Origin of the sequence: Natrinema marinum (assembly GCF_024296685.1) — an archaeon.
GTDB lineage: Archaea > Halobacteriota > Halobacteria > Halobacteriales > Natrialbaceae > Natrinema > Natrinema marinum.
In genome coordinates this window covers 2,124,913-2,177,659 of sequence record NZ_CP100763.1, presented here as the reverse complement: position 1 = coordinate 2,177,659, position 52,747 = coordinate 2,124,913, and the positions used below count along the sequence as shown (strand labels likewise).

65 protein-coding genes and 1 tRNA gene (2 of these 66 running past the window's edge) are annotated in these 52,747 nt (G+C 65.5%); 43 read left to right on the top strand and 23 right to left on the bottom strand.

Annotated elements, in window-relative coordinates; all coding sequences use genetic code 11:
* Both NKH51_RS10825 and NKH51_RS10820 read right to left on the bottom strand, forming a co-directional pair.
* Nucleotides 1-59, bottom strand: partial view of an HAD family hydrolase gene (locus NKH51_RS10825; RefSeq protein ID WP_254761693.1) — the 5' end (the start) only. The gene continues 595 nt to the left of window position 1, outside the view; 59 of the gene's 654 nt are visible here — the first part of the coding sequence; the start codon lies at nucleotides 57-59; its stop codon lies off the left edge, out of view.
* An 81-nt stretch (nucleotides 60-140) separates the two neighbouring features.
* On the bottom strand, nucleotides 141-1,799 hold the full coding sequence (locus tag NKH51_RS10820; protein ID WP_254761692.1) for a potassium channel family protein: 1,659 nt from the start codon (nucleotides 1,797-1,799) through the stop codon (nucleotides 141-143).
* A gap of 198 nt (nucleotides 1,800-1,997) precedes the next feature.
* Here NKH51_RS10820 and NKH51_RS10815 point away from each other — a divergent pair, with 198 nt between their 5' ends.
* Complete coding sequence (locus tag NKH51_RS10815; RefSeq protein ID WP_254761691.1) at nucleotides 1,998-2,420, top strand: sterol desaturase; 423 nt, start codon at nucleotides 1,998-2,000, stop codon at nucleotides 2,418-2,420.
* Between the two features lie 10 nt (nucleotides 2,421-2,430).
* Here the strand turns inward: NKH51_RS10815 and NKH51_RS10810 are convergent, their stop codons facing one another.
* From NKH51_RS10810 to NKH51_RS10800, 3 genes are all read right to left on the bottom strand, one after another.
* Entirely contained in the window at nucleotides 2,431-3,762 is a 1,332-nt protein-coding gene (locus tag NKH51_RS10810) for a cation:proton antiporter (protein WP_254761690.1), read from the bottom strand.
* A 35-nt stretch (nucleotides 3,763-3,797) separates the two neighbouring features.
* Nucleotides 3,798-4,295, bottom strand: a complete 498-nt coding sequence (locus NKH51_RS10805) for a cation:proton antiporter regulatory subunit (protein WP_254761689.1) — start codon at nucleotides 4,293-4,295, stop codon at nucleotides 3,798-3,800.
* Nucleotides 4,296-4,375: 80 nt separating this feature from the next.
* Nucleotides 4,376-5,077, bottom strand: coding sequence for an SDR family NAD(P)-dependent oxidoreductase (locus NKH51_RS10800; protein WP_254761688.1), 702 nt, complete (start codon nucleotides 5,075-5,077; stop codon nucleotides 4,376-4,378).
* Nucleotides 5,078-5,171: 94 nt separating this feature from the next.
* Between NKH51_RS10800 and NKH51_RS10795 the strand changes: the two genes are divergently transcribed.
* From NKH51_RS10795 to NKH51_RS10780, 4 genes are all read left to right on the top strand, one after another.
* The gene (locus NKH51_RS10795; protein WP_254761687.1) at nucleotides 5,172-5,678 is read left to right on the top strand and encodes a hypothetical protein; all 507 of its coding nucleotides are present in this window, start codon (nucleotides 5,172-5,174) and stop codon (nucleotides 5,676-5,678) included.
* A 136-nt stretch (nucleotides 5,679-5,814) separates the two neighbouring features.
* Nucleotides 5,815-6,906, top strand: a complete 1,092-nt coding sequence (locus NKH51_RS10790) for an AI-2E family transporter (protein ID WP_254761686.1) — start codon at nucleotides 5,815-5,817, stop codon at nucleotides 6,904-6,906.
* Between the two features lie 92 nt (nucleotides 6,907-6,998).
* Nucleotides 6,999-7,682, top strand: a complete 684-nt coding sequence (locus NKH51_RS10785; RefSeq protein ID WP_254761685.1) for a haloacid dehalogenase type II — start codon at nucleotides 6,999-7,001, stop codon at nucleotides 7,680-7,682.
* A 225-nt stretch (nucleotides 7,683-7,907) separates the two neighbouring features.
* Entirely contained in the window at nucleotides 7,908-8,327 is a 420-nt protein-coding gene (locus NKH51_RS10780) for a VOC family protein (RefSeq protein WP_254761684.1), read from the top strand.
* Nucleotides 8,328-8,346: 19 nt separating this feature from the next.
* Here NKH51_RS10780 and NKH51_RS10775 read toward each other — a convergent pair whose 3' ends face one another.
* Nucleotides 8,347-8,613 carry a hypothetical protein gene (locus NKH51_RS10775; RefSeq protein ID WP_254761683.1) on the bottom strand — a complete coding sequence of 89 codons (267 nt, stop codon included), beginning with the start codon at nucleotides 8,611-8,613 and terminating at the stop codon, nucleotides 8,347-8,349.
* 306 nt (nucleotides 8,614-8,919) lie between these two features.
* Between NKH51_RS10775 and pyrF the strand changes: the two genes are divergently transcribed.
* Nucleotides 8,920-9,723: an orotidine-5'-phosphate decarboxylase gene (gene pyrF, locus NKH51_RS10770; protein WP_254761682.1), complete on the top strand. Its 804-nt coding sequence runs from the start codon at nucleotides 8,920-8,922 to the stop codon at nucleotides 9,721-9,723.
* Here pyrF and NKH51_RS10765 read toward each other — a convergent pair.
* Nucleotides 9,720-9,995 (bottom strand): hypothetical protein, encoded by a 276-nt coding sequence (locus NKH51_RS10765; RefSeq protein WP_254761681.1) that lies wholly within the window; start codon nucleotides 9,993-9,995, stop codon nucleotides 9,720-9,722. The genes pyrF and NKH51_RS10765 overlap by 4 nt on opposite strands.
* Before the next feature lie 14 nt (nucleotides 9,996-10,009).
* Entirely contained in the window at nucleotides 10,010-10,186 is a 177-nt protein-coding gene (locus NKH51_RS10760) for a hypothetical protein (protein WP_254761680.1), read from the bottom strand.
* A gap of 190 nt (nucleotides 10,187-10,376) precedes the next feature.
* On the opposite strand from NKH51_RS10760, the gene NKH51_RS10755 reads away from it, so the two are divergent.
* Nucleotides 10,377-12,032, top strand: coding sequence for a GTPBP1 family GTP-binding protein (locus NKH51_RS10755; RefSeq protein ID WP_254761679.1), 1,656 nt, complete (start codon nucleotides 10,377-10,379; stop codon nucleotides 12,030-12,032).
* Nucleotides 12,033-12,265: 233 nt separating this feature from the next.
* Nucleotides 12,266-12,664 (top strand): carboxymuconolactone decarboxylase family protein, encoded by a 399-nt coding sequence (locus NKH51_RS10750; protein WP_254761678.1) that lies wholly within the window; start codon nucleotides 12,266-12,268, stop codon nucleotides 12,662-12,664.
* Between the two features lie 82 nt (nucleotides 12,665-12,746).
* On the opposite strand, the gene NKH51_RS10745 is transcribed toward NKH51_RS10750, so the two are convergent.
* Together NKH51_RS10745 and NKH51_RS10740 are read right to left on the bottom strand one after the other, a co-directional pair.
* Nucleotides 12,747-15,146 (bottom strand): PAS domain S-box protein, encoded by a 2,400-nt coding sequence (locus tag NKH51_RS10745; RefSeq protein WP_254761677.1) that lies wholly within the window; start codon nucleotides 15,144-15,146, stop codon nucleotides 12,747-12,749.
* A gap of 127 nt (nucleotides 15,147-15,273) precedes the next feature.
* Complete coding sequence (locus tag NKH51_RS10740; RefSeq protein ID WP_254761676.1) at nucleotides 15,274-15,981, bottom strand: hypothetical protein; 708 nt, start codon at nucleotides 15,979-15,981, stop codon at nucleotides 15,274-15,276.
* A gap of 176 nt (nucleotides 15,982-16,157) precedes the next feature.
* On the opposite strand from NKH51_RS10740, the gene proC reads away from it, so the two are divergent.
* The 3 genes from proC to NKH51_RS10725 are packed head-to-tail and all read left to right on the top strand — an operon-like array spanning nucleotide 16,158 to nucleotide 19,090.
* Complete coding sequence (gene proC, locus NKH51_RS10735) at nucleotides 16,158-16,934, top strand: pyrroline-5-carboxylate reductase (RefSeq protein WP_256527458.1); 777 nt, start codon at nucleotides 16,158-16,160, stop codon at nucleotides 16,932-16,934.
* The gene (proB, locus tag NKH51_RS10730) at nucleotides 16,927-17,760 is read left to right on the top strand and encodes a glutamate 5-kinase (RefSeq protein WP_254761675.1); all 834 of its coding nucleotides are present in this window, start codon (nucleotides 16,927-16,929) and stop codon (nucleotides 17,758-17,760) included. The genes proC and proB overlap by 8 nt, the downstream gene beginning before the upstream one ends.
* Nucleotides 17,753-19,090, top strand: a complete 1,338-nt coding sequence (locus NKH51_RS10725; protein WP_254761674.1) for a glutamate-5-semialdehyde dehydrogenase — start codon at nucleotides 17,753-17,755, stop codon at nucleotides 19,088-19,090. The genes proB and NKH51_RS10725 overlap by 8 nt, the downstream gene beginning before the upstream one ends.
* A gap of 17 nt (nucleotides 19,091-19,107) precedes the next feature.
* On the opposite strand, the gene NKH51_RS10720 is transcribed toward NKH51_RS10725, so the two are convergent.
* From NKH51_RS10720 to NKH51_RS10705, 4 genes are all read right to left on the bottom strand, one after another.
* The gene (locus NKH51_RS10720) at nucleotides 19,108-19,626 is read right to left on the bottom strand and encodes a double winged helix-containing putative transcriptional regulator (RefSeq protein WP_254761673.1); all 519 of its coding nucleotides are present in this window, start codon (nucleotides 19,624-19,626) and stop codon (nucleotides 19,108-19,110) included.
* A 2-nt stretch (nucleotides 19,627-19,628) separates the two neighbouring features.
* The gene (mch, locus tag NKH51_RS10715) at nucleotides 19,629-20,561 is read right to left on the bottom strand and encodes a methenyltetrahydromethanopterin cyclohydrolase (protein ID WP_254761672.1); all 933 of its coding nucleotides are present in this window, start codon (nucleotides 20,559-20,561) and stop codon (nucleotides 19,629-19,631) included.
* A gap of 101 nt (nucleotides 20,562-20,662) precedes the next feature.
* Nucleotides 20,663-20,986: an MTH1187 family thiamine-binding protein gene (locus NKH51_RS10710; protein ID WP_254761671.1), complete on the bottom strand. Its 324-nt coding sequence runs from the start codon at nucleotides 20,984-20,986 to the stop codon at nucleotides 20,663-20,665.
* 172 nt (nucleotides 20,987-21,158) lie between these two features.
* Nucleotides 21,159-21,512, bottom strand: coding sequence for a HalOD1 output domain-containing protein (locus tag NKH51_RS10705; RefSeq protein WP_254761670.1), 354 nt, complete (start codon nucleotides 21,510-21,512; stop codon nucleotides 21,159-21,161).
* Between the two features lie 399 nt (nucleotides 21,513-21,911).
* On the opposite strand from NKH51_RS10705, the gene NKH51_RS10700 reads away from it, so the two are divergent.
* The 3 genes from NKH51_RS10700 to NKH51_RS10690 all read left to right on the top strand — a co-directional run bounded on the left by NKH51_RS10700 (nucleotide 21,912) and on the right by NKH51_RS10690 (nucleotide 23,608).
* Nucleotides 21,912-22,358 (top strand): DUF4112 domain-containing protein, encoded by a 447-nt coding sequence (locus NKH51_RS10700; protein WP_254761669.1) that lies wholly within the window; start codon nucleotides 21,912-21,914, stop codon nucleotides 22,356-22,358.
* A gap of 88 nt (nucleotides 22,359-22,446) precedes the next feature.
* Nucleotides 22,447-22,725 (top strand): amphi-Trp domain-containing protein, encoded by a 279-nt coding sequence (locus NKH51_RS10695; protein WP_254761668.1) that lies wholly within the window; start codon nucleotides 22,447-22,449, stop codon nucleotides 22,723-22,725.
* A 4-nt stretch (nucleotides 22,726-22,729) separates the two neighbouring features.
* A complete protein-coding gene (locus NKH51_RS10690) occupies nucleotides 22,730-23,608 on the top strand; it encodes a universal stress protein (RefSeq protein WP_254761667.1) in 879 nt (292 codons plus the stop codon).
* A gap of 239 nt (nucleotides 23,609-23,847) precedes the next feature.
* On the opposite strand, the gene NKH51_RS10685 is transcribed toward NKH51_RS10690, so the two are convergent.
* Nucleotides 23,848-23,918 (bottom strand) — tRNA-Gly (locus tag NKH51_RS10685).
* A gap of 301 nt (nucleotides 23,919-24,219) precedes the next feature.
* Here NKH51_RS10685 and NKH51_RS10680 point away from each other — a divergent pair.
* The 25 genes from NKH51_RS10680 (at nucleotide 24,220) to secY (ending at nucleotide 38,746) form a co-directional block, all read left to right on the top strand.
* Nucleotides 24,220-25,089 (top strand): RNA methyltransferase, encoded by an 870-nt coding sequence (locus NKH51_RS10680; RefSeq protein WP_254761666.1) that lies wholly within the window; start codon nucleotides 24,220-24,222, stop codon nucleotides 25,087-25,089.
* Between the two features lie 4 nt (nucleotides 25,090-25,093).
* Nucleotides 25,094-26,113, top strand: a complete 1,020-nt coding sequence (locus NKH51_RS10675; RefSeq protein WP_254761665.1) for a 50S ribosomal protein L3 — start codon at nucleotides 25,094-25,096, stop codon at nucleotides 26,111-26,113.
* Nucleotides 26,114-26,116: 3 nt separating this feature from the next.
* Nucleotides 26,117-26,869 (top strand): 50S ribosomal protein L4, encoded by a 753-nt coding sequence (gene rpl4p / locus NKH51_RS10670; protein ID WP_254761664.1) that lies wholly within the window; start codon nucleotides 26,117-26,119, stop codon nucleotides 26,867-26,869.
* Nucleotides 26,866-27,117 carry a 50S ribosomal protein L23 gene (locus NKH51_RS10665; protein WP_254761663.1) on the top strand — a complete coding sequence of 84 codons (252 nt, stop codon included), beginning with the start codon at nucleotides 26,866-26,868 and terminating at the stop codon, nucleotides 27,115-27,117. The genes rpl4p and NKH51_RS10665 overlap by 4 nt, the downstream gene beginning before the upstream one ends.
* Before the next feature lie 2 nt (nucleotides 27,118-27,119).
* Nucleotides 27,120-27,842, top strand: coding sequence for a 50S ribosomal protein L2 (locus tag NKH51_RS10660; protein ID WP_254761662.1), 723 nt, complete (start codon nucleotides 27,120-27,122; stop codon nucleotides 27,840-27,842).
* Nucleotides 27,839-28,261: a 30S ribosomal protein S19 gene (locus tag NKH51_RS10655; protein WP_254761661.1), complete on the top strand. Its 423-nt coding sequence runs from the start codon at nucleotides 27,839-27,841 to the stop codon at nucleotides 28,259-28,261. Before NKH51_RS10660 ends, NKH51_RS10655 begins: the two co-directional genes overlap by 4 nt.
* Nucleotides 28,262-28,268: 7 nt before the next feature.
* Complete coding sequence (locus NKH51_RS10650) at nucleotides 28,269-28,748, top strand: 50S ribosomal protein L22 (protein WP_254761660.1); 480 nt, start codon at nucleotides 28,269-28,271, stop codon at nucleotides 28,746-28,748.
* A complete protein-coding gene (locus NKH51_RS10645; protein WP_254761659.1) occupies nucleotides 28,748-29,686 on the top strand; it encodes a 30S ribosomal protein S3 in 939 nt (312 codons plus the stop codon). The genes NKH51_RS10650 and NKH51_RS10645 overlap by 1 nt, the downstream gene beginning before the upstream one ends.
* The gene (rpmC, locus tag NKH51_RS10640; protein WP_254761658.1) at nucleotides 29,686-29,892 is read left to right on the top strand and encodes a 50S ribosomal protein L29; all 207 of its coding nucleotides are present in this window, start codon (nucleotides 29,686-29,688) and stop codon (nucleotides 29,890-29,892) included. The genes NKH51_RS10645 and rpmC overlap by 1 nt, the downstream gene beginning before the upstream one ends.
* 66 nt (nucleotides 29,893-29,958) lie before the next feature.
* Nucleotides 29,959-30,423 (top strand): ribonuclease P protein component 1, encoded by a 465-nt coding sequence (locus NKH51_RS10635; RefSeq protein WP_254761657.1) that lies wholly within the window; start codon nucleotides 29,959-29,961, stop codon nucleotides 30,421-30,423.
* Nucleotides 30,414-30,851, top strand: a complete 438-nt coding sequence (locus NKH51_RS10630) for a 30S ribosomal protein S17 (protein ID WP_254761656.1) — start codon at nucleotides 30,414-30,416, stop codon at nucleotides 30,849-30,851. The genes NKH51_RS10635 and NKH51_RS10630 overlap by 10 nt, the downstream gene beginning before the upstream one ends.
* Entirely contained in the window at nucleotides 30,851-31,249 is a 399-nt protein-coding gene (locus NKH51_RS10625; protein WP_254761655.1) for a 50S ribosomal protein L14, read from the top strand. Before NKH51_RS10630 ends, NKH51_RS10625 begins: the two co-directional genes overlap by 1 nt.
* A 2-nt stretch (nucleotides 31,250-31,251) precedes the next feature.
* Nucleotides 31,252-31,608 (top strand): 50S ribosomal protein L24, encoded by a 357-nt coding sequence (rplX, locus tag NKH51_RS10620; protein WP_254761654.1) that lies wholly within the window; start codon nucleotides 31,252-31,254, stop codon nucleotides 31,606-31,608.
* Nucleotides 31,605-32,306, top strand: a complete 702-nt coding sequence (locus tag NKH51_RS10615; RefSeq protein WP_254761653.1) for a 30S ribosomal protein S4e — start codon at nucleotides 31,605-31,607, stop codon at nucleotides 32,304-32,306. The genes rplX and NKH51_RS10615 overlap by 4 nt, the downstream gene beginning before the upstream one ends.
* Nucleotides 32,299-32,844, top strand: a complete 546-nt coding sequence (locus NKH51_RS10610) for a 50S ribosomal protein L5 (protein WP_254761652.1) — start codon at nucleotides 32,299-32,301, stop codon at nucleotides 32,842-32,844. Before NKH51_RS10615 ends, NKH51_RS10610 begins: the two co-directional genes overlap by 8 nt.
* The gene (locus tag NKH51_RS10605; protein ID WP_130498710.1) at nucleotides 32,837-33,019 is read left to right on the top strand and encodes a 30S ribosomal protein S14; all 183 of its coding nucleotides are present in this window, start codon (nucleotides 32,837-32,839) and stop codon (nucleotides 33,017-33,019) included. Before NKH51_RS10610 ends, NKH51_RS10605 begins: the two co-directional genes overlap by 8 nt.
* 1 nt (nucleotide 33,020) lies before the next feature.
* Entirely contained in the window at nucleotides 33,021-33,413 is a 393-nt protein-coding gene (locus NKH51_RS10600; RefSeq protein WP_254761651.1) for a 30S ribosomal protein S8, read from the top strand.
* Between the two features lie 2 nt (nucleotides 33,414-33,415).
* Complete coding sequence (locus NKH51_RS10595) at nucleotides 33,416-33,949, top strand: 50S ribosomal protein L6 (protein WP_254761650.1); 534 nt, start codon at nucleotides 33,416-33,418, stop codon at nucleotides 33,947-33,949.
* A 3-nt stretch (nucleotides 33,950-33,952) separates the two neighbouring features.
* Nucleotides 33,953-34,672 carry a 50S ribosomal protein L32e gene (locus NKH51_RS10590; RefSeq protein WP_254761649.1) on the top strand — a complete coding sequence of 240 codons (720 nt, stop codon included), beginning with the start codon at nucleotides 33,953-33,955 and terminating at the stop codon, nucleotides 34,670-34,672.
* The gene (locus NKH51_RS10585; protein ID WP_254761648.1) at nucleotides 34,665-35,114 is read left to right on the top strand and encodes a 50S ribosomal protein L19e; all 450 of its coding nucleotides are present in this window, start codon (nucleotides 34,665-34,667) and stop codon (nucleotides 35,112-35,114) included. The genes NKH51_RS10590 and NKH51_RS10585 overlap by 8 nt, the downstream gene beginning before the upstream one ends.
* A complete protein-coding gene (locus NKH51_RS10580) occupies nucleotides 35,114-35,662 on the top strand; it encodes a 50S ribosomal protein L18 (protein ID WP_254761647.1) in 549 nt (182 codons plus the stop codon). The genes NKH51_RS10585 and NKH51_RS10580 overlap by 1 nt, the downstream gene beginning before the upstream one ends.
* Entirely contained in the window at nucleotides 35,659-36,315 is a 657-nt protein-coding gene (locus NKH51_RS10575) for a 30S ribosomal protein S5 (RefSeq protein WP_254761646.1), read from the top strand. Before NKH51_RS10580 ends, NKH51_RS10575 begins: the two co-directional genes overlap by 4 nt.
* Nucleotides 36,315-36,782: a 50S ribosomal protein L30 gene (locus NKH51_RS10570; protein WP_254761645.1), complete on the top strand. Its 468-nt coding sequence runs from the start codon at nucleotides 36,315-36,317 to the stop codon at nucleotides 36,780-36,782. Before NKH51_RS10575 ends, NKH51_RS10570 begins: the two co-directional genes overlap by 1 nt.
* Nucleotides 36,783-36,784: 2 nt before the next feature.
* Nucleotides 36,785-37,282 (top strand): uL15m family ribosomal protein, encoded by a 498-nt coding sequence (locus tag NKH51_RS10565; protein ID WP_254761644.1) that lies wholly within the window; start codon nucleotides 36,785-36,787, stop codon nucleotides 37,280-37,282.
* 3 nt (nucleotides 37,283-37,285) lie between these two features.
* Nucleotides 37,286-38,746: a preprotein translocase subunit SecY gene (gene secY, locus NKH51_RS10560; RefSeq protein ID WP_254761643.1), complete on the top strand. Its 1,461-nt coding sequence runs from the start codon at nucleotides 37,286-37,288 to the stop codon at nucleotides 38,744-38,746.
* A 117-nt stretch (nucleotides 38,747-38,863) separates the two neighbouring features.
* Here secY and NKH51_RS10555 read toward each other — a convergent pair whose 3' ends face one another.
* The 3 genes from NKH51_RS10555 to NKH51_RS10545 form a co-directional block, all read right to left on the bottom strand.
* The gene (locus NKH51_RS10555; protein ID WP_254761642.1) at nucleotides 38,864-40,150 is read right to left on the bottom strand and encodes a cation:proton antiporter domain-containing protein; all 1,287 of its coding nucleotides are present in this window, start codon (nucleotides 40,148-40,150) and stop codon (nucleotides 38,864-38,866) included.
* A 137-nt stretch (nucleotides 40,151-40,287) separates the two neighbouring features.
* Entirely contained in the window at nucleotides 40,288-40,929 is a 642-nt protein-coding gene (locus tag NKH51_RS10550; RefSeq protein ID WP_254761641.1) for a ferredoxin--NADP reductase, read from the bottom strand.
* Nucleotides 40,930-41,156: 227 nt separating this feature from the next.
* The gene (locus NKH51_RS10545) at nucleotides 41,157-41,300 is read right to left on the bottom strand and encodes a hypothetical protein (RefSeq protein WP_254761640.1); all 144 of its coding nucleotides are present in this window, start codon (nucleotides 41,298-41,300) and stop codon (nucleotides 41,157-41,159) included.
* A gap of 8 nt (nucleotides 41,301-41,308) precedes the next feature.
* Between NKH51_RS10545 and NKH51_RS10540 the strand changes: the two genes are divergently transcribed.
* Entirely contained in the window at nucleotides 41,309-42,775 is a 1,467-nt protein-coding gene (locus NKH51_RS10540; protein ID WP_254761639.1) for a flippase, read from the top strand.
* Between the two features lie 124 nt (nucleotides 42,776-42,899).
* Here NKH51_RS10540 and NKH51_RS10535 read toward each other — a convergent pair whose 3' ends face one another.
* Nucleotides 42,900-43,166, bottom strand: coding sequence for a cytochrome C oxidase subunit IV family protein (locus NKH51_RS10535; protein WP_254761638.1), 267 nt, complete (start codon nucleotides 43,164-43,166; stop codon nucleotides 42,900-42,902).
* A gap of 166 nt (nucleotides 43,167-43,332) precedes the next feature.
* Here NKH51_RS10535 and NKH51_RS10530 point away from each other — a divergent pair, with 166 nt between their 5' ends.
* Both NKH51_RS10530 and NKH51_RS10525 read left to right on the top strand, forming a co-directional pair.
* Nucleotides 43,333-44,736, top strand: coding sequence for a hypothetical protein (locus NKH51_RS10530; RefSeq protein ID WP_254761637.1), 1,404 nt, complete (start codon nucleotides 43,333-43,335; stop codon nucleotides 44,734-44,736).
* 41 nt (nucleotides 44,737-44,777) lie between these two features.
* Complete coding sequence (locus NKH51_RS10525; RefSeq protein WP_254761636.1) at nucleotides 44,778-45,065, top strand: DUF7410 domain-containing protein; 288 nt, start codon at nucleotides 44,778-44,780, stop codon at nucleotides 45,063-45,065.
* Nucleotides 45,066-45,348: 283 nt separating this feature from the next.
* Here NKH51_RS10525 and NKH51_RS10520 read toward each other — a convergent pair whose 3' ends face one another.
* The 4 genes from NKH51_RS10520 to NKH51_RS10505 all read right to left on the bottom strand — a co-directional run bounded on the left by NKH51_RS10520 (nucleotide 45,349) and on the right by NKH51_RS10505 (nucleotide 52,081).
* Nucleotides 45,349-47,835: a cbb3-type cytochrome c oxidase subunit I gene (locus NKH51_RS10520; RefSeq protein ID WP_254761635.1), complete on the bottom strand. Its 2,487-nt coding sequence runs from the start codon at nucleotides 47,833-47,835 to the stop codon at nucleotides 45,349-45,351.
* Nucleotides 47,835-48,833 (bottom strand): cytochrome c oxidase subunit II, encoded by a 999-nt coding sequence (gene coxB / locus NKH51_RS10515; RefSeq protein WP_254761634.1) that lies wholly within the window; start codon nucleotides 48,831-48,833, stop codon nucleotides 47,835-47,837. Before coxB ends, NKH51_RS10520 begins: the two co-directional genes overlap by 1 nt.
* A gap of 328 nt (nucleotides 48,834-49,161) precedes the next feature.
* Nucleotides 49,162-51,396 (bottom strand): amino acid permease, encoded by a 2,235-nt coding sequence (locus tag NKH51_RS10510; protein ID WP_254761633.1) that lies wholly within the window; start codon nucleotides 51,394-51,396, stop codon nucleotides 49,162-49,164.
* A gap of 223 nt (nucleotides 51,397-51,619) precedes the next feature.
* Entirely contained in the window at nucleotides 51,620-52,081 is a 462-nt protein-coding gene (locus NKH51_RS10505) for a DUF7975 family protein (protein ID WP_254761632.1), read from the bottom strand.
* Between the two features lie 59 nt (nucleotides 52,082-52,140).
* Here NKH51_RS10505 and NKH51_RS10500 point away from each other — a divergent pair, with 59 nt between their 5' ends.
* Nucleotides 52,141-52,747 carry the 5' portion of an adenylate kinase gene (locus NKH51_RS10500; RefSeq protein ID WP_254761631.1) on the top strand. Its footprint extends 29 nt past the window's final position, so only the first 607 of its 636 coding nucleotides appear in the window; its start codon is at nucleotides 52,141-52,143; the stop codon falls past the right edge of the window.

Sequence of the window (52,747 nt, the reverse complement as noted above, 5' to 3'; positions counted from 1 at the left end):
CGATCGCGTCGGGGAACGGCCAGCGTGTAATCGAGGTCGAAGACGACCGCCCGTGGCATAGACGGTATGGGGTGCTCGAGCGGGTTGAAGCTATCCCTTCCGATCGAGGTTCATTCGTCACGGTCCGCTCGCAGTACCGCTCAGACCGTGTCGACGGTTCGCTCGAATGCTTGGATCGCGTCGTCGCTTCCCGCGACGATCACTTCGTCGCCCGTTTCGATAGCGGTGCGTTCGTCAGTGTAGACGGTATCGGCACGGGCAACGCCGACGAGCGTCCAACCACGGTCGGTCTCGCGACGGACGTCCGCTACCGTCTCACCGACGAACGGCTCCGAATCGGCCCGAACGAGGCGAATCTGACTCGTCGGATCGATCACTCGCTCGCCGTGTACCTCCGTCGCGACCAGCCGCGCGGCCACCTGCTGAATGGAGAGGACGTAATCGGCGCCCGCTCTGAACGCCGCCTTCGTCTTCTCGCCGTCGGTCACTCGAGCGAGGATCTCTACCTCGTCCGAGAGCGATCGAGCCATGGCGATCGTCAACAGGGCGGTCGAATCGTCGTCGACGGTGACGACCAGTGCCGAGGCGTCCGCGATGCCGGCGTCGCGAAGCGTCTCGGGTTCGGTGATATCGCCGACGAGATCGGGATTCCGAGCCGCCGATTCGTCGACGGTCGTCGTCGACACGTCCGACGGGAGCGCCTCGACGGCCGCGGTACCGCCCTCTCCGAGGCCGGCGACGATGATCTCAGATGGGGTCGTGATGCGTCGCGACCGGACGCCGGCGACCTCGTTTGCGATCTCGTCGAGTTCGCTCTCCGGCCCGGCAACGACCAGCACGGTGTTCGGCGTCAGTCGGTCATCCGGTGTCGGCGGCACGTGCAGCACGCCGTCGAACCAGCCGGCGACCAGCGTCAAGTTCGGATGGGCCACGATCGGCGAGTCGCGCACTCGGACGCCGTGCAGCGGACTGTCCCGACGGACGAGTATCTCGCGAACGTCGACTTCGTCCGCCTCGGAGCGACCGTTGACCGCGATGGGGGTCGCCGCCTTCTCCGCCAGTCGCTGCCCGATCAGCGCGTGCGGGGCGACGCTCCGGTCGACGCCGACTTCCGCGAGCGCCGCTTTGCGGCGCGTCGACGCCGTGAAACTGATCACGCGGAGGGCTTCGTTCGCTTCGAGCGCAGTGAGGACGACGCTGGCAGTTTTGTCGCCGGCGTCGGTGATCAGCAGCGACGCCCGGTCGATCGTCGCTCGGTCGAGGTCGGATCGTCGCTCCGGGTCACCGTGGATCGCCTGATAGCCGTCGTCCGAGAGCCGCTTTGCTTCCTCCTCGTCGGATTCGATGAGGACGTAATCGATATCGAGTTCCTCGAGTTCGCCGAGCAGTATCTCGGTGTCGTGCTGGTACTCCGCGATAACGACGTGGTCGTTCTTGATCGTGAGCCGGTCGTCGAGGTTCAGCGGCGTCCGTTCGAAGAGCGGAATGACGAGGACGCGCAGCGTGATGAAGCCGATGACGACGCCGGTCAGTTGAATCGTCACCATCAACACGTTCATCATCGGCGTCGACCACGGCGAATCGGCACCGTACCCGGTCGTCGTCATCGTCTCGACCACCGTCTGAAACGACCGGAAGACGGACTGGGGACGGTTCTCGAGCGCGTACATTCCCCAGTTGTAGACGATCGTGTAGAAGAGAACGGTGAGACCGAGCCCGGCTACGAACAGCACCAGCAGTCGCTGTCGTTTCGTGAGGTTTCGCGGGTGGAGTCCGTCGCTGTCTCGGAGTGCACGCATCGAGTGGCCCCGGTCTCTATCAGTAGTCGCTCTGAACGATTAAATGACTGGCTTTACCTAACGCACAAATTGTCCCACACTCAATACTGTTCTCTTGGACAACATTTCTTCTATCGGGATATTATTCCTCATTTGCCCACGCTCCACAGTCATGTCTTCCCAGGAACAGTTAACGGGCGAGCACGCGTTCTGGAAGATATGAACCGATCGACTCGCGATACACTCATCGCACTCGTGGCAGGCGCAGGAATCGCCGGCGGCCTCTACTGGCTCGGCGGCTATGCCAGTCTCGCGCTCGTGACCGGTCTCTGCTGGGCCTGTGGACTCAAACTCACCCTCCACATCGGGTGGCGCTATCCGGCATACGCCACCGGCGAGACGTGGGCCGACAAACGATGGACGGGGCTGAGTACCGGACTCGTTTCGCTCGCGGCCCTCGTCGGTGTGAGTCCGTTGCTCCCGCTTGCGAGCGAACTTCGACTCGGACTCGGCTTCCTCGTCATCGGCGCCGGGCTCGTCGCGTACGCTGCGGGGACGCTCGCCGTCCTGGAACGCGTCGAAAGCGATTCGAACGCTCCCGCTTCGAGTCCCGCCACACAGTACCCGGCGGACGGCGATTGACGCGGCCGGTTCACTCTTCGGCCGGCTGAGCGGAGCCGACGCGGCGCCGCTCTAGCACCCCGACGACGACGGGTTCGATCCGGCTCGAGTACCCCATGAGCGAGGTGCCGAGGACGCTCATGACGAGGACGTAGCCGACGGCGAACGCGTAGATCGTCTCCGCCGTACCGGCGGCGAGACCGGTACCGGCACCCGAGAGCGCGAGGCTCGCGATGATCAGCGAGAACTCGCCGCGGGTGGCCATCCCGAGGCCGACCCGGAGCGACCGGCGGTCGTCGAGATCGTAGATCTTCCCGCCGAGGTAGCCGCTCACGATCTTCGTCGGTGCCGTCAGGATCGCCGCGGCGGCGATGGTGGCGAGCACCGACGGCGAGAACAACCCCGGATCGGTGACGAGGCCGATCCAGACGAAGAAGATCGCCGCGAACGCGTCCCGAAGTGGCTCGAGCAGCCGCTCGAGGTCGTGGACGTGGTCGGTCCCGGAGAAGGCCATCCCGACGAAGAAGGCCGCGACGGCCTCGCTGACGCCCAGCGCGTACGCGATCCCGGCCACGAGGATCGTCACCCCGAGCGCGCGGACGACCACGAACTCGTTGGTGTCGGCGTCGAGGAACCGCTGGAAGAAGCCGGTGCCGTACGAGACGAGCGCGAGCAAGGCGAGGATGACGCCGATCGCGATCCCGATCTGTCCAGCGGCCGTCGCGACATCGCCGCCCCCGAGGACGAGCGCCGACACGATCGCCAGATAGACCGCGATGAACAGGTCCTCGTAGACGAGGATCCCCAGCAGCGGCTCGGCCTCGTCGTTGGCGATCCAGCCCAGATCGAGCAGCGACTTCGTGATGATCGCACTCGAGGAGATGTAGACGATACCGGCGGTCAACACGGCCGCGAGCGGCCCGCCGAAGACGAGATAGCCGAACCCGAACCCGAGCGTGAAGTTGACGGCGAGATCGACCGTGCCCGCCTTCCCGATCCGGTTCCGGCTCGCGAGCAGCCGCTCTAAGTTGAACTCGAGGCCGAGGAAGAACAACAGGAGGACGATCCCGATCTCCGCGCCGACGACGACGAAGTCGGTGTCGGTGAGCGCGAGGCCGCCCGTCGCTGCGAGGAGGTCCACGCCGCCGAGGGTCAGTTCGGGAACCGTAACGGTGGTGCCGCCGATCCCGACCTCGCTGCCGGCCAGCGCGGGCAGTTCGCCGAGGACGTTCGAGCCGACGAGGATCCCGGTGAGGATGTACAGCGGGATCACCGACTGATCGAGCCGGCTCGCCAGTACGCCAGCGAGCGCGACCGCCGTAAAGAGAATTCCGACGTCGACGAGTGCCGTCTCGGTCGCCACTATCGGTCACCTCCGACTGCGTGCATGCGCCTCGATCACTCCGATTCGGTCCCGCCGCCGAGCAACTCCTCGAACTGGGCGCAGTCCTCCCGGTCGCCGATGACGACCAGCGTGTCGCCGGCGTCGATGGTCGTCTCCGGCGTCGGCGGCGAGATCAGGTTGTCGCCGCGCTGAATCGCGACGATAGAGACGCCCGTCCGCTCGCGAATTCGCGCGTCGGCGAGGCTCTCGCCGGCGATATCGGACTCGCCAGTGACGCCGTACCACTCGAGGAACGTGTCGTCGCCGAGCATCGTCTCCACCTGCTCGGTCTCGACCGGCTGGAAGTACGCTCCCTCGAGAATCGTCCCGATCTTCCGGGCGAGCTGGTCCGAGACTTCGAACAGCTTGTCGCCGTCCGCGTCCGGGTTCGCTTTCAGATACACCTCTCGCTTGCCAGTGTTGTGGGTCACGATGACGAGCCGTTCGCCGTCGTCCAGTTCGACCTCGAACTTCTTGCCGACGCCGGGGAGGTCGCTCTCGTAGATGGTCATACTGGAACCGAGCGAGGCTGCGCTAATAAAATGGCGTCCTCGGCCCCGACGAGGCGCTCGCCCGGAGGGCGGGGCACGGCTCAGAACTCCTCGACGTACGGCCGGAGATCGAGTTCGAGCGTCCAGGCCGACCGATCCTGCTCGACGAGGTGCCAGTAGGAGTCGGCGATGGCGTCTGGGTCGAGAAACGCCGCTTCGTCGCGGTCGGGCCGGGACTCGCGGACCGAGGGTGTCTCGATCCCGCCGTCGATCACGACGTGGGCGACGTGGATCCCCTCGGGGCCGAGTTCACGGGCCATGGATTCAGCCATCCCCCGAACGGCGAACTTGGCCGCGCTGAACCCGATCGCGCCGCCGCGGCCGCGGACCGCCGAGGTCGCGCCGGTGAAGACTATCGTTCCGCCATCGCCGGCCAGCATGTCGCCGACGGCTTCTTGGGAGCACAGCAGCGCACCGGCGGCCGACGTTTGCACCGCGCGTTCGAACGCCTCGAGCGAGATGTCCCGCAGACCCGACCAGGACCCGCCGCTGGCGTGATTGACGAGAATATCGACGGGACCGAACGCATCGCGGACTGCCTCGAACCCGGCCGCTACCGCCTCGGGGTCCGTGATGTCCGTCGGGACCGCGAGGGCGTCGTCACCGAGTTCGTCCGCGAGTTCCTCGAGGTAGTCCGCAGAGCGGGCGAACAGTCCCACTTCGCAGCCTTCGGCGACGAATTTGCGCGCGAGCGATGCACCGAGGCCGGGACCGACGCCGGCGATGACGGCCGTTCGCGTCATACCCCTCGGACGGGGCCGATCCCCAAAACGGTGGGTGTCGCCGTCGGGTCGGAAAACAGATATGTTTACTAACCAGAATCCCTAGCTCGAGTCGATGATCGACTTTCCGCCGTCGAGACCGCTGCTTCTCGGCCTCGTCGTCGGTCTGCTGATCGGGGGCGTCGTCGGCGGGATCGTGATGAGTTCCGACGCATCGGCTCCGGACGCCTCGGACCCGCCGACGAGTTACACGAGCGTCGGCCCGTCCTGTTACGACGGCCCGCGAGCGAACGACGGCTGGCTCCACGTCGTCGCGAACGGCGAGGCGTGGACGACGACGCTGAACGCCACGGTCGTCCATCCCCGTGGAACCGAGGTGGATGTCGATGTCGTCCGGCGATCGACCGACACCTACGAGATCGCGCTCCGAACGACCGAGACGGATCGGGGGAAATCCCTCGCCGAAGGCTGCCGAGCCGAGAGCCGTCTCACCGTCGCGACAGCCCTCTCAGCGCCCGATTTCGTCGTCACAGTCGACGGACGAACGGTCCGGACCGTCGAGCAGGACGAGACGGTCCCGACCCTCTATCCGCTCCCGAACCCGATCGAGATCGACGAGTGACCCGACCCGGTGGCTCGCAGGCAGTCCCGATATCCGTCGTCAGGACGACTGTCACTACGTCCCGACAGTCACGCGTCGATCACCGCATTCGATGGCAAGACCGGCGTTTTTGCCAGTCGTGGCCGTGTAGTAGACCATGGGCGTGTTCGACGAATGGGATGGCAAGCGCGTCGTCTGGGTCGTGCTCGGCGTCGTCCTCGTAGCGCTGATCGGACTCGCCCTCTACAGATACTTCGGGGCGTTTCTCTTCGCGATCTTCGTCTACTACGCGACGCGTCCGCTCTACCGCCACCTCGAGCGGTACGTCGACCATCCGAACGTGACGGCGACTGCCACGATACTGTTCGTCATCGTCCCCATGCTGGCCGTCGTCGCCTACGCGGTCGTCGTCGCGCTCAGGGAACTCGATCAGTTCCTCGCCGCGAGCGACCTCGAGGCGTACCGGTCGCTCTTCCAGCCGTATCTGCGGCTGGCCAAGGAGGGAAACATCGGTCGGCTTCGGGAGACGATCACGGGCGGAGCCGGCGGCTCGATCGGCAGCGCCCTCCGTCAGGGCGTGCCGAGCGTCGTCGGACAGCTACGGTCGATCGTGGGGACCGCCTTTTCGATCCTCGCCCAGTTCTTTCTCATGCTCACGTTCCTCTTTTACCTGCTCCGGGACGACCAGAAGTTGCGACGATGGTTCTACGAGAGCATCGACCACGACGACGGCATCATCTCGTACACCCAGTCAGTCGACGACGACCTCGAGACCGTGTTCGTCAGCAATCTCGCGGTTATCGCGGTTGCGGCCAGCGTCGCCGCCGTCACGTTCTACGGGCTCAACGTCCTCTCCTCGAGCGGGGCCGTCGTCGCGACACCGATTCTGCTCTCGTTGCTCATCGGGATCGGGACGCTGGTTCCGGCAGTCGGCATGAAAATCGTCTACGTTCCGTACGGCTTGCTCCTGGTCGGCGCCGCAGTGGCGACGCCGACGCCGTTTTGGCACCCGGTTGCCTTCTTGGTGCTGACGTTCGTCGTCGTCGACACTATCCCCGATTTCTTCGCGCGATCGTACCTGTCCGCGCGAAGCGGCGTCCACATGGGACTGGTCCTGCTAGGCTACTTCCTCGGCACGCTCGCTTTCGGCTGGTGGGGGCTGTTCTTCGGCCCGATCGTCGTCGTTCTCGCCGTCCACTTCGCCGACCAGCGCTTCCCCGACCTCGCCAGCACGTTTCTGGAATCGTGACCGCGACCGACCGCCGTCGCAACGCCCACCCCCGGACGACGAGCTACCACGGCGCGTGGGTACTATCACGACGCGAGCCGACAGTCTGCCCCATGACGTTCGATCCCGACCGCGTGCAGACGATCACGTTCGACTCCTACAGCACCCTCGTCGACGTCGACGCAGCCGTCCGCGCGCTCGCCGATCACGTCGCCGATCCCGAACCGATCTCGACCCTGTGGCGGCTGCGCTCGCTCGAGTACACGCTCGTCGCGAACCACGTCGACGCCTACCAGCCGTTCTACGAGATGAACCGCGACGCGCTCCAGTACGCGCTCGAGGTGTTCGACGCCGATGTCACCGAAGCCGAGCGCGACGAGGTGCTGGCCGTCTACCACGAACTCGACGTGTTCGACGACGTTCGCGACGGCATCGAGCGCCTGCGCGAGGGCGGCTACGACTGCTACGTCGTCTCGAACGGCGACCCCGATATGCTGTCGTCGATGATCGACCACGCCGATATCGGCGACCTCCTCGAGGACGCGATCAGCGCCGACGAAGTGGAGACGTACAAGCCCGCGGCCGATCTCTACCGCCACGCGGCCGGCAGAACCGGGACGCCGATCGACGAGATCGTCCACGTCACCGCCGGCTGGTACGACGTGATGGGGGCCAAACACGCCGGCATGCAGGGTGCGTGGGTCGATCGCAAGGGCCGGCCGTGGGAGCCGGTCGCGGGCGAGCCGGATCTGACGATCGAGCGCTTCCACGACCTCGCGGCCGAACTCGGTGTCTGACTCGGTGACTCGGTCCCGCCGATTCGTCTCGGCCCGTGACCGCGTGCCACCGATGCATTGCAGGTGTGATCGACGCCGAGCCGCGGCGACGGATCGATGACTGAGCAGGTCGTCCGCACATATGGAGGCTCTCCCTCAGTTCCGATCCGCCGAGGCGTCCGGCCGCGGCTCCGCCGAACGGACCAGACAAAAGCGCTTTTGCTCGCGCTCGAACGAGTCACGCTCATGGCAACTCTCAGCGCCCATCACGTCGGAATCACCGTCACCGATCTCGAGGAGACGCTCGCGTTCTACCGGGACACCCTGGACCTCTCGGTCGCCGACCGGTTCAGCGTCGGCGGCGAAGCGTTTGCCGACGCCGTCGGCGTCGAGGGCGCAAGCGCCGAGTTTGCCCACCTCGAGGCCGACGGGACGCGGATCGAACTCGTCGAGTACGACCCCGAGGCGCGCGGCTCTCCCGCGGCGGGGCTGAACCAGCCGGGCGCGACACACGTCGGGCTCTCGGTCGACGATCTCGACCGATTCGCCGCAACGCTGCCCGACGACGTGCCGACGATCAGCGAGCCGCGGACGACCGAGACCGGCACGAAAATCCTGTTCCTGCGAGATCCCGAGGGGAACCTGATCGAACTGCTCGAGGCGTAATTCGAGACGAGACCGACGCTTAGGGCCCTCGACAGGCCAGCGTCGATCGCACCTGCTCGACTTCTTCTTCACACTCCGAGCAGACGCGCTTGTCGGTGGCGATGTAGACGGCGCTGCACCGCGAGCAGTGAAAGAGATTGCCAACCGAGTCCGCGACACCGTCTCGTGTCCCGCGGTCGTCGCGGTCCGTCTCGTCGGTGTTCGTCTCGGTGTTCCCCCCGGCCGCCGACCGCACCCCGTCGCGAAGGCGACGCGAAACCGCCGTTACGCGCTGTCGAATTTCCATACCGTGGGCAACCAGCATATGACCGAAGTAGTTACTGTCTAAAATATTTGGAAGTCGCCGCCGATCGTGAGCGTCAGCCGCCGATACCGGGATTTTCGGACCGCTCGAGGCCGATATCGGTCACGATTCGGAGCGTGGACGGGCGGCTCGGCCCCCGTTCGGTCCAGTGGTTGACAATACCTAGCACCGACTCGAGGCGGTCGCCGAGAGCCGATTTCGATCGACGACTCGGTCTGCCGGTGCTGTCGGAGTCTCCTCGGTCGGCAGGATAGCAACCTTTTCGACCGTCGCGCGGACACTCCCGCCATGAACTTCTTCGACCGCTTGCACGACCGTATCCGAACGGTCGACAGCATCGTCTCCGTTGGCCTCGATCCCGACCCGTCGCGCATCCCCGACCACTTACAGGAGTACGACCTCCCGCGCTGGGCGTTCAACCGTCGCATCATCGACGCCACGCACGAACACGCCGCCGTCTTCAAGCCTAACGCCGCGTTCTACGAGGACCCTGACGGCTGGCGAGCGCTCGAGGAGACCATCGCCTACGCCCACGGCAAGGACGTGCCCGTCCTGCTCGACGCCAAGCGCGCCGACATCGGGAACACGACCCGCCAGTACGCGAAACTGCTCGAGACCGTCGACGCGATCACGGTCAACCCCTACATGGGTCGCGACTCGCTGCAGCCGTTTTTAGCGGACGAAGAGTCCGGTGTCTTTGTCCTGTGTCGGACCTCGAACCCCGGCGGCGCGGACATCCAGGACCTGGAACTCGAGACCGGCGAGCCCGTCTACGAGCGGGTCGCCGCGCTGGCGGACCTCTGGAACGAAAACGACAACGTCGGGCTCGTCGTGGGCGCGACCCAGCCCAAAGAGCTCGAGGACCTGCGCGAGCAGGTGCCCGATCTGCCCTTCCTCGTGCCCGGCATCGGGGCGCAGGGTGGCGACGCCGAGGCGGCCGTCGAGCACGGCCTCGCGAACGGGGTCGGCCTCGTCAACTCCTCGCGCGGGATTATCTTTGCCGGGGAGGACGACGGCGAGGAATTCGCCAGCGCCAGCGGTCAGGCCGCGAAGCGGCTCAAGAAGCGGCTCAATCGGTACCGGTTGAACTAGCGACTCGCGTCGCCGCCGTCCGATTTCGCAGCGCCGTCGACCACCCGACCCGCGATCCGATCGTCGACCACCCGTCCGACGATCTCGACCGCGACGGGCTCCGTCGGCGGTCGCTCCTCGAGCCGATCCACCCCCTCGACGACGGCGATATCCATCGGGCTGGCCTCGTTTGGGTGGTCAGCGACGAGGCGGCCGTCGCGCTTCTCGAGCCGAAGGCGATAGGTCTCGCCGACGCTGAGGGACTCGCCGAGCAGGTCGCGGATGGAGGTCATCGTGGCTCAGCGCGTTAGAATCGGTTGATGTCCACGTCCTCGGACTGCCCGGGTCTGGCTTGTGCGGCGCAGTCGGCACAGAGCCCCAGTTCGCCGTCGTAATGCTGCTCACAGGCCAGCGTGCCGCAGTTGGGACACCGCTCCTGTGCGGGGCGTGATTCGCAGATCTGACAGAGGCCGCTGACGCTCATAGCCCGACGTACGCGCTCGAGCGGCTTGAAACCGAGCCCGGCAGTCGTGGTCCGTCGTCGGCCGTTCCGACGCTCGAAATCGGCCGTCGAACGGGGAGCGCGGTAGTTTTCCGCGACGCTACAGTTGTACCATGACAAACATTGTCAAAAGACGCGAAGGCTTTTGCCGTGTGCCTTCTTACCAGGGGATATGAGCCGTGACCGGGCTCTCCTCGAGCGAGCCCTGGACCGTGGCGAACAGGACGGTGGCAACGTCGAGTTCAAGGAACGCCTGTCACGAGATGTCCACCTCGAGGGTGGCCGACGGGAGAGTCTAGCTGCACAACTCCGCCACCGCCTGCTGTCCGGCGACGGCGAGGCGACGTACGTCGTCGGCGTCACCGACGACGGCGGCCTCGCCGGCGTCGATCCCGACACCTTCTCCGAGACGATGGATGTCCTCTCGCTGTTGGCCGAGGAGGCCGACGCGCACATCGAGGACGTCCAGACGTGGGGGATCAACGGGGTTTCGGACGCCGTCGAGTCCGACGCAGATCGGACGTCGGCGACGTCCGAGCGTGGGCTCGTCGGCGTCGCCCAGGTCCGAGAGGGTGGCGTCCTCGAGACGGACGACGAACACGTCGTCGTCGGCACCGCCGGCCACGTCGACCACGGCAAGAGTACGCTGGTGGGGTCGCTCGTCACGGGCAAAGCCGACGACGGCGACGGGGCGACCCGCGCGTTCCTCGACGTCCAGCCCCACGAGGTCGAGCGGGGCCTCTCCGCGGATCTGTCCTACGCGGTCTACGGTTTCGACGACGACGGGCCGGTCCGCGTCCGGAACCCGAATCGCAAGGCCGACCGCGCGGAAGTCGTTCAGGAGGCAGACCGGCTCGTTTCGTTCGTCGACACTGTCGGCCACGAGCCCTGGCTCCGCACGACGATCCGCGGGCTCGTCGGCCAGAAGCTCGACTACGGGCTGCTGGTCGTCGCCGCCGACGACGGCCCGACGCGGACGACCAGAGAGCACCTCGGCGTCTTGCTCGCGACCGATCTTCCGACGATCGTCGCGATCACGAAGACCGACACCGTCAGCGACGAGCGCATCGAGGAGGTCGAACGCGAGGTCGAGCGGCTTCTCCGGGAGGTCGACAAGTCGCCGCTGCGCGTCTCCCGCCACGGCGTCGATGCCGCCGTCGAGGAGGTCAGCGAGCGAGTCGTCCCCATCGTCGAAACGAGCGCGATCACGATGGACGGCCTCGAGACGCTGGACGAACTGTTCGATCGGCTCCCCAAGACCGCACACGACGCCGGCGAGTTCCGGATGTACGTCGACCGCAGCTACTCGGTGACCGGCGTCGGCGCGGTCGCCTCCGGGACGGTGATGGCCGGCGAGGTCGAAGCCGGCGACGAACTCCTGATCGGCCCGATGTCGGACGGCCGCTTTCAGGAGGTCGAGGTCCGCTCGATCGAGATGCATTACCACCGGGTCGACAAGGCTCAGGCGGGCCGGATCGTCGGTATCGCCCTCAAGGGGATCAAAGAAAGCGCCATCGAGCGCGGGATGGTCCTGTTGCCCCGCGACGCTGACCCCGATCCCGTCCGCGAGTTCGAAGCCGAGGTCATGGTGCTCAACCACCCGACCCGCATCGGCGAGGGGTACGAACCCGTCGTCCACCTCGAGACGATCGGCGAGGCCGCGGCGTTCTACCCCGAGGACGGCCGGCTTCTGCCCGGCGATACGGGGGAGACCACCGTCCGGTTCAAGTTCCGGCCGTACCTCGTCGAGGAGGGCCAGAAGTTCGTCTTCCGCGAGGGTCGCAGCAAGGGCGTCGGGACGGTGACCGACGTTCACCCGATAGACTGAGCCGCGCCCAGGTCAGTCTTCGTCGCGCGACGCGGGGGTACTCTCCGGCGGCTGAATCCGGTTCGGATTGGCCGTGTCGTTAGGAGGAGTGGTGTCAAATTCATCGCGTTCCGTATCAAATCCTAGTGTGTGAGGTTCATTTCGCTTCGACCCGTTCGAACTGACGGGTTTCCACCGTCGTTCCGAGAGCCCGACGCATCGGTGACGAGTGCGAAACCCAGAGGGGGAGACATATGGTATCTACTGAGACGGAAACGGAAATCGAAGCGTATCTCGGGCGGGTCCCGAGCTGGCTCGAGGCGATGCCGGAGCCGGCTGCGGACCACAGTTGGGGGATCGTCCGCGACCTCGAACTCGAGGAGACCGAGCTCGCGCAACGGGAGAAGGCCCTCGCCGCGGTCAGCGCGGCGGCGGCCATCCAGTGTCCGTACTGCACGCACTTCCACCGGGAAGAAGCGAAACTCGAGGGGGTGACGGAACCGGAACTGGAGGAGGCGATCGCGGTCGCCGGCAACGTGCGACTGTTCTCGTCGGTGCTGCACGGCGCGGAAGTCGACCACGAGGCGTTCGTCTCCGAGACGGCGGAGATCGTCGAACACGTGAAAGAACAGCAGTCGGCGGTCGGCGACTGACCGGCGGTCGGTCGGTTATTTTTCGGCCGATGATTTCGACTCGCGGGGTCTGAGAGCGCGATTGGGGGGCGGTCCGCCAGTGTTACCGATCGCTTTCGCCCTCGTCGTTGCCCGCTCGCTCACCCACAGCGGGGAGCGTGACCGAAAACGTCGCCCCCTCACCGAGCGCGGAGTCGACCCAGATCTCGCCGCCGTGGCGCTCGACGATGCGCTCGCAGAGCGCGAGGCCGATCCCCGCTCCGTCGTTTACTTCGCGGCTGTGAAGGCGATCGAACACCCGAAACACCCGTTCGTGGTCGTCCTGCGCGATGCCGATCCCCTCGTCGTCGACCGAAATCACCCACTGCTCGCCTCGCCGCTCGGCGTCGACGTGGACCCGCGGGGGCTCGTCGCCGCTGTACTCGATCGCGTTCGACAGCAGGTTCTGGAGCACCTGCCGGAGCTGACTGGCGTCGCCCTCGACGTGTGGGAGGTCAGCGGCCGTGATCTCGGCGTCGCTCTCCTCGATCCGGACCTGCAAGTCCGCGCGGACGTCGTCGAGGACCGCGTTCAGGTCCGTCGGCTCGAACGGATCGCCCCGCGTCTCGACGCGGGAGTACGCGAGCAGGCCGTCGATCATCTCGCGCATCCGTTCGGCCCCGTCGACGGCGTAGTCGAGGAACTCCTCGCCGTCCTCGTCGAAGGCGTCGCCGTAGCGCTTCTCGAGCAACTGCAGGTAACTCGTCACCATCCGCAGGGGCTCTTGTAGGTCGTGGGAGGCCGCGTACGCGAACCGCTCTAACCGCTCGTTCGACACCTCGAGTCGGTCGACCAACTCTTCGAGTCGCCGCTCGCGCTCGACCTGCTCGGTGATGTCCTGGGCGAAACTCAGGCCCGCGATGATCTCGCCGTCGCCGTCTCGGAGCGGTGCCACCCACACCCGCCAGTTACGGCCGTTGAACGCCGTCGTCGTGCTGTCGGTCGTGCCGTCTTCGACGGCGGCGCGAAACAGCGACTCGAGGTCCGCGACCGTCTCCGCGGGGAATATTTCGGGGAGACGATCGCCCTCGAGACGGGCCGCGCTGGGCAGGCGCTCGCCGAGGAGGGCCCCGCCGGCCAGCGTGTACCGGAGCTCCTCGTCGTAGATGCCGACCGCGCCGTTGGGGAAGTTCTCCGCGAGGGTTCGATATCGGCGTTCGGACTCCTCGAGGGCCCGTTCGCGCCGTTTCCGCTCCGTGATGTCCCTGACGACGCCGACCTCCTCGCGGTCGCCGTCGTCGGTCTCGATCGTCGCGAAGGTCCCCTCTGCGGGAACGCGAGTGCCGTCGGCTCTCACGAGTTCTGCCTCGACGGGCGGGGTCTCGACCTGTTCGTCCGGCGCCTGCAATCGTTCCTTCGACTGCGCGATCGTGTCTTCGTCGACGACGAGCGAGGCGTGTTCGCCGAGCAGTTCCTCGCGGTCGTACCCGGTCAGCTCCGCGTAGGCCTCATTGACGGTCGTGAACCGACCGTCCTCGTCTTTGACGTAGATGCCGTCGTCCATCGTCTCGACGATCGTCTCGTACTTCGCCAGCTCTCGGTCGTGTTCCTTCCGGTCGCTGATGTCCCGCCCGATCCCGGCCAGCACCCGCGTTCCGTCGGGGTTTTCGAGTTGCACCGCGACGAACTCGTAGGGTATCTCCCTGCCGTCGCTGGTCAGGATATCGACCTCGACGCGTGCGCGTCCCGTTTCGTAGATCTCCTCAATCCCGTCGACGAGCGCCTCTCGGTCGTCCTCGACGACGAGCGCCGGCGGGCGCATCGACTCGAGCTCCGCGTCGGAGTAGCCGGTGACCTCGGTCAGCGCCTCGTTCCACCGCTGGAACGTCCCCGTCTCGTCGACGACGTAGAACATGTCGTCGACCGCGTTCAGGATGTCGTCGGTGTAGGTCCGGTACCGCTCGAGTTCGGCCTCGCGCTCGCGGAGCCGCCGGTCCGTCTCCGCCCGGTCGATCGCCGCCGCGAGGACGTTCGCCACGCTCTGGACGAAGTTCGCGTCGTGGTCGGTGAACTCGCGGCGCTCGGTCGTGTGGGTTCCCAGCACACCCCACGGCTCGTCGATCGAGCCGATGACGACGCTGATGCCGCTGACCACGTCGTGATCGATCAGAAGATCGGGGCCCGAAAAGCGCGTCTCGCGTTCTAAGTCGTCGACGATGATCGGCTCTTCTGAGAGCAGCGTGTATCCCGCCTGCGAGTCTCGGTCCGTCGGTACCGTCGCCGTCCCGACGAGGCCCGGCTGCCAGCCGACGCCCTGGCGCAGGAGGATTTCGTCCCCGTCGGGGAGTAACTCGAGGACCTTGCAGTACTCGACGCCCAGCGTGTCGGCGACGGCGGCCGACGCGTCGTGCATCAGCTGGTCGATGTCCCCCGTCTCCAGCGCCCGTTGGCCGAGATCGGCGACGACCTCCTGCTGGCGAATCCGCGTCTGGAGTTCCGCGTCGGTCGACGAGGGCGATTCCATTCTCGTCACTACGACGAGTCGGGAGGGGTAAAACTTCTTGGTCCGGCTCCGTACGAGGAGAGCGTCACTGCCCGACCACCGATTCGTCCGGTGACAAGCTCCTCGGCGGCAAACGGCCGCAGCGAGACTACTCGATCTCGACCGACCACTCGCCGTCGGATTTGATCTCTATGTAGCCGATCCCCTCGTACTCGAACGCGGGCGGGTTATCGATGCTGTCCTCGTGGAACACGAACGCGCGGGCGTCGCCGGTCGGCGAGAGGATGTTGACGCTGATGCGCTCCCCGCCGTGGTCGCCCGACGGTCGGTGGGTGCCGTCGAATTCGAATGGCCCGCGGACTTCGTTTCCGGAGCCACTGAGGGAGATCGGTGGGCGTTCGCCGCTGGTCGGACGCGGCTGGCCGACGGTCACTTCCCAGTCGCCGCCGGCGACGACGCTGAGTTGGTACGTTCCGCCGTCGACGTGCCGTGCCGTCTGCCCGGCGTACGCGCCCGACGAATCGGCGAACAGCTCGCTGGCCTCGTCGTCTCCGGGGACGAGGCGGACCTGGAAGTCACCAGCCCCTTCGTGTGCGGCGTCGACGATGACGAGACCGCCGTCGATAGAGACGCCGTCGACCGCTTTCGATCCGTTTCCGGAGAACTCCTGTCGGTCGGCCCCGTTCGATTCGTCCGCTTCTTGCTCGGTTCCCGCACCGTTTCCATCGCTTTCCGTACTGTTCCCGTCGTTCTCGCCGGCGTCACCGTTCCCCTCGGCCGACCGATTCGTACAGCCGGCGAGCGGGAGAGTGATGCCTCCTAACGCAGCCGCTTTGACGATACGTCGTCGTCTCATCTTGGCACACTCGTACCACCAGATGTAACCTAAGGCTCTGGAGGAGTTGCAGCGAGTGAAGATCGCGCGCACCAGCCGCCGGTGTGGCCGGCCGATCGCCGAAGTCGAACTCGGCTGTTGAACATCGATCGAAACCAAAGTTGGTATGTCCGCCTCGGTTCGTTCCTCTAGACAAGATGGTACAGACGAGCGTTATCGGTTGCGGAAACATGGGGAGCGCCCTCATCAAGGGGCTCGACCGGGCCGGGACTCACACGGTGACCGCGTGTGACCTCGACCCCGACGCCCTCGAGTCGGTCGCCGACTACTGCGAGCGGACCACGTCGGACGTATCGGAAGCCGCCGACGCCGACGTGGTGGTCGTCGCGGTGAAACCGGACATCGTCGGCGCGGTGCTTTCCGGTCTCGAGCTCTCGCCGGACCAGACGCTTCTCTCTATCGCCGCCGGCGTCTCGACGGACTACGTCGAAGCCCGGACCGACGCGAACGTCGTCCGAATCATGCCGAACCTCGCGGCCGAGACGGGGGACATGGCCGCGGCCGTCACCGGCGACGACGTGCCCGACGACGTGCGCGAACTGCTCGCAGACGTCGGCGAGTTCGCCGAGATCGACGAGGAGCAGATGGACATCGCGACGGCCGTCAACGGCAGCGGCCCGGCGTTCGTCTTCTATCTCATTCAGGCGATGGCCGAGGCGGGCGTCGAGGGCGGACTCGAGGAAGCCGACGCCGAGACGCTGGCCGCCCAGACGTTCAAGGGCGCGGCCGAGACCGTCCTCCGATCGGAGGAGGACCTGGAGGACCTGATCGACGCCGTCTGCTCGCCCAACGGGACGACCATCGAGGGGATGGAGGTCCTCTGGGACAGCGACGTCCAGGAAACCGTCGCTGCGGCGGTGACGGCGGCCGAAGAACGCTCCGCGGAACTCGCGGCCGGGCTCGACGATGAGTAACGGACTCGAGGAGGTGGCCGTCGACGAAGCGCGGCGGCTCGCCGCCGACGCCGAACGGGTCGTCGTCAAGGCCGGGACGAACTCCCTGACCGACGCGGACTCCAATCTCGACGACGAGAAGCTCGATAAACTCGTCGACGACCTCGAGGATCTGCTCTCGCGGGGCAAGGAGGTCGTCCTCGTCTCGTCGGGCGCGATCGGGGCCGGAACCGGACGGATCGGCGAACCGACCGGAACCGTCGAGGAGTCCCAGGCGCTGTCGACCGTCGGCCAGAGCCACCTCATGCACCGCTACACCGAGAGCTTCGACCGGTACGACCGGAAGGTGGCTCAACTGCTGTTGACCCAACACGACCTCGAGAATCCCGAACGGTTCACGAACTTCCGGAACACGATCGAGACGCTGCTCGACTGGGGCGTCGTCCCGATCATCAACGAGAACGACGCAGTCGCGACCGAGGAGATCCGCATCGGCGACAACGACATGCTCTCGGCGGCCGCGACGATGGGCGTCGACGCCGACCTGCTGGTGACGCTGACCGACGTGGGCGGCGTCTACACCGGCAACCCGAAAGAGGACGACGACGCCAAGCGTATCGAGGCGGTCGGCACCAACTACGATACGGTCCAGGAGATCATCACGGAGACGACCTCCGACGGCTTCGGCGGCATCCAGACGAAAGTCGAGGGCGCACGCGACGTGAGCGAACACGGCATTCCGGCCGTCATCGCGAAGTCGACCGAGCACGACGTGCTCGAGAAGATCGCTACTGCCAAACCCGTGGGGACCGTATTCGTCCCCATCAACGGTGTGAGCGATGACTGAGACCGACATCGAACGAGACGTCGAAGAGGCACAGCATGCGGCCCTCGAACTCGCGAAACTGGGGGACGAGGAACGAAGCGGCGCGCTCCACGAGATCGCCGACGCGATCGAGGCCCGAACCGACGAGATCCTCGCGGAAAACGAGCGGGACGTCGAAGAGGGCGAGCGGCTACTCGAGGAAGGCGAGTACACGCAGGCGCTGGTCGACCGACTGAAGCTCTCGGCGTCGAAGATCGAGAGCATCGCGGAGATGGTCCGCAGCGTCGCCGACCAGGACGACCCCCTCGGACAGACCCTCGCCGCGCGGGAACTCGACGAGGACCTCGAACTGTACAAGGTCGCCGTCCCCATCGGCGTCGTCGGGACCGTCTTCGAGTCCCGTCCCGACGCGCTCGTCCAGATCGCGTCGCTGGCCCTGAAATCGGGCAACGCGGTGATCCTCAAAGGTGGCAGCGAGGCCCTCCACTCGAATCGGATCCTGTTCGAGATCATCGAGGAGGCCGCGGCCGACGCCGGGATCCCCGACGGCTGGGCCCAGCACGTCGAGGCCCGCGAGGACGTCGACGCCCTCCTCGAGATGGACGACGCGATCGACCTCCTCATGCCGCGCGGAAGCTCCGCGTTCGTGGGCTACATTCAGGACAACACGAGCATCCCCGTGCTCGGCCACACGGAGGGTATCTGTCACGTCTACGTCGACGACGACGCAGACCTCTCGATGGCCGAGGACATCGCCTTCGACGCCAAGGTCCAGTACCCCGCGGTCTGCAACGCCGTCGAGACGTTGCTGGTCCACGAGGCCGTCGCCGAGGAGTTCCTGCCGGCTATCGCGGACCGCTACGAGACCGCCGGCGTCGAGATCCGCGGCGACGAGGCCACCCGCGAGATCGTCGACGTCGAGGCCGCGACCGAGGCCGACTGGGACACCGAGTACGGCGACCTGATCGTCTCGATCCGCGTCGTCGACTCGCTCGAGGCGGCGATCGACCACGTCACTACCCACGGCTCGAAGCACACCGACTCGATCGTCACCGAGGACGCCGATCGTGCGAGCACCTTCATGCGCAGCATCGACTCCGCGAGCGTCTTTCACAACGCCTCGACCCGCTTCGCCGACGGCTACCGGTTCGGCCTCGGCGCGGAAGTCGGCATCAGCACGGGCAAGATCCACGCCCGCGGCCCCGTCGGCCTCGAGGGGCTGACGACCTACAAGTACCACCTCGAGGGCGACGGCCAGCTCGTCGCCACCTACGCCGGCGAGGACGCGAAGCCGTACACGCACCGGGAGTTCGACGGCGAGTGGTCGCCCGGTCGGCTCTCCGACGAATAGACGCTTCCGCTCCCCTCTCAGTTCTCCTCGCGCCCACGCGCGAGACGGTATCCACTTTCGGCTCGCTCGGCCAACCCGAGCAGCACCGCCCACTCGAGGAGGCGCTCGACCCGATCGTCTCGAATACGATGTCGCCGGGGGCGTTGCTCGCCGTTCGATCCATCCTCGCAGAGCGCATCGCCCACCGCTGCGGCCGTCAGCGGCCGATCGGAACCGTCGAGCGCGGCGAGCACCGCTTCGGCTCCCGCAACGCGCTCTCGAAACGCTCGACGGAGCCGGTCGCGCTCGAGCGCGGTAGCCGCGTCGCCCGGCCCCGGCCTGCGCCGTCGATAGCCAGCCGGCTCCTCGGCCGCGAGCTCGAGCGCGCGCAGAAAGACGAGCCACGTCGCCGCCTCGTCGCGGTCGACGATGGAGGTTTCCTCGAGGAGGTGGGCACAACAATCATCGACCGCGCCGGCCGTCTCGGGGAGGGCGAGGTGGACCGTTTCGACGAACGCGAGATCGTCGGGCGGTTCGGGGACCGGCTTGAACCGCACGGCTACAGGTCGAAGGAGTCGACGAGCAGGTCCTCGTCCGTCTCGCCGTGGACGTAGGTCGGGCCGCCGATCACGTCGATCGTCACCGTCGCGGGCGCGAAGAGGTCCGACGGGACCTCCGCGAAGTCCCACTCGAGGTCGTCGAAGACCGCGCCGAACGGCCGGCCGTGGTCCTCGGCGGCCGTCGACGGCACCGAGTCGAAGACGCCGGCGTCCTCGCGGACGGTGAGGTGGGCTCGGCCGCCGTAGGCGATGGCGTCGGTCGTCCGGGCGATGGCGGTCCGTTCGTCGCCCGCGACGGGTGCGACCGGCGCGCGCCCGGTCGCCGAGACGATGTCCAGCGGATCGTAGCCGAGTTCGGCGAGTCGGAACGTGGCGAGTTCGGCGGCACGGGCGGCGTTCGTGATGCTGCCGGCGATGCTCGCGGTCCGGTAGGCCAGCAGGAAGACGCTGCTGGGCTCGACCTCGGCGAGGTCGGCGACTTGCTGGGCCGCGGCTTCGGTCGGCTCCTCGTCGGTCTCGACGGCAAGCGCCGTCAGATCGAACGCGTCGGTGTAGCCGATGCGACGGAACTCGTCTTCTTCGGCCACTAGCGCTCGCGCCGGGCCGCTGCCGAGTCCCTCGAAATCGTCGGTGGTCAGCTCCCAGCCGGCCTTCTGGGAACACAGAAGCGAGAGCGCCGGCTGGTCCGTCGAGAGTTCGACGTAGGGAATCGACGCGCCGCCGAGGTCGCCCAGTTCGTAGCTCGGCGTCGCCATCCCCGCCGTCTGGATCTCCGTCAACAGGAGGCCGGCCTCGATCCCGCCATCGAACTCGAGCCCGAAGTCGAGTACCGTCGATTCGTTCTCGAGGTCGTAGCCACCGATATTGAGTTCCTCGGCGTAATCGAGGGCCTCGTCGACCAGCTCGATCGCCATCCGATTGAGACTTTCCATGCGACGGGATTCAGCCTCCGTGGTAAAACAGTTTGTCCGTTGGGATTCTGCCGGTGGTCGTCGGGAGTGGCCGTCTGCCCGTCTCCCCGTCTCCCGACCCGCTACTCGTCGGTACCGCCGGAGTTCCGGGCCGGCCGACCGAGGTGCTCCTCGACGGCGTCGACCTTCTCCGACGCGCGCGCGTCGCGTGCTCGCTTGTCGTCGATCTTCAGGACGGTACTCACCCGATCGGCGTCGACAGCCTCGTGGGCCGCCTGCGCCGCCGCGAACAGCTCGTCGGCCGTCTCGGCCTCGATCACCGTCCCCATGGGGTTCGTCTCGTAGCTCACGTCGTATTCCTCGAGCGCGTCGACCGCCTTCGCGACTTCGCCCGCCATGCTGCCCTCGATCACCGGTGCGACGCTCAACAGCGCGACTATCGTCATGGTGCCAGCTAACGGGTCGTCGGCTCCTAAAGCCGTACCATGCGGCACGGTCTCGAGGCCATGTCGATTCGTTCGGCCGGGGACCGACGGACGCTGCGTCTGCTGCGCTCACGAGTGAGTAGCAACGGCGTAAAAACGATCAGGGCGGCGTACGGCAGTCGCGCGACCGGACTCAGCGCGAGGGGGTCGGCCGGTGGGTCTCCGCGGGCGGGTAGATGATGACGTCGCCGTTCGCGTAGACGTACACTTCGTGCTCGAGGGCGGTGAAGGCGATGTGGCCGCCCGTCCGCTCGGTCCCGTCGGCTTTCTGGCTAAAGATGCGCTCGAGGGCGTCCGGATCGACGCTGTCGTACAGGGAGAACTCCCCCTGCGAGACGTCGGTGTCCGCGATCGAGGCGAGCGCGTGGACGATCGTCGTGGTGATCGTCGCGGTCCCGTCGCCGTCGTGGCGGAAGACGTAGCGGTCGTTGGTCTGGTCGTACTGGAGGTCGTCCGTGCCGTCTGCGGGTGAGAGTTCCGTCTGCATTGCTAGATCTGATCGTTCAATCGTGTATTAGACTGTAGCTACTCATAGTATAAAAGCCACTCGTCGCGGATAACAGTAGTCATATGTGAGATACTCTGCCGATTGAATAAGATATGTAAAATACAGCGACGGACCCCCGTTTGCGGTCGATCACCGGGGATCATCGACGAGGTGAGATCGATGACGGTCTCGTCAACACGAACTTTGAGACCGGCAATCAGTTGTTGACTGTGCTCGTTCGGAGCCGTCGTCCGTAACGGTCGTTCGCCTCTCCTCTCACCCCCCGTCGGGTCGACAAAACGGGTCTTTCCGTCCGAAGACGGAATCGGTCGGCCGACTCCTGTCGCGCTTGCCACGGCCGCCCGCGAGTTTATCCCGACGCGTCCCCAATCGAGTTGCATGGCTACCGACAGGATATCGGCAATTCACTCGGAGCTCGAGGAGATCGACGGCGACCTTCCCGAGTCGATCGACGAGAGCGCGCTCGAGCGAATGCACATCGTCGCCCACACGCTGGACGAAGGGGTCCGCGTTCCGCTGACGGACTTCCGAGTCGGAATCGATCCGATCCTTGGGATCCTTCCCGGAGCCGGGGACGCTGCCGCGGCGGCCGTCTCGCTGTATATCGTCGCCGAAGCCGCTCGCATGGACGTCTCCCAGTCGACGCTGCTCCGCATGATTGCGAACGTCGGTGTGGACGTCATCGGCGGCTCCGTCCCGGTCCTCGGCGTCCTCTTCGACTCGATCTGGAAGGCGAACAAGTGGAACCTGCGACTGGCCCTCGAGGACCTCGCAGACGACGGTGACGAGCTCGATACCGGCCCGGAAGTCGTGACCGTCGACTGACGGCCGACGATCGGGACGCCGAACTGAAATTCCCTTTTCCTGAGGAGATCCATCCCCGTTTAAGTCGAGCTTCGATGTCAGCAACGATATGGGAGAACTCGAAACCGAAGCGGAACGGTCGCGAACCGAGATCGCCGATGCCCTCCGTGAACTCGCCGACCAACTCGACGACGACGGTGACGTGACGGTCGGCCTCGGCGAAACGCACGCGCGACTGAACCCGTCCGAACCGATTACGTTCAAACTCGAGGGCGAGTCGGACTGGTCCGAGGGAGACACGGAAGCGAAACAGAGCATCGAGTTCGAACTCGTCTGGCGGCGAGCGGCGACGACGGCCGAGGAAGGGTCCCTGGACGTTCGAGGGTAGTTCCATGTTCACGGAGATCCTCTTTCCCACTGACGGCAGCGACGGAGCGTCGGCCGCCTTCGACCACGTCCTCGAGATCGCCGACGCGAACGATTCGACGGTACACGTTCTCAACGTCGCTGACACGACGAAGGATAGCGTCGTCCGGATGCGGGGCGATGTCGTCGACGTCCTCGAGCGGGAGGGCGAACGGCTCGTCCGCGACGCCACGGAGCGCGCACGCGAACGGGGGGTCGACACGGTCACCGAAGTCCGTCAGGGAACCCCCTACAGCACGATCGTCGACTACGCGGACTCGCGCGACATCGATCTCGTCGTCATGCCCACCCACGGCCGCCGGGGCCTCGAGCGGCTCCTGCTCGGCAGTACGACCGAGCGCGTCGTTCGCCGCGCGGACGTGCCCGTGCTGACGATCCGACCGAACGGCGAGACGGCCACCTATCCGTATCGGAACGTGCTGGTCCCGACCGACGGCAGCGACTGTGCACGCGAGGCGCTCGAGGCCGGCGTCGACATCGCCGATGCGGACGACGCCGCGTTGCACCTTCTGTCGGTCATCACCGCGACGAGCCTCGGCGTCGACATTCGCAGCGATATTCAGCTGACGATGCTCGAGGAGAGCGCCGAGGAAATCATCGCGGACGCGTCATCGTTCGCCGCCGACGCCGGCGTCGAGCCGGCAAACGCGACGGTGGAATTCGGCTCGTCGATTCAGGAGGCGATCCTCGCGTACACCGACGAGCACGACATCGACCTCGTCGTCGTCGGGACGCACGGCCGGACGGGCTTCGACCGGTACCTCCTCGGCAGCGTCACCGAACACCTCGTTCGAACATCGTCGATCCCCGTGCTGACGGTTCGTGAGGCACCGTCGGACGCGTAGCGTGACCTAACTCAAATCCAGTACGATGTCCGGCACACGGATGGCGAACGCACGCGATGCGGTGCTCGCTGGAACTGTTCGCGGTAGAAGTGCGCTGGCTGGGATTTGAACTACGCCGAAACGTTCCGGGTCGTTCGCTTCGCTCACTTCCCGGGCTGCGACTCGTCTAGTTCAAATCTAGGACGACTTTTCGATACTCGAACTCCTCGCTACGCTCGTCGGTGTTGAGTATCGAAAAGTGCGCTGGCTGGGATTTGAACCCAGGTTGTGACCATGGCAAGGTCACGTGATACCACTACACTACCAGCGCCCTGCTGCACTCATACCTACTGCCGGAGGGATGTATAAGGGTTGCGAATCGACACAGGGGCGGCATGCTTGCGCATGGCGATTCTCGAGTGATCGACCTGACACGCCCGCCCGCTTCCGGCAACGATCGCCGACTTCCCACGCAGGGTGCAAGTGACACATTCCCAAACGTGAGTGTGTCCGTTCGGCACGAATTCGCGGGTGTGAGGCGTTGACAGCCGGGATCGAATCCGCTATTCTTTTAAGACCCTCTCCGCAATAGATCGCTACAGTCTAGTGACGCGGTGCCGAAGCGTTTCGGCATGACCGTCAGCGTACTCGTGCCGTCGTCACTCAGCCGGGAAGCCGAGGACAAACGCGAGGCGACTCGCAAACTCGGATACGTCGCCCGTGCGGCGACGATCTTCCGGGCCGATCGCCTGATCGTCTATCCCGATCGGGATGGCGAGACCGGGCGATTCGACGGCGGGTTCGTCCGTACCGTTCTGCGGTACGCCGCAACGCCTCCCTACCTCCGCAACGAGGCCTGGGGGATGCGGGACGAACTGGAGTACGTCGGCGTCTTGCCGCCGCTCCGCGCGGTGTCACAGACCGGCTCCGAATCGAACGGTTCGGGGTCGTCAAGACAAGGGATCGTGACCGAGGTCGGACCTGAAGGGCGCGTCCGGGTCAATTGCGGCTTGCAACACCCGATCTCCCTCAACACGCCTCCGGATATGGAGGTCTCCGAGGGGGAGCGCGTGACCGTCAGGATCTCTTCGCGACGACCGGTCCGGGCGAAACTCGTCGACGAGCCCCTCCCGGGGCTGTCGGTCGAGCGGACGGACCTCTCCGCAGCACTCGGCCGTGAGGACGCCGGCGTCCGCATCGCGGCCTCCCGATTCGGTGGGGAACTCACCGTCGGGCGGCTCGAGACGCTGGCCGGGCGCGTCGGCCGCGACGGTATGACCGTCGCCTTTGGCGCACCCGAGCGAGGGCTGCCGGACATCCTCGGAATCGAGGCGTCAGCCGTCCCCTCGTCTCCGGACGGGGCGGACGATGACGGAGTCGAACCCACTGCCGATCCGGGGTTCGACCTCTGGCTGAACACGGTTCCGAACCAGGGAAGCGAGGTCGTGCGAACGGAGGAGGCTCTGTTCGCCACCCTCGCTCCCCTCTCACTGCAAGAGTGATAGCATGCCACAAGCAAATAGACCACGCAAAGGCTCACTCGGGTTCGGCCCACGAAAGCGTGCGACCAGCGAGGTCCCGCGCTTCAACTCGTGGCCGGACACTGACGGACAGCCGACGCTTCAGGGCTTCGCGGGCTACAAGGCCGGCATGACCCACGTCGTCATGGTCGACGATCAAGCGAACTCGCCGACCGAGGGGATGGAACAGACCGTCCCCGTGACGATCGTGGAGACGCCGCCTATGCGCGCCGTCGCTCTGCGAGCGTACGAAGACACGCCGTACGGTATGAAGCCGATAACCGAGGTCTGGACCGACGAGTTCGTCCCCGAACTCGACCGTGTTCTGGACCTTCCCGGTGACGACTACGACGCCGACGCCGCCGAAGACGAACTTCGGGGCCTCCACGAGGAGGGCCGCGTCGACGACGTGCGAGTCATCACCCACACCGTGCCGGGGGACGTTCCCTCGGTGCCCAAGAAGAAACCGGACGTGATGGAGACGCGCGTCGGCGGCGGTTCCGTCGACGAGCGCCTCGAGTTCGCCCTCGAGACCGTCGCAGACGGCGGCGAACACGTCATGAACGACGTGTTCCGCGCCGGCGAGTACCTCGACGCAAGCGGCGTCACGAAAGGGAAAGGGACCCAGGGTCCCGTCAAGCGATGGGGCGTCCAGAAACGCAAGGGCAAACACGCCCGGCAGGGCTGGCGTCGCCGCATCGGCAACCTCGGTCCCTGGAACCCGTCTCGCGTCCGCTCGACGGTCCCCCAGCAGGGTCAGACCGGCTACCACCAGCGGACGGAACTGAACAAGCGCCTCGTCGACATCGGCGACGGTGCTGACGCGACGGTCGACGGCGGCTTCGTCAACTACGGCGAAGTCGACGGGCCGCACGCGCTGATCAAAGGCTCGCTCCCCGGACCGGAAAAGCGCCTCGTGCGCTTCCGGCCGGCGATCCGACCCGGAGGACAGCCGCGCCTCGATCCCGAGGTGCGCTACGTCTCCACCGCATCCAACCAGGGATAACACATGGACGCAACAGTACGAGACCTGGACGGCTCGGACGCGGGCACGGTCGAGCTCCCGGCGGTCTTCGAGACCCAGTACCGCCCGGACCTGATCGCCCGCGCCGTTCGCGTCGCCCAGGCAAACCGAAAACAGGACTACGGCGCCGACGAGTTCGCCGGCCTTCGAACGCCGGCCGAATCGTTCGGTAGCGGCCGAGGCATGGCCCACGTCCCACGACAGGAGGGTCGCGGTCGACGCGTTCCCCAGACCGTCAAGGGTCGGAAGGCTCACCCGCCGAAAGCCGAGAAAGACCAGTCCGAATCGATCAACACGAAAGCAAAGAAACTGGCCGTCCGCAGCGCCGTCGCTGCGACGACCGACGCCGATCTCGTCGCCGAACGCGGCCACGAGTTCGACGACGACGCCGAGATTCCGGTCGTCGTCGACGACGAGTTCGAAGACCTCGAGAAAACGCGCGAGGTCGTCGACTTCCTCGAGGCAGCGGGCCTCGCGGACGACGTCGACCGCGCCGACGAGGGTCGCAGCATCCGCTCGGGTCGCGGGAAGACCCGCGGCCGGAAGTACAAGCAGCCGAAGTCGATCCTCTTCGTCACCTCGAGCGAGTCCGGCCCGTCCCGTGCGGCCCGGAACCTCGCGGGTGCCGACGTGACGACGGCTGCCGAAGTCAACGCCGAGGATCTCGCGCCCGGCGCACAGCCCGGACGGCTGACCGTCTGGACTGAAAGCGCGCTCGAGGAGGTGGCCGACCGATGAGTGTCATCGAACACCCCCTCGTGACCGAGAAGGCGATGAACGACATGGACTTCGAGAACAAGCTCCAGTTCGTCGTCAACCCGGACGCGACCAAGCCCGAGATTCGGGACGAGGTCGAAGAACGGTTCGAGATCACGGTACAGAACATCAACACGCAGGTAACGATGAAGGGTAAAAAGAAAGCGATCGTCCGCCTCGACGAGGAGGACGACGCACAGGAAGTCGCGTCGCGAATCGGGGTGTTCTGAGCATGGGACGACGCATTCAGGGCCAACGACGCGGTCGCGGTACCTCGACGTTCCGCGCCCCGTCCCACCGGTACAAGGCGAAGCTCGACCACAAGAAAGAGGAGGACGACGACATCGTGCGCGGGACGGTCGTGGACATCGAACACGACCCGGCCCGATCCGCACCGGTCGCCGCCGTCGAGTTCGAAGACGGCGATCAGCGACTCATCCTCGCGCCCGAAGGCATCACCGTGGGCGAGGAGCTGCAAGTCGGCGTCTCCGCCGAGATCAAGCCCGGTAACACGCTTCCGCTGGCCGAGATTCCGGAAGGTGTCCCGGTCTGTAACATCGAGGCGAACCCGGGCGACGGCGGTCGGTTCGCCCGCGCCTCGGGGACCAACGCCGACCTGATCACCCACGACCGCAACGCCGCGGTCGTCCAGCTTCCAAGCGGCGAGGTCAAGCGCCTCGATCCGCAGTGTCGCGCCACGATCGGCGTCGTCGCCGGCGGCGGTCGCACGGAGAAGCCGATGGTCAAGGCCGGCAACAAGTATCACAAGATGAAGGCCCGGGGCACGAAGTGGCCCCGCGTCCGCGGTGTCGCGATGAACGCCGTCGACCACCCGTTCGGTGGCGGCGGCCGACAACACCCCGGCAAACCCAAGTCCGTCTCGCGGGACGCCCCGCCGGGACGGAAAGTCGGTGACATCTCGTCCCGACGCACCGGTCGAGGTGGCAACAAATGAGTCAGGAGTACCGAACCGGCCGCGAAGGTGAGTTCACCTACCGCGGTCACACGCTCGAGGAGCTACAGGAGTTAGAGCTCGACGAGGTCGTGGAACTGCTCCCCGCACGCCAGCGGCGAAGTATCGAACGCGGTCTCTCCGTCGAGAAGGAGAAACTGCTCGAGGAGGCCCGCGAAGCCGGCGAAGAGGAGACGGCGAACGACCCGCTCCGAACGCACCTGCGGGACATGCCGATCCTGCCGGAGTTCGTCGGACTGACGTTCGAGGTCTACAACGGACAGGCCTTCGAGCGCGTTCGCGTCGAACCCGAAATGATCGGCCACTACCTCGGCGAGTTCCAGCTGACGCGGACCTCCGTCGAGCACGGGCAGGCCGGTATCGGCGCGACCCGATCCTCGAAGTTCGTCCCACTGAAGTGATCAACGCATGGGAATCAACTACTCAGTCGACGCGGACCCGGACGCCACGGCGAAAGCCATGCTCCGGGAGCGTCATATGAGCCACAAGCACAGCAAGGAGGTCGCCCGCGAGATCAAGGGCCGAACCGTCGGCGACGCGCAGGCGTACCTTCAGGACGTGATCGACGAGGTACAGTCGGTCCCCTTCAAATCCCACAACGCCGGCGCGGGCCACCGCTCCGACGTCGAGGGCTGGGACGCCGGCAAGTACCCGGAGAAGGTCTCCGGCGAGTTCCTCGACTTACTCGAGAACGTCGCGGCCAACGCCGACCATCAGGGATTCGACGCCGAGTCGATGGAGATCGTCCACGTCGCCGCCCACAAGGTCGGCGAGTCGGTCGGTCGCAAGCCCCGCGCGATGGGGCGGGCGTCGTCGTGGAACACCCCCCAGGTCGACGTCGAGATCGTCGTCGAAGAACAGACCGAAACCGAGGAGGACGAGAGCTAATGGCTGACGAACATCAATTCATCGAGAACGGCCTGCAGCGGTCCCAGATCGACGAGTTCTTCCAAGAAGAGCTCGGCCGCGCGGGCTACGGTGGCATGGACGTCGCCAAGACGCCGATGGGAACCCAGATCGTCCTCAAGGCCGAAAAGCCCGGGATGGTCATCGGCAAAGGCGGCGAGAACATTCGGAAAGTGACGACGGCCCTCGAGGAGAAGTTCAACCTCGAGGACCCCCAGATCGACGTCCAGGAGGTCGACGAACCCGACCTGAACGCGCGGATCGTCGCGGACCGACTGGCGAACGCGCTCGAGCGCGGCTGGTACTTCCGGAAGGCCGGTCACACGACGATCGACCGGATCATGGAAGCCGGCGCGCTCGGCGCCGAGATCGTGCTCTCCGGGAAGGTCACGGGTGCTCGATCGCGCGTCGAGAAGTTCAACCGCGGCTACATCAAGCACAACGGCGAACCCGCCGAGGAGGTCGTCGACCACGGCCAGGGCGTCGCGGTCATGAAGCTCGGCACGATCGGCGTCGACGTCAAGATCATCCCGCCGGGCGCCGAGCTCCCCGACGACTTCCAGATCAACGAAGACATGGACCCCGAAGAGCTCGTCCCCGACGCCGTCGAGGCCAACGAGGCAGAGGGCGTCGAGGAACTCCTCGAGGGCGAACCCGAGACGGCCGAAGCCGCCGAGGGCGGTGCCGAGGCCCCGTCTGACGAGGCTGTCGACGCCGTCGACGAGGACGTCGAGGAGGTCATCGAAGAGGAAGTCGAGGCAGACGAGGAGTTCGAAGAGGTCGAGGTCCCCGGTGAAGACGAAGGCGTCGAGGAAGAACTCGAGGAACTCGAGGAGGACGTCGAGGCCGAAGCCGAGGAACTCGTCGCCGAGATGGAAGACGAGGAAGCGGAAGACGAAGACGAGGGAGGTGACGCCTGATGGCGATCCTCCACGTCGAAGAGATCCGCGACATGACCCCCGCCGAACGGGCGGAGGAACTCGATGAACTCGAGACCGAGCTGCTGAACCAGAAGTCCGTCCTCGCCGCCGGCGGTGCCCCGGAGAACCCGGGTCGCATCGGCGAACTGGGTCGCACCATCGCGCGGATCAAGACGATCCAGCGGGAAGAAGGGGATCTCGAATGAGATCCGGTATCCGAACGGGCGAAGCCCGTGAGGAAGGCGACCTCGAGGACGAAGAGTAACACAACGATGGCACTGACACCCGAGACCCTGCCGCGACACGAACTCAACGGGCTCCCCGTACGAGTCGTCGAGAGCGACGACTCCGCGCGGGTGGGTCTGGAGGGCCGCGTCGTCATCGAGACGACCAAAACCCTCTCGATAGAGGTTCGTCAAGACGGCGAGTCTCGGGTCGTCATGGTGCCGAAGTCGGGCTCGACGTTCGAGTTCGCGATCACAGATGAAGCCGCCGACTCCGCGAAGGAGTCGGGGACTGCGTCCAAACTGGCCGACACTCAACCTGGGGCTGCCGAGCGATCGGCGGCCACAGACCGGGCCGGCGGCGATGCCGCCGGCCATCGTGGCGATGATTCCTCCCGGAATCACCGCCACGCCGCTGGCGAGGGCGTGGCCTACGTTACGGTCGATGGATCGCGGCTGCTCTCACGACCCGCCCGACGCACGGAGACGAATGGTGATTCACCATGGCAATAGGACTAGACGTTGAAACCCCTCCGGAACCCGAAAACCCGGAGGAATACGACTACGAGAAGTGTCCGTTCTACGGCGAACTCCCCGTTCGAGGACAGGTCCTCGAGGGGACCGTCGTCTCGACGGACATGGACAAGACCGTAGTCGTCGAGCGAGAGTACGACGTGGCGGTTCCGAAATACGACCGCCAGATGAAGCGTCGCTCGCGCATCCCGGCACACGTGCCGGGCGTGCTCGAGCCGCTCTCGGTCGGTGACACGGTCAGAATCGCAGAGACCCGACCACTGTCGAAGACGAAATCGCACGTGGTCGTCGAAGTAACCGAAGAAGCGACCGCGGAGGACCTCGCCGAACTCACGAGCCAGGCCGAGCCTGAGCCGGAGCTCTCCGACGAGGACTTCGCGACCGACGAAGACGAGGGTGATGAGTGATGGAGGCGATGAAAGCCGACGTCACGCAGGGCCTGAAGAAGGGCTCGCTGGTCACGTGCGCCGACAACACCGGCGCGCGCGAACTGAAGGTCATCAGCGTCGCGGGCTACCAGGGCACCAAGAACCGCCAGCCGAAGGCGGGGATCGGTGACAAAGTGACCGTTTCGGTCACCAAGGGTACCCCGGAGATGCGCCGACAGGTCCTCGAGGCCGTCATCGTTCGCCAGCGGAAGTCGATCCGCCGGCCCGACGGTACGCGGCTGAAGTTCGAGGACAACGCGGCGGTCATCATCGACGAGAACGAAGAGCCCCGCGGCACGGAGATCAAGGGGCCGATCGCCCGCGAAGTCGCAGAGCGCTTCGGAGCAATCGCCAGCACGGCGACGATGATCGTATAGATATGAGCAAGCAACCACACAAACAGCGAACGCAGACGGAGCGAGCGCCGCTGCACAAGCGACAGAAGCAGCTCCACGCGACGCTGTCCGACGAGCTCCGCGAGGAGTACGACACCCGTCGCACCCGCGTCAACGCGGGCGACACGGTCGAGGTCATGCGCGGCGACCACGCCGGCGACGAAGGCGAGGTCCTGCGTGCGATCCTCGAGGACGGGACGATCCACGTCGAGGACGTGACCGTCGAGACGGCCGACGGCGAAGAGGTGCCGCGGCCGCTCGACCCGTCGAACGTCCGGATCACGGAGCTCGATCTCGAGGACGAGCGTCGCGAGGCGCGACTCGAAGGTGATAGCGAATGACGAAACACCAGAAACGACTGTCGGTACCGAAGTCCTGGCCGGTCGAGCGAAAGACCGAGACCTTCACGGTCAAGGCCGACGCCGGTCCGCACGGCGAAGACGGCGTGCCGCTCGTCGTCCTCCTGCGGGACGTCCTCGGCTACGTGGACTCCCGGAAGGAAGCTCGATACGCGCTCTCCGAGGATGCGATCCTGATCAACGGGGACCCGATCAACGACGAACAGCGCCCGATCGGCATGTTCGACATCATCGCGTTCCCCGCCCGCGGGGAGTACTACCGCGTCTTCCCCGACGAGGGCGGTCGGCTCGCGCTGACCGAGATCGACGAGGACGCCGCCGAGAGTCGCCTCGGCAAAATCGAGGGCAAACAGCAGGTTTCGGGCGGCGACACCCAGCTGACGCTGCACGACGGGACGAACGTCATTGTCGACGAAGACGAGTACGACACCAAAGACTCGATCGTCGTCGACAACGACGACAAGTCGATCGTCGCACACTTCCCCTACGAGGAAGGTGCGCTCGTGACCGCCGTCCGCGGCAACCACGGCGGCAAGATCGGCGAGATCGACGCGATCGACGTGACCCCCGGCAGCGGTCCGAACCGAATCGGCGTCTCGACGGACGACGGCGGCTTCGAGACCGTCGAGGAGTACGTCGTCGTCATCGACGAGAACTTCACTGGTGATGACGATGAGTAGCGAGAGCGACTCCGGCGGCGACTTCCACGAGATGCGCGAACCGCGCGTCGAGAAGGTTGTCGTCCACATGGGCGTCGGGCAAGGTGGCCGCGAACTCGGCAAAGCCGAGGACATCATCGAGGAGGTCACCGGTCAGGAGAGCGTCCGGACCCAGGCGAAGAAGACCGAACCCGACTTCGGCATCCGCCAGGGCGACCCGATCGGCACGAAGGTCACCCTCCGCGGCGACGACGCCCACGGGTTCCTCGAGACGGCGCTGCCGCTCGCGAACATCTCGTCGGCGCAGTTCGACGACACGGGGAACTTCAGCTTCGGTGTCGAGGAACACACCGACTTCCCCAGCCAGGAGTACGACCCGAACGTCGGGATCTACGGGCTGGACGTCACCGTCAACCTGGTGCGTCCGGGCTACCGCATCGCCAAGCGCGACAAGGCCACCCGCTCGATCCCGTCGAACCACCGACTGACCCCCGAGGACGCCATCGCGTTCCTCGAGGCGAACTTCGACGTCAGCGTGGAGGGCGCAGACGATGAGTGAAAGCGAAACAGAAAACGACCGCACGGGCGAGCACGCGGCAAAGCGCACGGGACAGATCGAGTCCTGCCAGCGCTGTGGCCGCGAGCAGGGGCTCGTCGGCAAGTACGACATCAACCTTTGCCGACAGTGCTTCCGCGAGATCGCCCGCGACATGGGATTCAAGAAGTATCGATAACATGACCGGAAACGATCCACTCAGCAACGCGCTCTCGGGACTCGACAACGCCGAGAGCGTGGGTCATCTCACCCACGAGGTAACGCCCGCCTCGAACGAGATCGGCAGCGTGCTCGAGGTCTTCTACGACCGCGGGTACATCGACGGCTTCGAGTACGTCGACGACGGCAAAGCCGGTCAGTTCGAGGTCGAACTGAAAGGAGCGATCAACGAGTGCGGCCCCATCAAGCCCCGCTACGCGGTCGGCGCCCAGGACTTCGAGAAGTGGGAGAAACGGTATCTCCCCGCTCGAGACTTCGGTGCCCTCGTCGTCACGACGAGCAGTGGCATCATGAGCCACTACGAGGCGCGTGAGCAGGGTATTGGGGGCCAGGTGATCGCGTACGTCTACTAACAATGCGAGTCGAACTGGAAATTCCCGAAAACGTAACCGTCGAGGTCGATCGGTTCGACGTGACCGTCGAAGGGCCGGAAGGCAGCGTTACGCGCCGCCTCTGGTACCCCGACGTGATCGTCGAGGTCGACGACGACCAGGTGGTCATCGAAAGCGACGCCGAGGACGCGAAGACGAACTCGACCGTCGGCACCTTCGAGAGCCACATCACCAATGCCTTCCACGGCGTGACCGCGGGCTGGGAGTACGAGATGGAGGTCTTCTACTCTCACTTCCCGATGCAGGTCCGCGTGGAGGGTGAGGAAGTCGTCATCGAGAACTTCCTCGGCGAAAAGGCACCGCGACGAACGACTATCCACGGTGACACCGAGGTCAGCGTCGACGACGAGCAGCTCGTCCTCTCCGGCCCGAACAAAGACCACGTCGGGCAGACGGCAGCTGACATCGAGCAGCTGACCAAGGTCAGCGGCAAGGACACCCGCATCTTCCAGGACGGGGTCTACATCACCAACAAACCCGCCAAAGGAGGTGTCTGATAGATGGCAGACGACAACGACGACCCACAGACGCTCGAGGACATCAGCGGCGTCGGCGAGAGCAAGGCCGAGGCCCTGCGCGAGGCCGGCTTCGAGTCCATCGAGGACGTCAAGGAAGCCGACCAGGACGACCTGGCCGATGCAGAGGGCATCGGGAACGCGCTCGCGGCCCGCATCAAAGCCGACGTCGGTGACCTCGAGGTCACCGAGGAGACCGAGGCCGAGATCGAGGACGAGGGCGCCGAGGAAGCGGAGGAACCCGCCGAAGACGTCGAGACCGAACTGCAGCCCCGCGGGCTGACCGAGAAGACGCCCGACCTCTCCGAGAACGAGGAGCGACTCCTCGCTCGGCGGAAAAGCGAGGGGAAACCGCAGTTCAACCGGCAGGACTACCACAAGAAAAAGCGGACGCCGGAATCCTGGCGTCGGCCCCGCGGTACGCTGTCCAAGCAGCGCCGCGGCGTCAAGGGCAAGGGCCCGAAAGTCCAGGCCGGCTACCGAACGCCGACGGCCGTCCGAGGCAAACACCCGAGCGGCTTCGAGGAGGTCTACGTCGAAAATCTCGACGACCTCGAGGGCGTCGACGGCGACCGCGAGGCGGTTCGGATCGCCTCGGCGGTCGGTGCGCGCAAGCGCGAACGTATCGAAGAACAGGCCGAGGAACAGGGCGTCCGCGTCCTGAACCCGACCTACGAGGAAGTCGAGGTGGAAGCAGATGACTGATCTCTCCGCACAGAAGCGACTGGCTGCCGACGTCTTGGACGTCGGCAAGAACCGCGTCTGGCTCGACCCCGACGCCCAGGGCGACATCGCCGAAGCGATCACTCGCGACGAGATCCGCGAACTGGTCGACGAGGGTCGCATTCGGGCGGCCGACTCGTCGGGCAACTCCCGCGGTCGCGCCCGCGAGCGCAACGAGAAACGCGCATACGGCCACCAGAAGGGCCAGGGCAAGCGCCGCGGCAAGAAAGGCGCACGCCAGAACGAGAAAGAGGAGTGGCAGAACAAGATCCGCGCACAGCGACGGAAGCTGCGCGAACTCCGCGACAAGGGCGAGCTGACGCCCACGCAGTACCGCGAGCTCTACAAGAAGGCTGGCGGCGGGGAGTTCCGCAGCGTCCGGTACCTGTTGAACTACATCGACGACAACTACGGTGACCAATAATGGCGACAGGACCACGATACAAAGTACCGATGCGGCGTCGCCGTGAGGTCCGGACGGACTACCACCAGAGGTTGCGCCTGCTGAAATCGGGCAAGCCCCGCCTCGTCGCTCGCAAGAGCAACAAGCACACTACGGCGCAGCTGATCACTCCCGGACCACAGGGCGACGAGACGCTCGCGAGCGCACACTCGAGCGATCTCGCAGAGTACGGCTGGGACGCTCCCACGAGCAACATCTCCGCGGCGTACCTGACCGGCCTGCTGGCCGGCACACGAGCCGTCGAGGCTGGTCTCGAGGAAGCGGTCCTCGACATCGGCCTCAACACGGCCACGCCCGGCAACAAGGTGTTCGCGGTGCAGGAAGGGGCCATCGACGCCGGCCTCGAGATCCCGCACAACGACAGCGTGCTGGCTGACTGGTCGCGTACCCGCGGCGAACACATCGCCGAGTACGCCGAACAGTTAGACGAGTCGCTGTACAGCGGCGAGTTCGACGCGACCGAACTACCCGAACACTTCGACGAGGTACGAGAGGCGATTCTCGAATGAGTGGAAACAACTACAACGACAGTGGATGGGAACCCGTCACCCGTCTCGGTCGGATGGTCCAAGAGGGCGAGATCGACGATATGGAGACCGCCCTCAACTCGGGCCTCCCGTTGAAGGAGCCCGAACTCGTCGACCAGCTCCTTCCCGGACTGGAAGACGAGGTGCTGGACATCAACATGGTCCAGCGGATGACCGACTCCGGACGACGCGTGAAGTTCCGCTGTGTCGTCGCCGTCGGCAACCGCGACGGCTTCATCGGCTACGCCGAAGGCCGAGACGATCAGGTCGGCTCTGCCATCCAGAAGGCGATCGGTATCGCGAAGCTGAACATGATCCAGGTGCCCCGCGGATCGGGGTCCTGGGAGGACCGTTCGGACCGGCCCCACTCGCTGACCCGACGGACGACCGGCAAGGCCGGCTCCGTCGAGGTCGAGGTCATCCCCGCCCCCGAAGGGCTCGGGCTGGCCGCCAGTGACACCGTCCGGCACGTCCTCGAGTTGGCAGGCATCGAGAACGCCTGGACCAAGAGCCACGGCAACACCCGAACGACGGTGAACCTGGCGAAGGCGACGTTCAACGCCCTCGAGAACGCCTCTCAGTCGCGCCGGCCGCGCCGGAATCGCGGCAGCGAGGGTGCCGAGGTGAGCGAGTGATGAAGGCGATCGTCCAGATTCGCGGCGAAGTGAATCGACAGGAAGACGTTCAGGACACCCTGTCGATGCTTAACATCCACAACGTCAACCACTGCACGCTCGTCCCCGAGACCGATGCGTACGAGGGGATGATCGCGAAGGTCAACGACTACGTCGCCGTCGGCGAGCCCGATGCCGACGTGCTCGAGACCCTGCTCGCGAAGCGAGCGGAGCCCCTCGAGGGCAAGCAGGCGGACGTCGACGAGGAGTGGCTCGCCGAGCACACCGAGTACGACGATTTCGGCGGCCTTGCCGAGGCGCTCCTCGCGGAGGAGACGACGCTTCGTGACGAGGGACTGTCACCGACGCTTCGACTTCACCCGCCGCGGGGAGGTCACGACGGTATCAAGAAGCCGACCGTCGAGGGCGGCCAACTCGGAAAGCATACAACGGGGCAGATTAACGACCTGCTAGAATCGATGCGATAACCATGACGAGCAAAAAACGACGCCAGCGCGGCTCGCGGACCCACAGCGGCGGTTCCCACAAGAATCGACGCGGTGCGGGCCACCGCGGTGGACGCGGCCGTGCCGGGCGCAGCAAACACGAGTTCCACAACTACGAACCGAAGGGCAAACACGGCTTCAAGCGACCGCACGACATCCGCGAGGATGTCGCCGAGATCGACGTCCAGAAACTCGACGAGGACGCGATCCTCTACGTCGCCGACGACCTCGCCGAGGAGACCGACGGCGGCTACGAACTCGACGCGCGCGATATCGTCGAGGACGGCCACGAGGTCGACGTCGTCAAGGTCCTCGGCTCGGGGCAGGTTCGCAACGAACTGACCGTCACCGCGGACGCCTTCTCCGACGCAGCGGAAGAGAAACTCGAGGCCGCTGGCGGCGAGGCGGTTCTCTCCGAGCGCGGCGAGGAGCGGGCGGCCGAGGACGAGGCCGAAGCCGACGCTGAACAGGACGAGGAATAACCTATGGGATGGAAGGAAGCCGCTGAACCGGTCTTGACGCGGATGCCAGCAGTGCGCCGTCCGGAGGGGCACGTCCCCTTCAAGCGCAAGCTAATGTGGACGGCGGGCATCCTCATGTTGTACTTCTTCCTGACGAACGTCACGCTGTTCGGTCTGCAGTCGGGCGGGGCGAACGACCTCTTCGGGCAGTTCCGCGCGATCCTCGCCGGCTCTCAGGGGTCGGTGCTGCAGGTCGGTATCGGACCGATCGTCACCGCGAGCATCGTCTTACAGCTGCTCGGCGGGGCGAACCTGCTCGGGCTCGACACGGACGACCCGCGTGATCAGGTCCTCTATCAGGGTCTCCAGAAAGTGCTGGTCGTCCTGATGGTGATCCTGACCGGACTGCCGATGGTGTTCGCCGGCGGCTTCCTGCCAGCCCAGTCGTCGCTGCAACTCGGGGGACTCGCCCTCGGGCAGACGCAGGTCCAGTTGCTGATCTTCGCCCAGATCTTCATCGGTGGCGTCCTCATCCTCTACATGGACGAGGTCGTCAGCAAATGGGGCGTCGGCAGCGGGATCGGCCTGTTCATCATCGCCGGTGTGAGCCAACGTCTGGTCACCGGGTTCATTCAGCCCGCGGCCGGCGGGTTCTTCTTCGACTGGTACCGCATTCTGACGGGCCAGGTTGAAGTCGGCTCGATCATCTCCGGCGAAGGGCTGCAGGCGCTGCTCATCAACCAGGGGCACATCATCGCCCTGCTGACGACGCTGCTCATCTTCGGGATCGTCGTCTACGCGGAGTCGGTCCGTGTCGAGATCCCGTTGAGCCACGCTCGAGTGAAGGGCGCACGCGGTCGCTTCCCCGTGAAGCTCATTTACGCGAGCGTCCTGCCGATGATCCTCGTTCGCGCAGTGCAGGCGAACGTCCAGTTCATGGGCCAGATTCTGAACCGTCAGCTGGCGAGCATGCCCAGTTGGCTCGGTGTCTACTCACAAGGCCAGCCCACCGGCGGGCTGTTCTACTATCTCGCGCCGATCTACTCGCCGCGGGACTGGATGTGGTGGACGGCGAACGTCGCCCAGGAGTGGTGGCAGGTGATGATCCGCATCGGCATCGACGTCACGTTCATGGTCGTCGGCGGTGCGATCTTCGCCATCTTCTGGGTCGAGACGACGGACATGGGTCCCGAATCGACGGCGAAACAGATCCAGAACTCCGGGATGCAGATCCCCGGCTTCCGACAGAACGTCGGCGTCATCGAGAAGGTCATGGAGCGGTATATCCCGCAGGTGACCGTCATCGGCGGCGCGCTCGTCGGGCTGCTGGCCGTCTGGGCCAACATGCTCGGCACCATCGGGAACGTCTCCGGGACGGGCCTGCTGCTCGCGGTCTCGATCACGTACAAGCTGTACGAGGAGATCGCCGAGGAACAGCTCATGGAGATGCATCCGATGATGCGCCAGATGTTCGGCAACGAGTAACGCGTCCGAGCAGTACCTGCGCGTCCCTGTCGCTCGTTCGATCTTCTTTCTGCCGCTCGTTTCTCGAAGAGCTGGACGCTCGAGGAGCGTGCATCGAACTCGGCCCGATCGCCCGCCTCACCCGTCGGCGAACGCGGACGACGAGTCGGAGCGGTCGGTATCCTCCGATTGGCGGTGGTTTTCGTCCATCGCGTGGCCGTACAGCTTCGTCAGCGGCGTCGCCGTGAGGCCGTGGACGAGGATCGAACTCGCGACGACGAGGCTGGTCACGCTCCAGACGATCTCGGTGCCCAGAACGCGGTGGGCGACGGTCGCGTAGAAGATGGCCGCGATGCCGATCGGGCCGAACCAGCCCGCGAAGACCGCGCCGCGGGCGTCGACATCGTCGACGAACCGGTCGAACACGAGCATCATCGGCGTGCGTCGCAGGAGGAGAATGCTGGCCGCGAGCGCCACACCCGACCACCCGAGCTCGAGCCACTGCTTCCAGGGAATCACCAGCCCGAAGAGGACGAAGATCGGGAAGGTGAACAGGCGGAGCACCGTCTCTTGGACCTTCTGTTCGTCGATCTCGTCGGTCGACTCGGCGAAGCGATTGAACAGCAATCCGGCGACGAAGACTGCGAGGATGCCGTCGCTGCCGAGTAGCTTGACGCCCCCGAGGACGGCGAACGTGAACGCGACGGTGACGCTCAACAGCGACGACTCCTCGAGGAAGGCGTGTTCGCTGGATTGGCGCTCGATCCAGCCGGCGGTTGCACCGACGGCTGCACCGATGGCGACGGCCGCGCCGACCCCCCAGAGGAGCGCTCCGAGCGCCCAATCGGTGAGCGCCCGATCGAGCGGATGCTGGAGCACCAACAGTGGGAGGAAGACGAGCGGGTACGCAAGGCCGTCGTTGGCTCCCGATTCGGCGGTCAGGAGGTTCCGAATCGATTCCGGGATGTACCGCTCTGCGGCGTTACCGGTGACGATCGTTCCGGCCAGCACCGGATCGGTGGGCGTGACGACTGCGCCGATGAGGAGTGCGATCCAGACCGGGACGCCCACGAGCGCGTACACGAGGGCGCTGCTGACGAGCCACTTGGCGACCATTCCCGGGACGAGGACCGCCGCCATTCCTCGGTCGTTGTCCGAAACGTACCCGCTCGGGAGCCTGAGCGCGGCCGCCATGACGGCGAGCCCAACCGTGATCCGGGCGAACTGTTCTAAGACGAGAAACGGGTCGTCGAAACCCTCGAGGTGGAGGAGGTTCAGGCCGATCGGGCCGAGCACGACGCCGAGGGTCGCCGCTGCCATCGGCTCGGACGGGAGGTACGCCCTGTCCTGGAGCAATCCGGAGACGAGGCTGAGGACCAGCGTCAGCGTCCCGATCGTGACCAATGCGATGTTCAGCGCTTCCATGCTTCCGACCGCGGACCGATGTCCGCTCGAGAGCGGTCCCGTCGTAACCTTTCTATCACGGACAGTAGGAGGTTCGGCCTGCGTGTTCTGCGCCCGCTCGAGCGACCGATGCGTCGCCGACGAGTCCACTCCCTCGCTCAGTCTCGCTCGTCGGCGGCCGCGTCCGATTCCCACCCCTCGCTGTGGATCCGTTCGTCGGGGGCGCCCAGCTCCCGGAGCCGCTCGGTCGTCTCGACGACCATCGCCGGGACACCGCAGACGTAGCAATCCCGCTCTTCGAACCCGTCGAAGAGGTCTTCTACGTGCTCTTGGACGTAGCCGGCGCGATCGAGCCAGTCCCACCCGGGGTCCGACAGGGTGTAGGTCACCGTAACGGAGTCGTACGTTGCGGCCAGCTCGTTGAGCGTGCTCCGGTGGAAGATCGAGTCGGCCGTCCGCTCGCCGAAGACGAGGTGCGCGTCGCCGCTGCCGTCGCGGGCGTACTGCCGGAGGATCGAGAGCAACGGCGTGAGGCCGGTCCCACTCGCGAGCAGAGCGATATCGCGGTCGGGCTCCTCGAGGGAGAGGTTCCCCTCGAACTCGCCGATCTCGATCTCGTCGGTGCCGGGGAGGGTCGTCGGACTGTACGGGCGGACGACCTCCTTCCCGTCGGCGTCGAACCGAACGGTGGTGTGCTGCCCGGGATCGAACGCGAGTTCCTCGCCGGGGACGCGGAGGCGGAATCCCTTGACCTCCGGTGCGAGCCGGTACGTGTCGACGATCGTGGCTGTCCGCGTCATCTGGGTAGACGTACGCGAATCGAACGGAAAACGGTCAGTGCTACGCTCGACGACTGTCTCGGTCGCGGGAACGTTGGCGTCCGCGGACGACCCCGAAACGTGAAACTCCGCGACCGTCGAACCCGGTCGCCCTCAGTCGACGGAGACGGACGACGGCCGCCGGTTACGGCATCCTTTCGGCTGCCCGTCGAGGTCCGATTCGGGGTAGGTGGGCGATAACAATGTCGTCAGTCCGTGACCGTCAGCCCAGTGATCAGGAACGTGTCCTCCCGTCGATACCGACCGGTCCGTCCGTCGGCGCTCTCTCGAGTCGCGAGCGCGGAGTCGACGCTGTCGGGGCGTCGCGGCCGTCCGACCGCCTCGGTGCTCACTAGGATCGATGTCGGTCACTGAGCGGATCGTCGACGGCTTCAAGGCGACGCTGGGGGCGCGACTCGTCACCAACGTCGCCAACGGGCTGTTGATGCTGTTGCTCGCGCGGACGCTGCTCACGCCAGACGAGTACGGACTGCTGTTCTTCGCGATCGCGGTCATCGGCGTTGCGGGCATGTTCACCGACCTCGGCAGCGCTCGTTCCGCCGCGCGCTACATCGCCGAGTACAAGGAGACCGACGACGGGAAAATCCCCTACATTCTCCGAACGTCGTTCGGCTACCGACTGGTGTTGATCGCGGTCGTCACCGGGACGATGGTGGTCGGCCACGAGCGGATTGCAGCCCTGCTCAATACGCCCGAAGCGGCGACACCCCTGCTCGTCGGCGGCGTCTACCTCGTCTTTCAGTCGCTGAACTCCTACGGGCAGACGCTCTTTCAGGGGTTCAACCGGGTCGAACTCAGCGCGGTCCTCAGCGTCGTCGCCAACGTCACGCGCGTCGTCCTCGTCGTCGCCCTGACCCTTCTCGGGTTCGGCGTCGTCGGTGCCATGCTCGGCTATCTGGTCGGCGCGACCTTCGCAGCGCTCGTCGGGCTGATCTTCCTCTACCGGCGGTTCTACGCGACCCACGACGACGGCGGCGGCGACAAATCGCTCCGCAACCGGATGTTCCGGTACAGTATCCCCTTGACCGCCTCAACCAGCGCCAGCGTCATCGACAATCGGATCGACACGGTGCTCGTCGGCTTCTTCCTCGATCCCCTCGCGGTGAGCTACTACGTCCTCAGCAAGCAGATATCCGAGTTCATCCTCGTTCCCGCCGGCTCGCTCGGTTTCTCCGTCTCGCCGACCTACGGCGAGCAGAAGGCCAACGACGCGCTCGAGGAGGCCGCCCGGATCTACGAGTCGACGCTACAGTACGTCCTCATGCTCTACATCCCCGCGGCCGTCGGCCTGATCCTCGTCGCCGATCCGGCCGTCCGGCTGGTGTTCGGCGAGGCGTACGCCGGCGCCGCCCCCGTCCTCCAGTTGATGGCGGTCTACGTCGTCTTTCAGGGCGTCACCAACGTGACAACCAACGGTCTCGACTACCTGGGCCGGGCGTCCGACCGGGCGGTCGCCAAGGGCCTCACCTCCATCGCCAACGCCGGTCTCAACGTACTCTTGATCCCCCGCTTTGGCGTTCCGGGCGCGGCGTTCGCGACGGTCGTCACCTTCGGCATCTACACGGCGGTCAACGTCGTCGTGATGTATCGCGAGGTCGCCTTCGACTACGTCCGGGTCGCCCGCTCGGTGGCGCTCGTCTCCCTGGTCGCCGCGGGTATGGGCGCTGCCGTGCTCGTCCTCGTTCCCTACGTGTCGACGATCGCCACTCTCGCCGGCGTGATCGCGCTCGGCGTCTGCATCTGGGGCGTCATGGTCACGGTCAGCGGCTTGGTCGACCCCCGCGAGACGCTCGCGTTGCTAACCTGACGGGGCGTCTCGCTTCCGATCGAACGGACCGCAGTCGAGTACCGAGGTCACGCTCTCGCTCGATTTCGAGCAAACAGAATAGACGGACGAGCGACAGCAGAGGGTGAAAAGCGGCGAGAGGAGCTTACTGGATCGAGTAACCCGCGGCGAGGGTCAGCAGGAAGACCATGAACACCGCGGTGAGCATCAGGTAAGTGATCGAGCGGGGCTCGTCTTTCAGGTGCTGGAAGTAGCCGGCGATGAGCGATGTCTTGGTGATCGCCAGAATCATCGTTCCGCCGATGGCCATCCCATAGGTGAAGATCCCGTCGAAGTGGAAGAAGACGAACTTCCCCGTCGCTAGCAGTATCAGTGCCACGTAAATCAGGCCGTACGTCCGAAGGCTCGCCATTAGTGGGGAATGTGGGTGACGGATACTTATACCTTACCTCATCCCGCTCGCGCCGCCGTCCGTGCGAGTGGAACTGTCCGCCGGAAAAGCGGCGAACGCGAGCCGAGACGGTCGCCCTCGAGACCGAAGCGACACGTAGATGGGGCGCCGCTCCGACTAGCCGGCAATGAGTGGACGTTCGGCCCTCGCTCGCCGGACCGCTATCGGACTGGCCACCACGCTCGCGATCATCGGGCTCGGTGCCGGCGTCGCCGCCGCCAGCAACGTCGCCGCCGGCCTCACGACCGGCGGCGGCGACGTCACTGTTCCGACGTGGCTTTATCTCGCGACCGGCGGCGGCACCGTTGGCGCGTCGGCGCTATTGACCATGCTCGTCACCGACCGCGACGTGATCGGCACCTACCACGACCACGCGCTCGAGACCTCCAAGGACCGACTGCTGACCGCCGGTTCGCTGTTACTCGGCGCAGTCGGACTGCTGGGCCTCGCGCTCATCGTCGCCGCCGGGCTCGTCGGGCCCAACATCGGTCTGGTGAGCGCGACCGTCCTGATCACGTTCGTCGCCGGTCGCGCTCTGCTGACGATCGTCACCTACACCGTCGGCAACCCGTGGCCGGCGCTCAACCCCTGGCGGCGGATCGCCGAGGCGCTGCCGACCGCCGACGAGCCCTATCCGGACGCTTTCGAGTCCTGGCCTGCCGTCGTCGCGCTGTTGACGTTCGTCTGGCTCGAGATCGTCGCGCCACTGACCTCGTCGCCGGACGTGCTGCTGGCCGTCCTCCTGATGTACTCGCTGTTTACCATCTCGAGTGCGGTCGTCTTCTCGCCGTCGACGTGGTTTCGCCGCGGGGATCCTCTCTCGCTGTGGTTTCGGCTCTACGGGGCCGTCGCGCCGATCCAGCGCACCGACGACGGCTTCGAGCTGCGATACCCCGGCTCGCGACTGAGCGACGCCGACCTCGTCACCGACACCTCGCTGGTCGCATTCGTCCTCGCGCTGGTCTGGGAGCTGACCTTCAGCGGCTTCATCGTCACGCCGGCGGGCGTCCGGACCATCGAAGTCCTCGTCGGAATCGGGCTCCCGCCGGTGCTCGTCTATCTGGCCTTGCTCGTCGGCGGCTTCGGGCTGTTCTGGAAGGTCTACTGGATCGCCATCGACCGCACTCGCGAGCGCGCCGAGACGTACCTCTCCCGGCGCTATCTGGGGCTGCGATTTGCTGCACCCTTGCTCGCCATCGCGGCCGGCTACCACTTCGCCCACTACGTCGGCTTCGGGCTCTCGCTGTGGCCGTCGCTGGTCGACGCCGTGGCAGCGCCGCTTTCCCCGCCGCCGAACCCGACCCAGTACGCCCTCCCCGGCTGGTTCGGCTACCTCGAGATCGCCGCCATCCTGCTCGGCCACGTCCTCGCGGTGTGGATCGCTCACACCGTCTCCTTCGACCTCTTCCCCGGCAAACTCCAGGCGATCAGGAGCCAGTACCCGCTCATCGTCGTCATGGTCTTTTTCACGATGGTGAGCCTCTATCTGGTCTCCCAGGGGACGATGAGCCCGCCGTTCGTCCCGAGCTAGACCGGCAAACACTTCCTCGCGCCGCCGCAATACCCGATCGAATGGCGACCGACAGCGCGCTCGAGCGAGAGTACGACGTGCCGCCGGACCACGCGCCCGGCGCGACCTGTCCGTACTGCGGTCGGCCGTTTCGATCCGAGCAGTACGTAACCTTCCACATCGGCGTCGACCACGCCGAGGAGTGTTCCGAGGCCGAACTCGAGGCCTTCGAGGAGGAGCGCGACGACGAGGAGTACGACTTGTTCACGTTCCACTTCAAGGCGGCAATCTCCGTCTTCCTGATCTACTTCCTGTTTACTTTCGTCTACGCGCTGGTCTGGGCGGGGTGAGCGTGCTGCTGCCGCTCGGCGTCTCTTTTTAGTTCTGCACCTCGAGCGCCTGCTCTCAGCACGTGAGCGGGCGCCCTGTCCCGCGTTGTGAGGCGGCTTGCTCGTCGGCTGGGCCCGTACACACATTCCGTGCGCTCTGGTCTCTCGAGCGTCGTCACAGGCTGCAATCGACTGCTGATCGGAGCGAGAGACGGTCCAAGGTTGTCACTGGCCTGTCAGACGGTGCCCTACGGCGTCGGAAAACACGAAACCGCGAAAAACGAACCTGTGTAGCGCAGAGGCGCTACATCAGGTAGAACAGTGGGAACAGGAAGACCCACACGATGTCGACGAAGTGCCAGTAGAGGCCGAAGTACTCCACCGGCATGTGATCCTCGAGGTACGCATCGACCGACACGATCCGGTAGATCATGAACAGGGCGATGAGTAGCCCGAGGATGACGTGCAGCGCGTGCAGGCCGGTCGTCACGAAGTACAGCGAGTACTCGATCCCGCTGAACCAGTAGTGACCGTCGGCGAACTTGCTGGTGTACTCGAAGGCCTTGACGCCCATGAACACGAATCCAAGCAGGATCGTAGCGCTGAGCGCGCCGAGCAGTCCCTTCTTGTTCCCGCGTTCGGCCATCACGTGCGCCACGACGACCGCGAAACTCGAGGTCAGGAGGACGTACGTGTTGAACAGGCCGGCCATGGTGATGGCGTCGAGATGCCAGTTATTCCAGCCGCCGTGGATGCGCATGAAGACGTACGCACCGATTGCGGCACCGAAGACGACGACGTCCGACGCCAGGAAGAACCAGACGCCGAGCTTTTCGTTGTTGATGCCGCCGAACGGCCACTGTTCGGCGACCAGCATCTCGGGAGCGTCGAACTGCTCGCGGCCGAAGTTGAACAGCGTAACCCCGAGCAGGCCGATGCCGATCGCGGTCAGCACCGGGTAGACGATGCTCTTTGCCGGTGCCGTCCCCGCCAGCGTGATGAACTCGCCGGCGTGCATGTGCTCGCTGACGAACGTGTAGACGTACGGCGTCATACCGCTGAGGCCGAGGAAGAACACGGCGGTCGCGATACCGATGCCGAACGGCCAGATGCTGGCGTGGTCCGCATGCTCCTCCTCGTGGCTCGCCGTCGCTGTGCCAGCGGCGTCCTTGCCGGTCGCGACGCCGCCGTCGGTCGCGGTCGCCGCGTCGTCGACGAACTCGAGTCGGCCGCTGGCGTAGCTGGGCCGGTTCGGCCAGTTATCGAGCGGCGGCGGCGAGGGGATCGCCCACTCGGCGGTTCGCGAGTACGTCCACGGGTTGTCGGGAGCGTCGGGGCCCGATCGCAGGCTCTTCGCGAGCGTGAGTATCACGAGGAGGACCGACGCTCCGAGGACGAACGCCCCGACCGTCGCGATCTGGTGGTACAGTTGCGTACTCTCGGGGTAGTGGAAGACCCGGCGGGGGGTCTCCCAGGCGAGGAACATCGGGAAGTACAGCAGGTTAAAGCCGATGAAGTACACCGCGAAGCTGAGCTTTCCGAGGCGTTCGGAGTACATCTTCCCGGTGATCTTCGGCCACCAGTAGTAGAGGCCGCCGATCAGCGCGGTGACGCCCGAGACCATCACGTAGTGGAAGTGGGCGACGACCCAGTAGGTCCCGCGGAACTCGTAGTCCAGCACGACTGCACCCAGGAAGACGCCGGTGATCCCGCCGAGGATGAACAACACGAGCGCACCGAGCGCGAACAGGAACGGCGTCGTGAACCGCACACGACCCTTGACCATCGTGTAGATCATCGCGAAGACCATCAGGTCGAACGGCAGCGAGATCCCGATCGTCGTCGCCATGAACAGCGTCTTGATCGGGAGGTTGATCGTCGACAGGAACATGTGGTGCATCCAGACGAGGAACGACTGGACGGCCACGAGGACCATCGCGATGATGACCCACTTCCGGCCGACCAGCCGTCGTCCGGTGAACGTCTGGAAGATCTCGAACATGATCCCCAGCGCGGGGAAGAAGACGATGTACACCTCCGGATGGCCGAAGAACCAGAAGACGTGGGCCCACAGCAGGCTCGAGCCTTCGTTGGTCGCGAAGTACTGCGTGAGGAAGACGCGGTCGACTGCCAGCAACAAGAGCGCGGCCAGCAGCGCCGCGAACGCGAACAGCATCATCCAGACGGTCAGCAGCCACGACCAGGAGAACATCGGCATGTTCCAGAGGCCGAGTCCCTCGGCGCGGGACCGGTGCATCGTCGTCAGGAAGTTCACCGTCCCGAGCGTGATCGAGAGGACGAACAGGGTCAACGCGAGGATCGTCGCGTTACTGCCGGCCGTCGCCTCCATCACCGAGTTGTACATGGGCACGTTCAGCGGGGAGTACATCGTCCATCCGCCGGAGAACGAACCGCCCTGGAAGAACGAGAGCCCCATCAGCACGCCCGAGAACAGGTAGAACCAGTAACTCAGTGCGTTCAGCCGCGGGAACGCGAGGTCCTTCGCGCCGATCTGGAGCGGCACGAAGTAGTTCGCGAAGCCGCTCGCGATCGGTGAGAGGAACCAGAAGACCATGATGAGTCCGTGGGCCGTCACCGACTGATAGTACTGGTCGTTCGTCAGCAGGCCCGTGCCGCCGGCCTGCCACAGATGGGCGCGGAACAGCAGCGCGAGGAGGCCACCGAACAACAGGAAGAACATCGCCGTCCCCAGATAGAGGACGCCGATGTCCTTGTGATTCGTCGTGACTAGCCACCGCTTTATCGACGTCTTTGGCGGAAGATCACTCATCAGTTCCCACCTCCGCCGTTCGATTGCGTTTCGTTTCCATTCGTGTTGCTCTCACTCGCATTGACGCCTTCGAGCGTGATGGTCTCGCTGACCGGACCGGTCATGTCGAACTGCGTCGTCGTCTCCTCGAACTGCCCGTCGGTCGACGTGACCGTCACGTTGTACTGCCCACCTTGCTCGAGGTCGGTAATCTCGAGCGTTCCGTTCTCGAACTCGTTGGCCGAGTACGTCTGCTCGAAGTCCGACTCCTGGCTAACCAGCGTCAGCTCGTACCCTTCGGTGACGGGGGTCTCGTTTGCACCCTGCACCGTGAGCGACATCGTCAGCTGGTTGTTCATCCACTCTTCGAACGCCTCTGGTTCCATTATTTCGACCGTCCCGGTCATCTGGGTGTGGAACTCGCCGCAGAGTTCGTAACACCGGATCGTCTGCGTTCCGGGTTCTTCGGCTTCGAACCAGGTCTCGTCGTATTCGCCCGGAATTGCGTCGGCTTTCACCCGTTGCTCGGGTATGCCGAACGTGTGCCAGACGTCACCGGAGGTCGTCCGGATCCAGATTCGCTCGTCGGCGGGCACCCGGAGGGTGCTCACCGATTCGATTCCGTTCGAGTACTCGAAGTACCACGCGAAGCTCTGCCCGGTGACTTCGACCTCGAATCGCTCCTCAGCCTGTTGAGCACCGTCCGGACTCTCAACGTACAGGAGCATCCCGTACGTCCAGATCACCAGCGAGATAACGATGATCGCGCTGATGCCGAACGAGAGGAACAGTTTCTTGCCGCCCTTTCCGCCTGTCGGTAACTCCCCGACCGATGGCAGATTCTCGTCGGTGTCGGTTTCGCCGGTGTCGCGGTACTTGTACGCGTTGTACAAGGTGTACGCGACGACGACGACGCCGACGATCGTCCCGAGTCCCAGGAAGACCAGAAAGATCTCCTGAAACACGTCGACTCGAGTCTGCTGCAGCGGGGTCGTAAGTGCGCTGTAGATTGTGTTCACCTCTTTTGAAGGTCGCTTATATGTCGGGGGATGGTTGCTGGGGACACTTATCTATTTGGAAACCGCCCGGAGGGTCCGGTCTGACGGCCGCCCGGCTGGTGATGGGGCGATCCCGGTTCGATCCGATGCTGATACGTCTATCACGTTCCATCATTGTGCCCTTGGAGCCGACGACCTTTTTTCTGTCGCTGTGACGGCCGAATAGTGTATTTTCAGCCACACGTCCGCGCCGATATTCAAGCTTACAGCGAACGTGTTCGCATGAGCCGGCCAGCGACGGGGCGAGCGGATCGCCCGTTTTGGTCGACCAGCCGCTCGCCCGTCTCCGTCAGCCGAACAGGCGCTCGCGAAGCGACCGCTCGTGGCGCTTCTGAGCGAGCAGGACCGAACAGTCGACCGTCTTCGTCACGTCGTCGATGAGCGAGCCGCCAAGGAGCCGGGAGAGAAGGCCCTGTTCGGTCGCCCCGATGATGAGCATCGTATGGTCGGCGGCCGCCCGCTCGATCGCCGTCTCGGGGTCGCCGCGTTCGATCGACAGGGTCGCGTCCTCGAGGTCGTGATCGCTCGCCCACTCCTCGAGGAACGCCTCGGCCTCGGCGGCCGATTCGTCGTCGTCGCGAACGTACAGCAGGGAGACCTCGCTGTCGTACTCCGCGGCGAGCAGTCGGGCGACGGCCGCACCGAACGCGGAGTCCGGGCCGCCGGCGGTCGGCACGAGGATGCGCGAGGCGTCGAATCCGCGGTCTTTGAGGACGAGGAAGTCACAGGGGAGGGACCCGGTGAGTTCGTCTATCCGATCCTCGGCCCGCCCGTGGGCGTCTGGCCCCCAGCCCATCACGACGAGATCGGCGTTGTCCGTCCGCGCGGCGTCGAAGACCTCTTCGAACGACCGGTGAGAGAGGATCGTCTTCGTCTCGACGTCGACGCCGAACGTCTCGGCGTCCCGCCGGGCGCGCTCGAGCAGCTGTTCGGATTCGGCGTCGAGCTCGGCGACGTGGTCGGCCCCGTGCTCGAGGGCGGTCTGATCGGGCACCTGAACGATGTGGGTCGCGACGACGGTGCCGTTTCGCTGGTTCGCGATCGCGCTGGCGAGGGTGATCAGGTCGGTCTCGTGATCGGGGTTGGCCAGCGGGACCATCACGCGGTAGGTGCCGCCGTCGGGTTGGACGCTCGTGGCGGCGGTGACGGCGGGTTCGGGCATCTCGTCGGCCCGATTGAGGATGTACTCGCTCAGGACGCCCTGGGCGTCGGTCTTGTCGCGTGCGTAGACGAGATACCAAAGAGCGGCGATAACTACGAACGCGATACAGAGTGCGATGACGCGCGCATCGATGAACGCGATGAGGGCGAAGGAGAGGATCGCCCCGAGGATCGGCGTCACCGGATAGAACGGCACGCGGTAGTCCGGATCGTACTCCTCGGGCTCGGCCTCGCGCATGACGATCAGGGCGATGTTCAGCAGGCCGTAGATGACGAGGTGGAGGACGCTCCCGGCGGTCGAGAGGGTCCGGATGTCGCCGATCAGGAGGAAGAGGACGATGAAGCCACCAGTAACGGCGATCGATCGGTACGGCGTCCCGTAGCGAGGATGGATCTCGTTGAGTTCGGGGCTGATCAGTCTGTTTCGTCCCATCGCGAAGTTGATCCGGGAGGAGGCGAGGATCGACGCGTTCGCCGAGGAGGCCGTCGCCAGCAGCCCGCCGAGCAACAGCGCGGCGGCCCCGATCGGTCCGATGAGTTGGCTCGCCACGTCGACGACTGCCGTGTCGTTGTTGGCCACGAGCTCGGTCTCGACGGCGGCGAGGACGGCGAGCAACACGAGCGCGTAGATCCCCGTCACGAGGACGACGCTGCCGATGACCGCACGCGGGAGGTTCCGGCCGGGGTCTTTGATCTCCTCGGCGACGGACGTGATCTGGACGAAGCCGAGGTACGAGACGAAGATCAGCCCGGTCACCGGTAGTAGAGGGGCGATCCCTTTGTCCGGCGGGACGATCGGCCGGAGTGTCGCGAGGTCAGCGTTCATGACCCCGTAGCCGGTGAAGACGGCCAAGATGCCGACGAGCGTGATGACGATGACGTTCTGGAGGGTGCCCGTCTCTTTTGCGCCGACGTAGTTGACGGTAATGAAGAGCAACGCCGCGCCGAGTCCGATCAGCTGTGCGGCCGACAGCGAGAGGAAGGCGAGTTCGACCGGTCCGAACGTGATGCCGGCCATGCGGACGATGTACTCGCCGAAGCCGTAGACGTAAAAGGCCGAGGCGAACGCGAGGCCGATCCAGTTCCCCCAGCCGGCGATCGAGCCGAACAGCGGACCGAGCGCGCGATTGACGTAGAAGTACGCGCCGCCGGATTTTGGCATCGCGGTCCCGAGCTCGCTCGCCGAAAACGCCGTCAACAGCGCGATCCCGCCCCCGAGGACGAACGCGAGCGCGGCCAGCGGACCGGCGGTCGCGACCGCTTCACCGGGCAGGACGAAGATCCCGGCACCGATCATCGTCCCGACGCCGATCGTCAGCGCTGCGAGCGGGCCGAGGTCTTTCGCCAGTTCTTCGTCACTCATTGTACGCGGGACTGACCGCCGACTACTGTTCGTCGACCGATCCTCACCGGCGGCCCACAGCATTGGGCCATCAGATGCTGTAACCGCGTCGCGACCGAGTCTGAGTAGCAGTGGGACTGGTCGGTGCGTCGTGCGAGGTCCATACCGGCAGTTGCGACTCTTGGTATTATAGTCCCCCGATACCGGTTATCGCCGACACGCTGATCCATCGGTTGTCGGTCGGCTAGATCTCGACGGCCCAGACACGCCCCGTCGACGGCAGGTCGTACACCTCGAGAAAGACGGTATCGACGAACTGGGCGATCCGGTTGGGATCGGCCTTCGCGCTGACTCGAACGTTGACCCCCTCCGCCTCCTCGGGACGGATCAGCTCGTCGATTTTGAACGCCGGGAACTCCTCGAGGACGGCCTTCAGCGCGTCGAGTTCGTCCTCGGTACAGTCTACGTTGACCGTGCCGTCGCCGAACTGGATCCACGGCGCGCCCAGCTCGGCCTCCTCGTCGTCCGATCCGTTGCCGGTCTCGAGTTCGGTGTCCGCCACCACGTCGGCGTCCGTATCCGCCTCGAGCCCGGCCGGATCGGCCTCGAGCGTCAGGAATCCGCTCCCGCGCTCGCGGTGTGCGGTGATGGCGTCGACATAGAGCTTGCGTCGCTCGGCTGGCTCGGCGGCGTCGAATCGGGTCATAGTCGGAGGGACGTGCCCGATTCTTTAAGCCTTTATGTGCTGCCCCTGAACGCTCCCGTATGGCTCAGCCACGAATCCTGATCCTGGGCGCGCCCGGGGCTGGCAAGGGGACTCAGAGCGCGAAGATCACCGAGGAGTTCGGCGTCGACCACATCACCACCGGCGACGCCTTGCGGAACAACAAGGAGATGGACATCTCCGACATGGACACCGAGTACGACACGCCGGGCGAGTACATGGACCGCGGCGAACTCGTCCCCGACGACGTCGTCAACGCCATCGTCGACGAGGCGCTCTCTCAGGCCGACGGCTTCGTCCTCGACGGCTATCCGCGCAACCTAGAGCAGGCCGAGGAACTCGAGGACATGACCGACCTCGACGTCGTCCTCTACCTCGAGGTCGGCGAGGAGGAACTCGTCCACCGGCTCACCGGCCGCCGACTCGACCCCGAGACGGGCGACATCTACCACGTCGAGTACAACCCGCCGGAGGACCCCGAGGTCGAAGACCGCCTCGAACAGCGCGACGACGATACCGAGGAGACCGTCCGCGAGCGCCTGTCGGTCTTCCACGAGAACACGGAACCCGTCATCGAGTACTACGATGAGCAGGGCGACTTAGCGCGCGTCGACGGCGAGCAGGCTCCGGACGATGTCTGGGAAGACG

Coding starts and splice junctions, on each gene's coding strand:
- NKH51_RS10820 (WP_254761692.1), bottom strand. CDS start 1,799: ATGCGTGCACTCCGAGACAGCGACGGACTCCACCCGCGAAACCTCACG.
- NKH51_RS10815 (WP_254761691.1), top strand. CDS start 1,998: ATGAACCGATCGACTCGCGATACACTCATCGCACTCGTGGCAGGCGCA.
- NKH51_RS10805 (WP_254761689.1), bottom strand. CDS start 4,295: ATGACCATCTACGAGAGCGACCTCCCCGGCGTCGGCAAGAAGTTCGAG.
- NKH51_RS10800 (WP_254761688.1), bottom strand. CDS start 5,077: ATGACGCGAACGGCCGTCATCGCCGGCGTCGGTCCCGGCCTCGGTGCA.
- NKH51_RS10795 (WP_254761687.1), top strand. CDS start 5,172: ATGATCGACTTTCCGCCGTCGAGACCGCTGCTTCTCGGCCTCGTCGTC.
- NKH51_RS10790 (WP_254761686.1), top strand. CDS start 5,815: ATGGGCGTGTTCGACGAATGGGATGGCAAGCGCGTCGTCTGGGTCGTG.
- NKH51_RS10785 (WP_254761685.1), top strand. CDS start 6,999: ATGACGTTCGATCCCGACCGCGTGCAGACGATCACGTTCGACTCCTAC.
- NKH51_RS10780 (WP_254761684.1), top strand. CDS start 7,908: ATGGCAACTCTCAGCGCCCATCACGTCGGAATCACCGTCACCGATCTC.
- NKH51_RS10775 (WP_254761683.1), bottom strand. CDS start 8,613: ATGGAAATTCGACAGCGCGTAACGGCGGTTTCGCGTCGCCTTCGCGAC.
- pyrF (WP_254761682.1), top strand. CDS start 8,920: ATGAACTTCTTCGACCGCTTGCACGACCGTATCCGAACGGTCGACAGC.
- NKH51_RS10765 (WP_254761681.1), bottom strand. CDS start 9,995: ATGACCTCCATCCGCGACCTGCTCGGCGAGTCCCTCAGCGTCGGCGAG.
- NKH51_RS10760 (WP_254761680.1), bottom strand. CDS start 10,186: ATGAGCGTCAGCGGCCTCTGTCAGATCTGCGAATCACGCCCCGCACAG.
- NKH51_RS10755 (WP_254761679.1), top strand. CDS start 10,377: ATGAGCCGTGACCGGGCTCTCCTCGAGCGAGCCCTGGACCGTGGCGAA.
- NKH51_RS10750 (WP_254761678.1), top strand. CDS start 12,266: ATGGTATCTACTGAGACGGAAACGGAAATCGAAGCGTATCTCGGGCGG.
- NKH51_RS10745 (WP_254761677.1), bottom strand. CDS start 15,146: ATGGAATCGCCCTCGTCGACCGACGCGGAACTCCAGACGCGGATTCGC.
- NKH51_RS10740 (WP_254761676.1), bottom strand. CDS start 15,981: ATGAGACGACGACGTATCGTCAAAGCGGCTGCGTTAGGAGGCATCACT.
- proC (WP_256527458.1), top strand. CDS start 16,158: ATGGTACAGACGAGCGTTATCGGTTGCGGAAACATGGGGAGCGCCCTC.
- proB (WP_254761675.1), top strand. CDS start 16,927: ATGAGTAACGGACTCGAGGAGGTGGCCGTCGACGAAGCGCGGCGGCTC.
- NKH51_RS10725 (WP_254761674.1), top strand. CDS start 17,753: ATGACTGAGACCGACATCGAACGAGACGTCGAAGAGGCACAGCATGCG.
- mch (WP_254761672.1), bottom strand. CDS start 20,561: ATGGAAAGTCTCAATCGGATGGCGATCGAGCTGGTCGACGAGGCCCTC.
- NKH51_RS10710 (WP_254761671.1), bottom strand. CDS start 20,986: ATGACGATAGTCGCGCTGTTGAGCGTCGCACCGGTGATCGAGGGCAGC.
- NKH51_RS10705 (WP_254761670.1), bottom strand. CDS start 21,512: ATGCAGACGGAACTCTCACCCGCAGACGGCACGGACGACCTCCAGTAC.
- NKH51_RS10700 (WP_254761669.1), top strand. CDS start 21,912: ATGGCTACCGACAGGATATCGGCAATTCACTCGGAGCTCGAGGAGATC.
- NKH51_RS10695 (WP_254761668.1), top strand. CDS start 22,447: ATGGGAGAACTCGAAACCGAAGCGGAACGGTCGCGAACCGAGATCGCC.
- NKH51_RS10690 (WP_254761667.1), top strand. CDS start 22,730: ATGTTCACGGAGATCCTCTTTCCCACTGACGGCAGCGACGGAGCGTCG.
- NKH51_RS10680 (WP_254761666.1), top strand. CDS start 24,220: ATGACCGTCAGCGTACTCGTGCCGTCGTCACTCAGCCGGGAAGCCGAG.
- NKH51_RS10675 (WP_254761665.1), top strand. CDS start 25,094: ATGCCACAAGCAAATAGACCACGCAAAGGCTCACTCGGGTTCGGCCCA.
- rpl4p (WP_254761664.1), top strand. CDS start 26,117: ATGGACGCAACAGTACGAGACCTGGACGGCTCGGACGCGGGCACGGTC.
- NKH51_RS10665 (WP_254761663.1), top strand. CDS start 26,866: ATGAGTGTCATCGAACACCCCCTCGTGACCGAGAAGGCGATGAACGAC.
- NKH51_RS10660 (WP_254761662.1), top strand. CDS start 27,120: ATGGGACGACGCATTCAGGGCCAACGACGCGGTCGCGGTACCTCGACG.
- NKH51_RS10655 (WP_254761661.1), top strand. CDS start 27,839: ATGAGTCAGGAGTACCGAACCGGCCGCGAAGGTGAGTTCACCTACCGC.
- NKH51_RS10650 (WP_254761660.1), top strand. CDS start 28,269: ATGGGAATCAACTACTCAGTCGACGCGGACCCGGACGCCACGGCGAAA.
- NKH51_RS10645 (WP_254761659.1), top strand. CDS start 28,748: ATGGCTGACGAACATCAATTCATCGAGAACGGCCTGCAGCGGTCCCAG.
- rpmC (WP_254761658.1), top strand. CDS start 29,686: ATGGCGATCCTCCACGTCGAAGAGATCCGCGACATGACCCCCGCCGAA.
- NKH51_RS10635 (WP_254761657.1), top strand. CDS start 29,959: ATGGCACTGACACCCGAGACCCTGCCGCGACACGAACTCAACGGGCTC.
- NKH51_RS10630 (WP_254761656.1), top strand. CDS start 30,414: ATGGCAATAGGACTAGACGTTGAAACCCCTCCGGAACCCGAAAACCCG.
- NKH51_RS10625 (WP_254761655.1), top strand. CDS start 30,851: ATGGAGGCGATGAAAGCCGACGTCACGCAGGGCCTGAAGAAGGGCTCG.
- rplX (WP_254761654.1), top strand. CDS start 31,252: ATGAGCAAGCAACCACACAAACAGCGAACGCAGACGGAGCGAGCGCCG.
- NKH51_RS10615 (WP_254761653.1), top strand. CDS start 31,605: ATGACGAAACACCAGAAACGACTGTCGGTACCGAAGTCCTGGCCGGTC.
- NKH51_RS10610 (WP_254761652.1), top strand. CDS start 32,299: ATGAGTAGCGAGAGCGACTCCGGCGGCGACTTCCACGAGATGCGCGAA.
- NKH51_RS10605 (WP_130498710.1), top strand. CDS start 32,837: ATGAGTGAAAGCGAAACAGAAAACGACCGCACGGGCGAGCACGCGGCA.
- NKH51_RS10600 (WP_254761651.1), top strand. CDS start 33,021: ATGACCGGAAACGATCCACTCAGCAACGCGCTCTCGGGACTCGACAAC.
- NKH51_RS10595 (WP_254761650.1), top strand. CDS start 33,416: ATGCGAGTCGAACTGGAAATTCCCGAAAACGTAACCGTCGAGGTCGAT.
- NKH51_RS10590 (WP_254761649.1), top strand. CDS start 33,953: ATGGCAGACGACAACGACGACCCACAGACGCTCGAGGACATCAGCGGC.
- NKH51_RS10585 (WP_254761648.1), top strand. CDS start 34,665: ATGACTGATCTCTCCGCACAGAAGCGACTGGCTGCCGACGTCTTGGAC.
- NKH51_RS10580 (WP_254761647.1), top strand. CDS start 35,114: ATGGCGACAGGACCACGATACAAAGTACCGATGCGGCGTCGCCGTGAG.
- NKH51_RS10575 (WP_254761646.1), top strand. CDS start 35,659: ATGAGTGGAAACAACTACAACGACAGTGGATGGGAACCCGTCACCCGT.
- NKH51_RS10570 (WP_254761645.1), top strand. CDS start 36,315: ATGAAGGCGATCGTCCAGATTCGCGGCGAAGTGAATCGACAGGAAGAC.
- NKH51_RS10565 (WP_254761644.1), top strand. CDS start 36,785: ATGACGAGCAAAAAACGACGCCAGCGCGGCTCGCGGACCCACAGCGGC.
- secY (WP_254761643.1), top strand. CDS start 37,286: ATGGGATGGAAGGAAGCCGCTGAACCGGTCTTGACGCGGATGCCAGCA.
- NKH51_RS10555 (WP_254761642.1), bottom strand. CDS start 40,150: ATGGAAGCGCTGAACATCGCATTGGTCACGATCGGGACGCTGACGCTG.
- NKH51_RS10550 (WP_254761641.1), bottom strand. CDS start 40,929: ATGACGCGGACAGCCACGATCGTCGACACGTACCGGCTCGCACCGGAG.
- NKH51_RS10540 (WP_254761639.1), top strand. CDS start 41,309: ATGTCGGTCACTGAGCGGATCGTCGACGGCTTCAAGGCGACGCTGGGG.
- NKH51_RS10535 (WP_254761638.1), bottom strand. CDS start 43,166: ATGGCGAGCCTTCGGACGTACGGCCTGATTTACGTGGCACTGATACTG.
- NKH51_RS10530 (WP_254761637.1), top strand. CDS start 43,333: ATGAGTGGACGTTCGGCCCTCGCTCGCCGGACCGCTATCGGACTGGCC.
- NKH51_RS10525 (WP_254761636.1), top strand. CDS start 44,778: ATGGCGACCGACAGCGCGCTCGAGCGAGAGTACGACGTGCCGCCGGAC.
- NKH51_RS10520 (WP_254761635.1), bottom strand. CDS start 47,835: ATGAGTGATCTTCCGCCAAAGACGTCGATAAAGCGGTGGCTAGTCACG.
- NKH51_RS10510 (WP_254761633.1), bottom strand. CDS start 51,396: ATGAGTGACGAAGAACTGGCGAAAGACCTCGGCCCGCTCGCAGCGCTG.
- NKH51_RS10505 (WP_254761632.1), bottom strand. CDS start 52,081: ATGACCCGATTCGACGCCGCCGAGCCAGCCGAGCGACGCAAGCTCTAT.